At 64.3% G+C, this 55,705-nt stretch carries 52 protein-coding genes and 4 tRNA genes (1 of these 56 running past the window's edge); 27 read left to right on the forward strand and 29 right to left on the reverse strand.

Annotation, left to right across the window (positions count from 1 at the left end):
- Positions 1 to 88: 88 nt before the first annotated feature.
- Complete coding sequence (locus G3572_RS01085) at positions 89 to 1,072, reverse strand: TRAP transporter substrate-binding protein (protein ID WP_164608840.1); 984 nt, start codon at positions 1,070 to 1,072, stop codon at positions 89 to 91.
- Positions 1,073 to 1,097: 25 nt separating this feature from the next.
- Positions 1,098 to 2,504, reverse strand: coding sequence for a glucuronate isomerase (gene uxaC / locus G3572_RS01090; RefSeq protein ID WP_164608841.1), 1,407 nt, complete (start codon positions 2,502 to 2,504; stop codon positions 1,098 to 1,100).
- 101 nt (positions 2,505 to 2,605) lie between these two features.
- On the opposite strand from uxaC, the gene G3572_RS01095 reads away from it, so the two are divergent.
- Positions 2,606 to 3,313 carry a GntR family transcriptional regulator gene (locus G3572_RS01095; RefSeq protein WP_164608842.1) on the forward strand — a complete coding sequence of 236 codons (708 nt, stop codon included), beginning with the start codon at positions 2,606 to 2,608 and terminating at the stop codon, positions 3,311 to 3,313.
- A 39-nt stretch (positions 3,314 to 3,352) separates the two neighbouring features.
- Here the strand turns inward: G3572_RS01095 and aptA are convergent, their stop codons facing one another.
- Entirely contained in the window at positions 3,353 to 4,678 is a 1,326-nt protein-coding gene (gene aptA, locus G3572_RS01100) for an omega-aminotransferase AptA (protein WP_164608843.1), read from the reverse strand.
- Between the two features lie 203 nt (positions 4,679 to 4,881).
- On the opposite strand from aptA, the gene G3572_RS01105 reads away from it, so the two are divergent.
- From G3572_RS01105 to G3572_RS22350, 6 genes are all read left to right on the forward strand, one after another.
- Positions 4,882 to 5,487, forward strand: a complete 606-nt coding sequence (locus G3572_RS01105; protein WP_164608844.1) for a TetR family transcriptional regulator C-terminal domain-containing protein — start codon at positions 4,882 to 4,884, stop codon at positions 5,485 to 5,487.
- A gap of 86 nt (positions 5,488 to 5,573) precedes the next feature.
- Positions 5,574 to 6,890: an XRE family transcriptional regulator gene (locus tag G3572_RS01110; RefSeq protein ID WP_164608845.1), complete on the forward strand. Its 1,317-nt coding sequence runs from the start codon at positions 5,574 to 5,576 to the stop codon at positions 6,888 to 6,890.
- 76 nt (positions 6,891 to 6,966) lie between these two features.
- Positions 6,967 to 7,335 carry a response regulator transcription factor gene (locus tag G3572_RS01115; protein WP_164608846.1) on the forward strand — a complete coding sequence of 123 codons (369 nt, stop codon included), beginning with the start codon at positions 6,967 to 6,969 and terminating at the stop codon, positions 7,333 to 7,335.
- 4 nt (positions 7,336 to 7,339) lie between these two features.
- Positions 7,340 to 7,633 carry a hypothetical protein gene (locus G3572_RS01120; RefSeq protein ID WP_164608847.1) on the forward strand — a complete coding sequence of 98 codons (294 nt, stop codon included), beginning with the start codon at positions 7,340 to 7,342 and terminating at the stop codon, positions 7,631 to 7,633.
- A 12-nt stretch (positions 7,634 to 7,645) separates the two neighbouring features.
- The gene (locus G3572_RS01125; protein ID WP_164608848.1) at positions 7,646 to 10,333 is read left to right on the forward strand and encodes a sensor histidine kinase; all 2,688 of its coding nucleotides are present in this window, start codon (positions 7,646 to 7,648) and stop codon (positions 10,331 to 10,333) included.
- An 83-nt stretch (positions 10,334 to 10,416) separates the two neighbouring features.
- Entirely contained in the window at positions 10,417 to 11,460 is a 1,044-nt protein-coding gene (locus G3572_RS22350; RefSeq protein WP_164608849.1) for a FliM/FliN family flagellar motor switch protein, read from the forward strand.
- Between the two features lie 10 nt (positions 11,461 to 11,470).
- Here the strand turns inward: G3572_RS22350 and G3572_RS01135 are convergent, their stop codons facing one another.
- From G3572_RS01135 to G3572_RS01150, 4 genes are read right to left on the reverse strand one after another with little or no spacing between them, the layout of a single operon-like run.
- Positions 11,471 to 11,896 (reverse strand): protein tyrosine phosphatase family protein, encoded by a 426-nt coding sequence (locus G3572_RS01135; RefSeq protein WP_164608850.1) that lies wholly within the window; start codon positions 11,894 to 11,896, stop codon positions 11,471 to 11,473.
- A 16-nt stretch (positions 11,897 to 11,912) separates the two neighbouring features.
- Positions 11,913 to 12,332, reverse strand: a complete 420-nt coding sequence (locus tag G3572_RS01140) for a DUF6691 family protein (RefSeq protein WP_164608851.1) — start codon at positions 12,330 to 12,332, stop codon at positions 11,913 to 11,915.
- A 1-nt stretch (position 12,333) separates the two neighbouring features.
- On the reverse strand, positions 12,334 to 12,759 hold the full coding sequence (locus G3572_RS01145; RefSeq protein WP_205518564.1) for a YeeE/YedE family protein: 426 nt from the start codon (positions 12,757 to 12,759) through the stop codon (positions 12,334 to 12,336).
- 36 nt (positions 12,760 to 12,795) lie between these two features.
- Positions 12,796 to 13,659, reverse strand: coding sequence for an MBL fold metallo-hydrolase (locus G3572_RS01150; RefSeq protein WP_164608853.1), 864 nt, complete (start codon positions 13,657 to 13,659; stop codon positions 12,796 to 12,798).
- A 157-nt stretch (positions 13,660 to 13,816) separates the two neighbouring features.
- Here G3572_RS01150 and G3572_RS01155 point away from each other — a divergent pair, with 157 nt between their 5' ends.
- The 3 genes from G3572_RS01155 to G3572_RS01165 all read left to right on the forward strand — a co-directional run bounded on the left by G3572_RS01155 (position 13,817) and on the right by G3572_RS01165 (position 16,276).
- A complete protein-coding gene (locus G3572_RS01155; protein ID WP_164608854.1) occupies positions 13,817 to 14,143 on the forward strand; it encodes a TraR/DksA family transcriptional regulator in 327 nt (108 codons plus the stop codon).
- Positions 14,144 to 14,159: 16 nt separating this feature from the next.
- A complete protein-coding gene (locus G3572_RS01160) occupies positions 14,160 to 14,372 on the forward strand; it encodes a hypothetical protein (protein WP_164608855.1) in 213 nt (70 codons plus the stop codon).
- Positions 14,373 to 14,467: 95 nt separating this feature from the next.
- A complete protein-coding gene (locus tag G3572_RS01165; RefSeq protein WP_164608856.1) occupies positions 14,468 to 16,276 on the forward strand; it encodes an enoyl-CoA hydratase-related protein in 1,809 nt (602 codons plus the stop codon).
- Here the strand turns inward: G3572_RS01165 and G3572_RS01170 are convergent.
- Positions 16,263 to 16,478, reverse strand: coding sequence for a hypothetical protein (locus tag G3572_RS01170; protein ID WP_164608857.1), 216 nt, complete (start codon positions 16,476 to 16,478; stop codon positions 16,263 to 16,265). The two genes, G3572_RS01165 and G3572_RS01170, sit on opposite strands and share 14 nt — an antisense overlap.
- Before the next feature lie 138 nt (positions 16,479 to 16,616).
- Here G3572_RS01170 and G3572_RS01175 point away from each other — a divergent pair, with 138 nt between their 5' ends.
- Entirely contained in the window at positions 16,617 to 16,871 is a 255-nt protein-coding gene (locus G3572_RS01175; RefSeq protein ID WP_164609870.1) for a DUF2312 domain-containing protein, read from the forward strand.
- A 51-nt stretch (positions 16,872 to 16,922) separates the two neighbouring features.
- Here G3572_RS01175 and G3572_RS01180 read toward each other — a convergent pair whose 3' ends face one another.
- Positions 16,923 to 17,795: a hypothetical protein gene (locus G3572_RS01180; RefSeq protein ID WP_164608858.1), complete on the reverse strand. Its 873-nt coding sequence runs from the start codon at positions 17,793 to 17,795 to the stop codon at positions 16,923 to 16,925.
- A 171-nt stretch (positions 17,796 to 17,966) separates the two neighbouring features.
- On the opposite strand from G3572_RS01180, the gene G3572_RS01185 reads away from it, so the two are divergent.
- Both G3572_RS01185 and G3572_RS01190 read left to right on the forward strand, forming a co-directional pair.
- Entirely contained in the window at positions 17,967 to 19,637 is a 1,671-nt protein-coding gene (locus tag G3572_RS01185) for an ABC transporter permease (protein ID WP_164608859.1), read from the forward strand.
- 42 nt (positions 19,638 to 19,679) lie between these two features.
- Positions 19,680 to 19,755: transfer RNA gene (locus tag G3572_RS01190), tRNA-Thr, on the forward strand.
- A gap of 45 nt (positions 19,756 to 19,800) precedes the next feature.
- Here the strand turns inward: G3572_RS01190 and G3572_RS22250 are convergent.
- The 6 genes from G3572_RS22250 to ytfQ all read right to left on the reverse strand — a co-directional run bounded on the left by G3572_RS22250 (position 19,801) and on the right by ytfQ (position 27,076).
- The gene (locus G3572_RS22250) at positions 19,801 to 21,480 is read right to left on the reverse strand and encodes a Hint domain-containing protein (protein WP_164608860.1); all 1,680 of its coding nucleotides are present in this window, start codon (positions 21,478 to 21,480) and stop codon (positions 19,801 to 19,803) included.
- Between the two features lie 253 nt (positions 21,481 to 21,733).
- On the reverse strand, positions 21,734 to 22,489 hold the full coding sequence (locus G3572_RS01200; protein WP_164608861.1) for a FadR/GntR family transcriptional regulator: 756 nt from the start codon (positions 22,487 to 22,489) through the stop codon (positions 21,734 to 21,736).
- A gap of 1 nt (position 22,490) precedes the next feature.
- Positions 22,491 to 23,468 (reverse strand): galactofuranose ABC transporter, permease protein YjfF, encoded by a 978-nt coding sequence (yjfF, locus tag G3572_RS01205; protein WP_164608862.1) that lies wholly within the window; start codon positions 23,466 to 23,468, stop codon positions 22,491 to 22,493.
- Entirely contained in the window at positions 23,465 to 24,481 is a 1,017-nt protein-coding gene (locus tag G3572_RS01210) for an ABC transporter permease (RefSeq protein WP_164608863.1), read from the reverse strand. The genes yjfF and G3572_RS01210 overlap by 4 nt, the downstream gene beginning before the upstream one ends.
- Positions 24,478 to 26,004 (reverse strand): sugar ABC transporter ATP-binding protein, encoded by a 1,527-nt coding sequence (locus G3572_RS01215; protein ID WP_164608864.1) that lies wholly within the window; start codon positions 26,002 to 26,004, stop codon positions 24,478 to 24,480. Before G3572_RS01215 ends, G3572_RS01210 begins: the two co-directional genes overlap by 4 nt.
- A 100-nt stretch (positions 26,005 to 26,104) precedes the next feature.
- Positions 26,105 to 27,076: a galactofuranose ABC transporter, galactofuranose-binding protein YtfQ gene (gene ytfQ / locus G3572_RS01220; protein ID WP_205518405.1), complete on the reverse strand. Its 972-nt coding sequence runs from the start codon at positions 27,074 to 27,076 to the stop codon at positions 26,105 to 26,107.
- 501 nt (positions 27,077 to 27,577) lie between these two features.
- Here ytfQ and G3572_RS01225 point away from each other — a divergent pair.
- The 3 genes from G3572_RS01225 to G3572_RS01235 are packed head-to-tail and all read left to right on the forward strand — an operon-like array spanning position 27,578 to position 32,472.
- Complete coding sequence (locus tag G3572_RS01225; protein WP_164608865.1) at positions 27,578 to 28,621, forward strand: glycosyltransferase family 2 protein; 1,044 nt, start codon at positions 27,578 to 27,580, stop codon at positions 28,619 to 28,621.
- Complete coding sequence (locus tag G3572_RS01230; protein WP_164608866.1) at positions 28,622 to 30,919, forward strand: rhamnan synthesis F family protein; 2,298 nt, start codon at positions 28,622 to 28,624, stop codon at positions 30,917 to 30,919.
- Positions 30,916 to 32,472 carry a glycosyltransferase gene (locus G3572_RS01235; protein ID WP_164608867.1) on the forward strand — a complete coding sequence of 519 codons (1,557 nt, stop codon included), beginning with the start codon at positions 30,916 to 30,918 and terminating at the stop codon, positions 32,470 to 32,472. Before G3572_RS01230 ends, G3572_RS01235 begins: the two co-directional genes overlap by 4 nt.
- Here G3572_RS01235 and G3572_RS01240 read toward each other — a convergent pair.
- From G3572_RS01240 to G3572_RS01250, 3 genes are all read right to left on the reverse strand, one after another.
- Positions 32,456 to 33,181: an LbetaH domain-containing protein gene (locus G3572_RS01240; protein WP_164608868.1), complete on the reverse strand. Its 726-nt coding sequence runs from the start codon at positions 33,179 to 33,181 to the stop codon at positions 32,456 to 32,458. The genes G3572_RS01235 and G3572_RS01240 overlap by 17 nt on opposite strands.
- Positions 33,178 to 34,293, reverse strand: coding sequence for a DegT/DnrJ/EryC1/StrS family aminotransferase (locus G3572_RS01245; RefSeq protein WP_164608869.1), 1,116 nt, complete (start codon positions 34,291 to 34,293; stop codon positions 33,178 to 33,180). The genes G3572_RS01240 and G3572_RS01245 overlap by 4 nt, the downstream gene beginning before the upstream one ends.
- 72 nt (positions 34,294 to 34,365) lie before the next feature.
- Positions 34,366 to 34,439: transfer RNA gene (locus G3572_RS01250), tRNA-Cys, on the reverse strand.
- A gap of 110 nt (positions 34,440 to 34,549) precedes the next feature.
- Here G3572_RS01250 and corA point away from each other — a divergent pair.
- The 3 genes from corA to G3572_RS01265 all read left to right on the forward strand — a co-directional run bounded on the left by corA (position 34,550) and on the right by G3572_RS01265 (position 39,894).
- Positions 34,550 to 35,515, forward strand: coding sequence for a magnesium/cobalt transporter CorA (corA, locus tag G3572_RS01255; protein ID WP_164608870.1), 966 nt, complete (start codon positions 34,550 to 34,552; stop codon positions 35,513 to 35,515).
- Between the two features lie 184 nt (positions 35,516 to 35,699).
- Positions 35,700 to 36,797: an efflux RND transporter periplasmic adaptor subunit gene (locus G3572_RS01260; protein WP_164608871.1), complete on the forward strand. Its 1,098-nt coding sequence runs from the start codon at positions 35,700 to 35,702 to the stop codon at positions 36,795 to 36,797.
- 10 nt (positions 36,798 to 36,807) lie between these two features.
- Positions 36,808 to 39,894 carry an efflux RND transporter permease subunit gene (locus G3572_RS01265; protein WP_164609874.1) on the forward strand — a complete coding sequence of 1,029 codons (3,087 nt, stop codon included), beginning with the start codon at positions 36,808 to 36,810 and terminating at the stop codon, positions 39,892 to 39,894.
- Between the two features lie 42 nt (positions 39,895 to 39,936).
- Here G3572_RS01265 and rocF read toward each other — a convergent pair whose 3' ends face one another.
- Positions 39,937 to 40,860 carry an arginase gene (gene rocF / locus G3572_RS01270; protein WP_164608872.1) on the reverse strand — a complete coding sequence of 308 codons (924 nt, stop codon included), beginning with the start codon at positions 40,858 to 40,860 and terminating at the stop codon, positions 39,937 to 39,939.
- 335 nt (positions 40,861 to 41,195) lie between these two features.
- Here rocF and G3572_RS01275 point away from each other — a divergent pair.
- Together G3572_RS01275 and G3572_RS01280 are read left to right on the forward strand one after the other, a co-directional pair.
- Positions 41,196 to 41,272, forward strand: a tRNA-Asp gene (locus G3572_RS01275).
- Positions 41,273 to 41,366: 94 nt separating this feature from the next.
- The gene (locus G3572_RS01280) at positions 41,367 to 42,158 is read left to right on the forward strand and encodes a heme-dependent oxidative N-demethylase family protein (protein WP_164608873.1); all 792 of its coding nucleotides are present in this window, start codon (positions 41,367 to 41,369) and stop codon (positions 42,156 to 42,158) included.
- Between the two features lie 75 nt (positions 42,159 to 42,233).
- Here G3572_RS01280 and glnA read toward each other — a convergent pair whose 3' ends face one another.
- Positions 42,234 to 43,643: a type I glutamate--ammonia ligase gene (glnA, locus tag G3572_RS01285; protein WP_164608874.1), complete on the reverse strand. Its 1,410-nt coding sequence runs from the start codon at positions 43,641 to 43,643 to the stop codon at positions 42,234 to 42,236.
- A 65-nt stretch (positions 43,644 to 43,708) separates the two neighbouring features.
- A complete protein-coding gene (locus G3572_RS01290) occupies positions 43,709 to 44,047 on the reverse strand; it encodes a P-II family nitrogen regulator (protein ID WP_100197995.1) in 339 nt (112 codons plus the stop codon).
- Between the two features lie 172 nt (positions 44,048 to 44,219).
- Between G3572_RS01290 and G3572_RS01295 the strand changes: the two genes are divergently transcribed.
- On the forward strand, positions 44,220 to 45,782 hold the full coding sequence (locus tag G3572_RS01295) for an NAD(P)H-hydrate dehydratase (protein ID WP_164608875.1): 1,563 nt from the start codon (positions 44,220 to 44,222) through the stop codon (positions 45,780 to 45,782).
- A gap of 74 nt (positions 45,783 to 45,856) precedes the next feature.
- Here the strand turns inward: G3572_RS01295 and G3572_RS01300 are convergent, their stop codons facing one another.
- Positions 45,857 to 46,342 (reverse strand): Hint domain-containing protein, encoded by a 486-nt coding sequence (locus tag G3572_RS01300; RefSeq protein ID WP_164608876.1) that lies wholly within the window; start codon positions 46,340 to 46,342, stop codon positions 45,857 to 45,859.
- 285 nt (positions 46,343 to 46,627) lie between these two features.
- On the opposite strand from G3572_RS01300, the gene G3572_RS01305 reads away from it, so the two are divergent.
- The 3 genes from G3572_RS01305 to G3572_RS01315 all read left to right on the forward strand — a co-directional run bounded on the left by G3572_RS01305 (position 46,628) and on the right by G3572_RS01315 (position 49,056).
- A tRNA-Leu gene (locus tag G3572_RS01305) sits at positions 46,628 to 46,712 on the forward strand.
- Between the two features lie 188 nt (positions 46,713 to 46,900).
- Positions 46,901 to 48,235, forward strand: coding sequence for a trigger factor (gene tig, locus G3572_RS01310; protein WP_164608877.1), 1,335 nt, complete (start codon positions 46,901 to 46,903; stop codon positions 48,233 to 48,235).
- 74 nt (positions 48,236 to 48,309) lie between these two features.
- Complete coding sequence (locus tag G3572_RS01315) at positions 48,310 to 49,056, forward strand: PGN_0703 family putative restriction endonuclease (RefSeq protein WP_164608878.1); 747 nt, start codon at positions 48,310 to 48,312, stop codon at positions 49,054 to 49,056.
- Between the two features lie 27 nt (positions 49,057 to 49,083).
- Here the strand turns inward: G3572_RS01315 and G3572_RS01320 are convergent, their stop codons facing one another.
- The 6 genes from G3572_RS01320 to rpsF all read right to left on the reverse strand — a co-directional run bounded on the left by G3572_RS01320 (position 49,084) and on the right by rpsF (position 52,560).
- Positions 49,084 to 49,671: a CHAP domain-containing protein gene (locus G3572_RS01320; protein WP_240335370.1), complete on the reverse strand. Its 588-nt coding sequence runs from the start codon at positions 49,669 to 49,671 to the stop codon at positions 49,084 to 49,086.
- 116 nt (positions 49,672 to 49,787) lie between these two features.
- A complete protein-coding gene (locus tag G3572_RS01325) occupies positions 49,788 to 50,726 on the reverse strand; it encodes a DMT family transporter (RefSeq protein ID WP_164608879.1) in 939 nt (312 codons plus the stop codon).
- Between the two features lie 120 nt (positions 50,727 to 50,846).
- Positions 50,847 to 51,104, reverse strand: a complete 258-nt coding sequence (locus G3572_RS01330) for a hypothetical protein (protein ID WP_164608880.1) — start codon at positions 51,102 to 51,104, stop codon at positions 50,847 to 50,849.
- Positions 51,105 to 51,270: 166 nt separating this feature from the next.
- Positions 51,271 to 51,840 carry a 50S ribosomal protein L9 gene (rplI, locus tag G3572_RS01335; protein WP_164608881.1) on the reverse strand — a complete coding sequence of 190 codons (570 nt, stop codon included), beginning with the start codon at positions 51,838 to 51,840 and terminating at the stop codon, positions 51,271 to 51,273.
- Positions 51,841 to 51,853: 13 nt separating this feature from the next.
- A complete protein-coding gene (gene rpsR, locus G3572_RS01340) occupies positions 51,854 to 52,081 on the reverse strand; it encodes a 30S ribosomal protein S18 (RefSeq protein ID WP_100198517.1) in 228 nt (75 codons plus the stop codon).
- A 29-nt stretch (positions 52,082 to 52,110) separates the two neighbouring features.
- Positions 52,111 to 52,560, reverse strand: a complete 450-nt coding sequence (gene rpsF, locus G3572_RS01345; protein WP_100198516.1) for a 30S ribosomal protein S6 — start codon at positions 52,558 to 52,560, stop codon at positions 52,111 to 52,113.
- 286 nt (positions 52,561 to 52,846) lie between these two features.
- On the opposite strand from rpsF, the gene G3572_RS01350 reads away from it, so the two are divergent.
- Positions 52,847 to 53,422 carry a YceI family protein gene (locus tag G3572_RS01350; RefSeq protein WP_164608882.1) on the forward strand — a complete coding sequence of 192 codons (576 nt, stop codon included), beginning with the start codon at positions 52,847 to 52,849 and terminating at the stop codon, positions 53,420 to 53,422.
- A 79-nt stretch (positions 53,423 to 53,501) separates the two neighbouring features.
- Here G3572_RS01350 and G3572_RS01355 read toward each other — a convergent pair whose 3' ends face one another.
- The gene (locus tag G3572_RS01355) at positions 53,502 to 54,701 is read right to left on the reverse strand and encodes a cytochrome b/b6 domain-containing protein (protein WP_164608883.1); all 1,200 of its coding nucleotides are present in this window, start codon (positions 54,699 to 54,701) and stop codon (positions 53,502 to 53,504) included.
- Between the two features lie 163 nt (positions 54,702 to 54,864).
- Between G3572_RS01355 and fabD the strand changes: the two genes are divergently transcribed.
- A protein-coding gene (fabD, locus tag G3572_RS01360; protein ID WP_164608884.1) for an ACP S-malonyltransferase crosses the window boundary here: on the forward strand, positions 54,865 to 55,705 show its 5' portion. The gene runs 89 nt beyond the window's last position; only the first 841 of its 930 coding nucleotides appear in the window; it begins with the start codon at positions 54,865 to 54,867; the stop codon falls past the right edge of the window.

The raw sequence follows: 55,705 nt of genomic DNA on the forward strand, positions 1-55,705 counted from the left end.
ATGTCCCGCGGGGTCAGCCGCAGGTGCCACCGGCCCGAAGGCCGATGGCACGGGGGCGATGCCCCCCGATCCTTCGCTCAGTCGCCGATCACTCGGTTGCCTGAATGCGCTGCACCAGATCTTGCAGCTTGGGCGTGTTTGCGTGCTTTTCGTAAACGGGGACCATCGCTTCGATGAACGGGGTCTTGTCGATCTCGGAAATCACCTGCACGCCAGCCGCCCGGACCTTTTCTTCCGACACCTTCTCGCGCGCGGCCCAAAGCTCGCGGTTGACAGGGATCGAGTCCTTGGCGGCCTGCCGCACCAGCGCCTGATCTTCGGCCGACAGCTTGTCATAGCTTGCTTTCGACATCACCAGAACTTCCGGCACGATCAGGTGCTGGTTCAGCGTGTAATAACCTGCCACCTCGAAATGGCCCGAGGATTCATAAGACGGCCAGTTGTTCTCGGCCCCGTCGATCACACCGGTCTGGATCGCCGAATATACCTCGCCATAGGGCATGGGTGTGGCATTCGCGCCAAGCGCGGTCATCATGTCGACGAAGACATCAGACTGCATGACACGCATCTTCATGCCCTTCAGATCGTCAATCGACGTGATAGGCTTTTCCTTGTTGTAGAATGACCGCGAACCGCCATCGAAATAGGCCAGACCGACAAAGCCGTGGGGTTCGAAAGCCGCCAGAATCTCGTCGCCGACAGGGCCATCCATCACACGGTGCATGTGATCGGTCCCGCGGAAGATGAAGGGCAGCGACACCACCTTCGTTTCCTCGATGATGTTGTTGAACGGCCCCATCGACACGCGGTTGAAATCGATCACGCCGAACTTGGTCTGCTCGATGGTGTCCTTTTCCTCGCCAAGTTGGGCCGAGTGGAACACTTCCACGCAGATGCGCCCGTTGCTGCGCTCTTTGAGCAAGTCGCCCATGTGCTTGACCGCTTCGACCGTAGGATAGCCGTCGGGGTGCGTATCGGATGATTTCAGGGTGACTTCACATTCGGCAAAAGCTGCCCCCGCAAAGGCAGTTGTCGCCAGAAGGGCCGCAGCCAAAGTCTTGTATTTATTCATTTCTTTCTCCTCCCGTTAAATGGCTTCACAGCCGGTAGGCTTGCTTTGCAAGCCGGTATGCAAGGTCGTGGGCGACCTCATATGCATCGGTCTCTGCCAGCCGTCCGGTGCGGACCAGCGTAGCCAGAAAGGCGCAATCCACCCGGCGCGCGACGTCATGGCGCGCGGGGATCGACAAATAGGCGCGGGTGTCATCGTTGAAACCGACGGTGTTGTAGAAGCCCGCGGTTTCGGTGGTCATCTCGCGAAAGCGGCGCATGCCTTCGGGGCTGTCATGGAACCACCATGCCGGCCCCAGTTTCAACGCCGGATAAACGCCCGCCAAGGGGGCAAGTTCGCGCGCATATGCCGACTCGTCCAGCGTGAAGACAATCACCGAAAGCCGGTTGTCCATGCCAACGGCATTCAGCAGCGGGCGCAGCGCTGTGACGTAATCGGTGCGACCCGGAATGTCGAAGCCCTTGTCGCGCCCGAACATCTCCAGCATGGAGGCGGAATGGTTACGGCGGCTGCCGGGGTGGATTTGCAGCACAAGCCCGTCCTCCAGGCTCATCCGCGCCATCTCGGTCAGCATCTGCCCGCGGAAGGCATCGGCCTCCTCTGCCGAACATTCCCCGCGCAGGGCGCGCGCGAAAAGCAAAGCCGCCTGATCCTGCGGCAGATCCTCGGTGCGGGCGGTCGCATGCCCGTGGTCGGAAGAGGTGCAGCCATAACCGATAAAGAACGCACGCCGGATGCGGTGCGCGTTCAGATAACCCGACCACGTCGCCGTGTCCTCGCCCGTCAACTCTCCCAAACGGGCGACATTCTCGGCAAATCCGGCAAATTCGGGGTCCACCACCGCATCCGGGCGATAGGCTGGCACCACGCGCCCCTGCCACCCCGACGCGCGGATCATCTGGTGCCAGCGCAGGTCATCCAGCGCACCATCGGTGGTGGAAATCACCTCGATCTTGAACCGATCAAACAAAGCGCGGGGACGAAAGGCAGGGGTGGCAAGCGCGGCGTCGATCCGGTCGTAGTAATCATCGGCGGTGGAAGCCGAGAGCGGAACATCAAAGCCGAACACCGTCTCGAACGCATGGTCCAGCCACATGCGCGACGGCGTGCCGCGGAACAGGTGGTAGTTCTGTGCAAACAGCCGCCAGATCTTGCGCCCGTCTGTCTCGGTCGGTCCGCCATCGGCGCGCGGCACCCCCAGATCGGTGAGCGCGATGCCTTGCGAGCAAAGCATGCGAAACACGTAATGATCGGGCGTCACAAAAAGCTGTGCGGGGTCGGGGAAGGGGGCATTGGTGGCATACCAGCGCGGGTCGGTATGGCCATGCGGGCTGATGATCGGCAGATCGGCAACCGTGGCATACAGCGCGCGGGCAAGGCCACGCGCAGCGGAATCGACAGGCATCAGGCGATCGGCGTCCAGCAGCGGCACTTGTGTTTTCCTTCCCCTTGGTGCGTGATCGGCGAAAGACGCTTTTCAAGGCACTCTCAAACTAATATGCTAGTATGCGAAACCTGTCAACGGAGGGAAATATGCCCGATAGCACGCTGCTGAAAATGCTCGAGCCTGTGCAGCGGCCCTCTGTCACCGATGCGATTTTCGAAGAATTGCACCGGCAGATCCTGGCGCTGGACTTGCCACCCGGCACAAAGATGTCCGAGGTCGATGTGGCCCGGATCATGGGCGTGTCGCGCCAGCCGGTGCGCGATGCGTTCTACCGGTTGTCGACGCTGGGGTTTCTGACGATCCGCCCGCAGCGGGCCACGGTCGTTTCACCGATTTCGGAAACCGCCGTCATGCAGGCGCGCTTCATACGTTCGGCCATCGAGGCAGAAACGGTGCGCATGGCCTGTGCGCGTCTGGGCGAGGCGGACTTGAACGCGCTTGACGATGTGCTGGATCAGCAGCGCGCCGCCGTCGAGGCACGTGACGCGGTCGGCTTTCACGCGCTCGACGATCTGTTTCACCGCGAAATCTGCGAGCGCAGCGGGCATGGCTTTGCATGGGAGATCATCCGCGAGAACAAGGCGCATATGGACAGGGTGCGTTTTCTGTCGCTGTCCTTCGCCTCGCAGGATGCCTTTGATGATCACTTGCGCGTCATGGCCGCGCTGCGCCAACGCGATGCCGCAGGGGCAATGGCGGCCATGCATGCGCATCTGTCGCGCATCAAGGTGCAGATCCGCCGCATCCGGTCAGAGCATGAAGCGTTCTTTGAGGGCGAGCCAATGGCGGATTGAGCCGCGGCCAGATTTTGTCTCTGGCCGCGGCCCCTCGCATCACTCCAGTTTCGCCAGCACGTCGGCCAGCGTGCCGATCAAGGTGTCGATCTGCGCGCGCGAGATCATCAGAGGCGGTGACATGGCAATGATGTCGCCGGTGGTGCGGATCAGGATGTTCTTGTCATAAGCTGCCAAAAATGCGCTGAACGCCCGTTTTGTGGGCTCGCCTGCAATCGGGTCCAGTTCGACTGCGCCGATCAGCCCCATGTTGCGCACATCGATCACATGACGCGAGTCGCGCAAGGAATGCAGCGCCTCTTGCCAATAGGGTGCAATCTCGGCGGCACGTTCGAACAGCCCTTCTTCGCGGTAGGTCTCCAGCGTGGCAATGCCGGCGGCACTGGCGATGGGGTTGCCCGAATAGGTATAGCCGTGGAACAGCTCGATCATATGCTCGGGGCCGTCCATGAAGGCGTCATGCACATCGGCGGTGGTCAGCACCGCCCCCATCGGAATCACCCCGTTGGTCAAGCCCTTGGCGGTGGTCATCATGTCGGGCAGCACATCGAAATACTGCGCGGCAAAGGGCGCGCCAAGACGGCCAAAGCCGGTGATGACCTCATCGAAGATCAGCAGGATGCCATGCTTCTTGGTGATCGCGCGCAAGCGCTCCAGATAGCCCTTTGGCGGCAGGATAACCCCGGTGGACCCGGCCACAGGCTCGACGATCACAGCGGCAATCGTTTCGGCCCCGTGCAGGGCAACCAGCCGCTCCAGATCGTCGGCCAGATTGGCGCCATGCTCGGGCTGCCCTTTGCTCCAGCGGTTCTGGTCGGGCAGATGCGTATGAGGAAGGTGGTCTACACCGCTGAGAAGACTGCCAAAATGCCGACGGTTGTTGACGATCCCGCCCACTGAGATGCCGCCGAAGTTCACCCCGTGATAGCCGCGCTCGCGCCCGATCAGACGGGTGCGGCTGGCCTGACCCTTGGCGCGATGATAGGCAATCGCCAGTTTCAGTGCCGTTTCAACGCTTTCCGAGCCGGAGTTCGTGTAAAACACATGCTCGATGCCCTTGGGAGCGATGTCGATGATGCGGTTGGCAAGCTCGAAAGCAACAGGGTGCCCCATCTGGAAAGCAGGCGCGTAATCAAGTTCTGCCGCCTGCTTCTGGATTGCCTCGGTGATCTTGGGGCGGCAATGCCCCGCGTTGCAGCACCACAGACCGGCCGTGCCATCCAGCACCTGACGGCCATCGGAGGTGGTGTAATGCATGTCCTTGGCCGCAACGAACATCCGCGGGTTCTTCTTGAACTGGCGGTTGGCGGTGAAAGGCATCCAGAAGGCGTTCAGATCATTGGGGGCTTTGCGGTCCAGCGCCATGGCATCGGAGTTCCTGTTGGGGCGGCCTTGCGGCGCGCGGATGGGTTTTGACCATACGGTCAGATGTTGCTATCACTGGCGCCAGGCCAGTCAAGTGTCGCATGGGTCTGGTGCATGTTAGCACGGCCAGCCCAAGCTCTGCCAATTGCAAGATGGCGCATTCTGCGTCACCCTGCCACTCCGGCCCCAGGAATGACGTCAAAATGCCAAGACCCAAGACCCGTATCCAGATCAGGAACTCTGAAACCATTCTGGAAGCGGCCCTCGATGTGTTTTCGGCCCACGGGTTTCGCGGCGCGACCTTGGACCAGATCGCCGAGGTGGCGGGCCTGTCAAAGCCGAACCTGCTGTATTACTTCCCGTCGAAAGAGGCGATCCATCACGCGCTGCTGACGCGGCTGCTGGCAACGTGGCTTGATCCTTTGCGCGACATGGATGCGGCGGGTGATCCTGTCGCCGAGGTGATGGGCTATGTGCGGCGCAAACTGGAGCTGAGCCGCGATTATCCGCGCGAAAGCCGCCTGTTCGCGATTGAAATCCTGCAGGGCGCCCCGCGTATGCGCGAGGCGATTGAGGGCGAGTTGAAGGCCCTTGTCGCGCAAAAGGCAAAGGTGCTGCAAACCTGGATGGATGAAGGGCGGATCGCGCGCCTTGATCCGGTGCATCTGGTGTTTTCCATCTGGGCGCTGACCCAGCATTACGCCGATTTCGACGTGCAGGTCCGCACGGTGCTGGGCGACGGGCGTGACCCTTATGCCGAGGCCGGGGCCTTTCTCGAAACACTCTACACCCGTTTGCTGGCCCCCTGATCGGGACCGTCGGGTAGCCGGTGTAAAGCTGTTGTAAACTTCACTTCGCTTTGTAAAGTTGGCGCAGGTCGTGACAGGGGTTCGCCATGCCCAGCAGTGCAAGCAACAGCGCCGCCAGCCTGACGGGCAGCCTGATCCGGGAACGGCGGCTGGCGCTTGGGCTGCGGCAGGGCGATGTGGCGCAGGCCGTCGGGATATCTGCCAGCTATCTGAACCTGATCGAGCACAATCGCCGCAAAGTCGGAGCCGATGTGCTGGGCCGTCTGGCCGAGGTTCTTGGCACCGAGGCGGCAAGTCTGGCCGAAGGCGCGGGCGGGGCGCTGATCGATGATCTGCGCGCGGCGGCGGCCACAGCCCCCGGCCAGCAGCCCGAGCTTGACCGGATCGAGGATTTTGCAGGGCGCTTTCCCGGTTGGGCTGCGGTGCTGGCGGCGCAGCATCACCGGGCGGCGCATCTTGAACGGGCAGTCGGCGCGCTGAATGACCGGCTGACGCATGATCCGCACCTGTCAGCCTCTTTGCACGAACTGCTATCGGCACTGGCCTCCGTGCGCTCTACCGCGGCAATTCTGGCCGATACCGAAGATATCGAACCCGACTGGCGCGCGCGCTTTCACCAGAACCTGCATCAGGACAGCGAGCGCCTTGCCGTCGGTGCCGAGGCGCTGGTGGCCTATCTCGACGGGTCGGATACGGCGGTAGACACCGGGCTTGCCGCCCCGCAGGAAGAGGTGGAGGGCTGGCTTGCGGGACGGGGCTGGCATCTGGCCGAACTGGAGCAGGCGGGCGGGTTGGAGCGGCTCGAGGGCGAAGTTGCGGGCCTTGCCTCTGCCGCCGCGCGCGCGCTTGCCCGCACCTTTCTGCGGCAGGCCGCAGCCGAGGCGCTGCGCCTTCCCGACTCGGCCCTGCGCCGCGCGATGGAACAGGGCGAAAGCGATCCGTGGGTGCTGGCACAGCGCGCGGGCCTGCCCGTCTTGGGGGTGATGCGGCGTATTGCCCTGCTGCCCGACTCGCCCGCCGGATTGGTCGTCTGCGACGCCTCTGGCACCTTGCTCTTTCGCAAGCCGGTCGATGGCTTTGCCCTGCCGCGTTTTGGTGCGGCCTGTCCGCTTTGGCCGCTGTTTGCCGCCCTTGCGCGCCCGATGACCCCCTTTGCCGATCATGTGGAACCCGCAGGGCGTTCGGCGCGGCGGTTTCGCACCTTGTCGATATGCGAAACCCGCTTGCCGCTTGGGTTCGCCGGGCCGGAACTGCGGGAGGCGGCGATGCTGATCCTGCCCGATCCGGGCCCGCGCTCCGCCGCACCCGTGCTGGCCCTTGGCTCCTCTTGCCGGATCTGCCCGCGCAACCCTTGCCCTGCCCGGCGAGAGCCATCCATTTTGGCAGAAGCCGAAGCGCAATAGTGCTTTGACATAATCCGGCTGAGGCCGGATAGTCAGCGCGATGCCGGTGAAAAACCGGAGGGGGGAACGAAGACCTATGACGGCGCGTGTGCTGCTCATCGAGGATGAGCCGAACATCAGCGAGGCGATCCGATTCATCCTGTCGCGCGATGGCTGCGACGTGACGACACTTGCCGACGGTCATGCGGCGGTCGCGGCGGTGCGGGCTGAAAAACCCGACCTTGTGATCCTTGATCTGATGCTGCCGGGGCTGAGCGGTCTCGAGATTCTAAACCAGTTGCGCGCAGACCCCGCCACAGAGACCCTGCCTGTCATGATGCTGACCGCGAAGGGGCAGGGGCGGGACCGCGAGGCGGCCGAGCGCGCGGGGGCAAATCATTTCATGACCAAGCCGTTTTCCAATGATGACATGCGCGCCGCCGTGCGCTCGCTGACAAAGGGCTGATCTGATGGCCCGGACGCCGCGCACACCGCCCCTGTTCCTGCGCCCTGCCAGTTACCGGCAGCGCAGGCGGCGCGATGCGGCGCGGCTTCTGCCGGTCGTGGGCGTGTTCCTGATCCTGCTGCCGGTCTTGTGGGCGCCGCAGGACACGTTCCACCGCGACACCGCGCCTGACGGGATTTACCTTTTTGTGGCCTGGGCGGTCCTGATCGGGCTTGCGATGCTCATTTCGCGCAGCCTGACCGCGCCCGAGGACGAAGACGATGGCGCCGCCCCCGTCGATCAGGATTTCGGGCGATAGGGGCGCGCGGCGATGCCCTTCAACATTCTGGTCCTGTCCTGTCTGGCCTATGTGATCTTCCTGTTTCTGGTCGCATGGGCCGCCGAGCGCAGGGCCGACCGGGGCCGTCTGGGCTGGCTGCAATCGCCGCTGATCTACACGCTGTCTCTGTCCATCTATTGCACGGCTTGGACCTTCTACGGTGCGGTCGGATATGCCGCGCGCTCGGGGCTGGAGTTCCTGACGATCTATCTGGGGCCGACCATCGTGTTCATCGGCTGGTGGTGGATCTTGCGCAAGCTGGTGCGGATCGGGCGGCAACAGCGGGTCACCTCCATCGCCGACCTCATTTCCAGCCGATTTGGCAAATCCAACCTGCTCGGCGTGATCGTGACGATCATCGCGGTCGTGGCCGCCACACCCTATATCGCACTGCAACTCCAATCGGTGACCCTGTCATTCAGCGTTTTTGCCAGCCCTACAGATGACGGTTTTTCGCCACCCGGAACCGAGGCCACGGCCATCTGGGTGGCAGGTGGGCTGGCTTTGTTCACCATCCTGTTCGGCACCCGCAATCTGGATGCCAAAGAACAGCACCACGGCATCGTCACCGCCATCGCGGTCGAGGCGGTCGTCAAACTGGTCGCGCTGATCGCGGTGGGGATTTTCGTGGTCTGGGTCATGGCGGACGGACCAGCCGACATGATCGCGCGGATCGACGCCTCTGACATCGCGGACTGGAACCTGCAACCGGGCCGTTGGGCGGGGCTTCTGTTTGCGGCGGGCGCTGCGGTCATCTGCCTGCCGCGCATGTTTCAAGTCATGGTCGTGGAAAACGCCGACGAACGGCATCTGGCCACCGCGTCATGGGCGTTTCCGCTGTATCTCTTTGCGATGAGCCTCTTCATCGTTCCCATTGCGGTGATGGGGCTGGAAAGGCTGCCTTCCAACGCGAACCCTGACATGTTTGTGTTGACGCTGCCCTTGGCCGAGGGGCAGGGCACCTTGGCGATGCTGGCGTTTCTGGGCGGCTTTTCCTCGGCAACCTCTATGGTGATCGTGGAATCGATCGCGCTTGCCACGATGGTATCAAACCACATCGTCATGCCGGTCTGGCTGCGCCTGCGCCCGTCGCGGGCGGTGTCGGGCGATGTGCGGCGGCTGGTGCTGTTGTCGCGGCGCATTTCCATCGGCGTGGTGCTGGGCCTTGGCTATGCCTATTATCGCCTGTCGGGTGGCTCAACCGCTTTGGCCGCAATCGGGCTGATCGCCTTTGTCGGCGTTGCACAGTTCTTGCCGGCGATGGTATTCGGCATCTTCTGGCGGGGGGCGACGCGGATCGGGGCCGCGCTTGGGATGACGGTGGGCTTCCTGGTCTGGGCCTATACCCTGTTCCTCCCCTCCTTCGGGCCGGATGCGGTGATCCCCGCGATGGTTTTCGCCGAAGGTCCGTTCGGAATCGGCTGGCTGCGCCCGCGGGCGCTGTTTGGCGTGGCCACGATGGACCCGCTGCTTCATGCGCTGTTCTGGTCGATGACCCTTAACACGGTAGCCTTCCTGACCGGATCGTTGCTAACCTTTCCCGGCCCTGTCGAGCGGATGCAGGGCGCGGCCTTTGTGCGTGTGTTCGATACCACCTCCGACAGCCCCCGCGGCTGGGAGAGGGGGCTTGCCGAACCCGAGGATCTGCTGGTGATGTCGCAGCGGATCATGGGGGATGAAGACGCGCTGACCTTTTTCGAGACCGAGGCAAAAGGACAGGGCAAGGCGGGCTATCTACCTGATCCGACACCGGATTTCATGGCGCGGCTGGAACGGCGGCTTGCCGGTTCGGTGGGGGCTGCAACCGCCCATGCGATGATGAGCCAGCTTGCGGGCCGGGCCACCGTGACGGTCGAGGATCTGATGGCGGTCGCCAGCGAGTCAGCGCAGATCATGGAATACTCCGCAAGGCTCGAAAGCCAGCAGGAGGAACTGACCCGCACCGCACGGGCGCTGCGCGAAGCCAATGAAAAGCTGATGCAGCTTTCCATCCAGAAAGATGCCTTCCTGTCGCAGATCAGCCACGAATTGCGCACCCCCATGACCTCGATCCGGGCGTTTTCCGAAATCCTGACCGAAGGCGATCTGCCGCCCGAAATGGTGGCGAACTACGGGCGCATCATTCAGGACGAGGCCAAGCGGCTGACGCGGCTTCTCGATGATCTGCTCGATCTGTCGGTGCTGGAAAACGGCACCGTGCAGCTTAACCTCGGGCTGTCCAACCTGAGCCAGATGATCGACCGCGCGCTTGCCAGCGCCAGCCACACCAAACCCGAGCGCAGTTTCACGATCGACCGCGACCTGCCGATGGAGAACATCTTCATCCGCACCGATGCGGACCGTCTGGTGCAGGTCTTCATCAACCTGATCTCTAACGCACGCAAATACTGCGACGCGCAATACCCTGAACTCAGGATTTCCGTCCGGCAAAAGGGCGGGCGGGTGACGATCGATTTCATCGACAACGGATCGGGAATTCCCAAGGAGAGCCAGGCTCTTATCTTCGAGAAATTCGCCCGGCTGACGGATCAGACCCGCGCGGGCGGGGCGGGGCTCGGGCTTGCCATCTGCCGCGAGGTCATGGCGAATCTGGGTGGCACGATCACCTACCTGCCGGGGCAGGGCGGTGCGGCGTTCCGTGTGGCGGTGCCGCTGCGGCTGGAAAGAAAAGCCGCCTGACTCCGGCTCATTCCGTGTGCGCGTCAATGCTTTGGTAACCTCGCCACGCGAACATGCCTGAAAGAGAGCAAGGAAGGATCGCCGTGGCGGGTGAGGTGTTGCGCAAGAAAGTGCAGTCCATGCAGCAGGCTGCCTTGGCTGGCGGGCCGGGGGCTGAACGCGCGTGGCGCGTGGCCTTTGCCCGCGCTGCCCGCGATATGATGCAGCTTCCGGTGGACTTTCTCAGCCTGTCGACGGCGCGGGTGTCCTTGCCGGAATTGCTCGACATGCCGACCGAACGCGCCCTGATCCTGATGCTCGAAGGGCCGGAAGACGGGCTTGGCCTGTTGGTCCTGTCGCCCGATCTGCTTTCTTCGCTGGTCGAGGTGTTGACGCTGGGCAAATGCGGCACCCAGACGCCAGATCCGCGCAAGCCCACGCGCACGGACGCAGCCATGATCACTCCCGTCGCAGACCTTGCGCTTTCGCATCTCGAAGAGGCTTTGGCTGAAGATGCTGATCTGGTTTGGACAAGCGGCTTTCGCTATGCCTCCTTCATCGAAGAGGCGCGCGCCTTGGGCCTCTTGCTTGAAGACATCACCTTTCGCTGCCTGACGGCGCGCCTGTCCCTCGCCAACGGTGCGCGTGCGGGGGATATGACCCTGATCTTGCCCGCTGACGGACGTGGGCGCAAACCGCGGATGCGCTCTGATGCGGTGCCAGAGGCGGTGGCGCGACCCGCCTTTGCCGCCGCCCTCGCGCACCGCGTCGAAGAGGCGAACTGCCAGATCGACGCTGTTCTTGCCCGTTTGTCGATGCCACTGGCAGAGGTGATGCGCCTGTCGGTCGATATGGTGCTGCCCTTGCCCAACGCAGCGCTTGACCAGATCAGGTTCGAAGGGATGGATGGCCGTGCGGTGACCGTGGGCAAACTGGGCCAGCAGCGCGGCATGCGGGCCATCAGGCTTGCCGCGGATGGATGGGAAGAGGGGCGGGGCGGGCCGGCGGTCGCCTCAGCCGTTCGCCCGAGCGGGGGGGCGGCAGATGCGCCCGCCCCGTCGGGGTTTGACCCAATCGCGACAGACTTCGGTGAGAATGTCTCCCAAGGGTTTGACTTTGCATCCTTTCCCGCAACGGGAACGGACTAGGCCCCGCCGCTTACCTGCGGGCCAAAGCCTCTATCTGGGGGCGCAACCCTTCTAGATTATAGCCAAAGCGCGCGGCCGTGCCGATCAGCTCGTTCGCCGGAACTTCACCCGCCTTGGCCAAGGCCCAGCAGATCGACGACCGGTTGCCACTGGCACAATAGGCCAGAACGGGACCGGTGGCCGAGGCGATCGCCTCGGCTTGCGCGGTCACGTTGTCCATCGTCAGCGCGCCGCCGATAACCGGATTGATCACGAATTCCAGCCCCGCCGCCTCGGCCGCGGCTTGCATCACGGCTGTGTGGTGCGAAGGCGGGATTTCGCCATCGGGTCGGTTGTTGATGACCCGTGTATAGCCAGCAGCCTTGATGGCGGCAAAATCTTCGGGGTCGATCTGCGGGGAAACGGCGTAGTCGGGCGTCAGGGCGCGGATATCCATCCGGTGTCTCCTTGGGTCAGGGCATGGCGCGGCGTAGCGCGGGCGTCGCAACCATAGCGGCGAGCATGGCAACAAGGAAGATCAGACCGCTGCTGCCGTTCAGGAAGGCGGCGGCAAGTGCCGGACCGGGACAAAGCCCGACAAGACCCCAACCCGCGCCGAACATCAGAGAGCCGATCACAAGGTTGCGGTCCAGCCGCTGCGCGGGTTTGGCGGGAATCGGGGTTCCCAAAACGGCGGTCTTGCGGCGTTCGGCAACGCGCCATGCGATGAACATCGGGACAATCGCGCCGCCCATCACAAAGGCCAGCGTCGGGTCCCATGCGCCGAACACGTCCAGCCAACCCTGCACCTTCACCGTATCCACCATACCCGAGACAAGAAGGCCCGCGCCGAACAAGGCCCCCGAAAGGGCGGCAAAAATCAGACGTTGCATGTCAGATCACCCCCAGCCAATGGCGGAACAGCAGTACGATGACGCCGCCCGCCGCAATATAGACCATCGTCGCCGCCAGCCCCCGCCATGACAGCCGCGAGATGCCACAGACCCCGTGGCCCGAGGTGCAGCCGTTGGCAAGGCGCGTCCCGAAGCCGACGAGCAATCCGGCGGCGGCCAGCAGCCAGACATTGTCTGTCAGGCGCGTATCCACCGTCTGATAAAGCCCTGCCAAAACGGGCGGAAACAGAACCAGCCCGGCCAGAAAGGCAAGCCGTTCGCCCCAGTTGCCGCGCCCCGAGCCGTCCACAAGTCCCCCTATGATGCCGGAGGCACCCATGATGCGGCCATTCATCAAAAGGAAGAGCGCGCCCGCGCTTCCGATCATCAGGCCGCCGATCAGGCCCCAGATCCAGTCTTGTTGCAGCATGGTCATTTCCGATGTGAGAGAGGGGGCAACGGCTCAGAGGCCGTTGACCGGAACCTTGAGGTAGACTTGGCCATTGTCTTCCGGCTCTGGCATCTGGCCTGCGCGCATGTTCACCTGCAAAGACGGGATGATCAGGCGGGGCATAGCCAGCGTGGCATCGCGGGATTCGCGCATGGCGACGAATTCCTCGCGGCTCTTGCCTGCGCCAACATGGATGTTCAGTGCCTTCTGTGCGCCGACCGTGGTTTCCCAAGCAAATTCGTCGCGTCCCGGCGCCTTGTAATCATGGCCCACGAAGATGCGTGTCTCGTCCGGCAGCGCCATGATTTTCTGCACCGAGTCGAACAGGGCCTCGGCGGAGCCGCCGGGGAAGTCGCAGCGCGCGGTGCCGAAGTCGGGCATGAACAAGGTGTCACCCACAAAAGCGGCATCACCGACTACATAGGTCAGGCAGGCAGGCGTATGGCCGGGGGTGTGCAGCACATCGCCGCGCAATTGCCCGATGTGAAAGCTGTCGCCCTCGCGGAACAACTGGTCAAACTGCGAGCCATCGCGCTGGAAGCGGGTGCCTTCGTTGAAAATCTTGCCGAAGGTGTCCTGCACAACGGTGATCCGGTCGCCGATCCCGATCTTGCCGCCCAGACGCTCCTGGATATAGGGCGCGGCGGAGAGGTGGTCGGCATGGACATGGGTTTCCAAAATCCATTGCAGATCAAGGCCATGCTCTTGGATATAGGCAATCACCAGATCGGCCGAACGTGTATCGGTATGACCCGAGGCATAATCGAAATCGAGGACGGAATCGATCACGGCGCAGGCTTTGCCTTGGGGCTCGATCACGACATAGGTGATCGTATTGGTGGCTTCGTCGAAAAAGCTCTGAACGGTGGGGGTCATTGTCGTCTCCCTTGGCTGTCTGGGGGTGATATAGCGAAGGCAAAAACATATTTCAAGTTTTGAATATGTATTTCTCTGAAATCCGTCGATCTTTGACCTGCATCAAGGCAGCACCAGGGCGAATGCCTGAAAGTAGGGTTGGAACATGGGGGATATCATGGGCAAAACACTGGCTGACCGCAAAGGCGAACTTCAGAGCCGCCGCGCCGCACTTGCAGACCGGATGAGCGCGATCGAGTCCGAACTCGACAGCCCCCAGAACCGCGATTGGGAAGAACGGGCGACCGAGCGCGAAGGGGATGAGGTGCTTGAAAGCATGGGGCAGTCTGCCCTCTCCGAAATACGGATGATCGACGCGGCGCTGACCCGGATTGCATCGGGACAATACGGCCAGTGCGCGCGCTGCGGTGCCGCCATCAGCGAAGAACGTCTGGATGTGCTGCCGTTCACGCCCTTTTGCCGCGACTGTGCGGCAGGCGCGTAAGAGAAGGGGAAAGGTCATGGCAACGAAAGACGATCTGAACCGGATTGCCCGTCTGGCTCATGAGGCTGCCGAACAGGCGGCACAAGGCAACCTGCTATCCCTTGCGCCGCTGTTTCAGCAGATGCAGGCCTTGGGAGAGGTCTTGCCCGGACTGCATCGGGAACGCCTCGAAGAGTCGCTGGCACGCGATGCAGAGATCGAGGCCGGATTTGACAACATGCCTGTCTGACCCTGCGCAGGCGTCTTGCAGCGGGCTGGCCGCAGCGGCTTGACCGCAAGTCCCGTTGCGCTGCACTGTGGGAGCGGCGGGACACAGGCAAGGACATGACAGTGACAAACGGCATCGATGTGACCACTTCGGACGCATTCGCCGAAATCACGCTGTCCCGCTTTGCCGATGGCCTTTGGCTGTCTGCCGCCCAGCGTGCGGCACTTTTGGCCGAGCTTGCCTCGCTTGAAATCGGTCGGGCCGGTGTTCTGTTGCGCGCCGCAGACAGGGTCATGGCCCGGCATGCGGACGGGGGGCCGGACCTGCCATCGCCGGATGATCAGGAAAAGCCGACGATGGCCGATCTGTGCAGAGCAATCGAGCAGGCTCCGGTTCCGGTGTTTGTGTTGCTCGAAGGCATGGTCGCCGGGGCGGGCGCAGAGCTGGCACTGGCGGCCCGTTGGCGCATTGCAACGCCGGGCGCAAGCATCGCCTTTTCTGCCGGACGCCTCGGGCGGATCAGCGGCGCGGGCGGCACCCAGCGTCTGCCCCATCTTGTCGGCGCCGAACATGCGCTGCGCTTGCTGATCCAGTCGCGGCCCATTCCTGCGCCCGAGGCGCTGGTGATCGGGCTGGTCGATCAGATTGTCGAAGCTGACACGCAGGCCGAGATCGTTGCTGCGGCGCGCGCCTGGGCTCAGGCCAACGCAAGGCTAATGCGCAAGGCGACCGGGACGGCGGATGCCAAAGCCTATTTGCAGGCGATAAAGGCCGTGCGGGCAACGGCGGCACCGGACAGTCTGGCGATGGCACTTGCCGATTGCACCGAGGCTGCACTGCTGCTGCCCGCCGAACAGGGCCTTGCGCTGGAGGCGACACTTGCGGCCGAGCGCGATGCGATGCCGCGCACCCTGGCCTTGGCGCATATGGCGCGCGCCGAGCGCCGGGCGGCACAGATGCCCGAGGCTTTGCAACAGATCAAGGCCGGGCCTGTCGTGCGGCCCGCGCTAGTGGGGGCCTCGCCCCAGATGACCGCGCTTGCTCTGATGGCGCTGGTGCGCGGGCTGGCGGTGACGGTGCTGGAGCCGGACCGTAACCGTCTTGTCGCCATGCTGCAAACCATCGCCTCGCGGCAAGAGGCGGCTGTGCAGGGGGGCACCCTGTCTGCCGCGCAGCGCGACGCCGACTGGGCGCGTCTGCGCACGGTGGTGGACGCGGCCGAAATTGCGCGCGCCGATCTTGTCATCGTCGCATCCGATACAGCGGTGCCAGAGTCTCGCCCTGCCGTGCCCCTTTTGGTCATGGGGCGCGGACCCTTGCCGGAAGGCGCGCTGCGCCTTGTGGTGTGGGGGCGGGTGGCAGAGCTTGGGCTGCCCGCCAATTGTCCCGCGGCGGCGGCGGTGCAGGCGATGGCGTTCTTGCGGCGGCTTGGGCAAACCGTGGTGCTGACCGGGGTTCAGTCGCCCTTGGGCATCTCCGGGCGGCTTGCCGGGGCAGGCGCGGCGGCCCTGCGTGCGCTGCAAGCGTCAGGCGTGCCGCCCGATGCCATCCGCGCGGCGCTTGTCGACTTCGGGGTGCCCGCACCGGCCATGCCGCAGGCTGAACTTGGCCCGCTCTTGCGCTTGATGCAGCCGCAGGAAATCGTGAACCGCTGGCTGGGCGCGCTTGCCAACGAAGGTGCGCGCATCCTTGCCTCGGGTCTTGCGCAATCGGCCAGCGATATCGATCTGGTCGCCGTTTTCGGCCTTGGCCTGCCTGCCGAAAGTGGAGGGCCGATGTATCAGGCCGAGCAGCGCGGCCTGATGATCTTGCGCCGCGATCTGGTGCAATGGGCTGCCGAGGCAGAGGTCTGGCGGCCTGTGCCGGCGCTAGATGCGCTCGTTTCCGCCGGCCGTGGGTTTTCCGGCAGGCTCAGCCAAGGATGACACCGACCACCACCACGATCAGCCCCAGAGCCGAAACCGCAAGCGCGCCGAGGTTCAGCACGACAACTTTCTGAAGCTGCGCCTTGATCGCCTCCTCGGGGAGGGCGGATTTGCGCGCTCTCATCGCCAGCAGGATGCACCACAACAGCGTCAGCACTCCCGCCAGCGTCAGGGCGGTTCCGCCCCAGATCAGCATTTCCATCTGTCGACATCCTTTGAAATCGGGTCAGCGCCGCCTAGCCGATGCCTGCGCGCTGCGCAAGTCTCGACCCCCGGACGACTTGAACCGCTGACAGGGCCACGATAGGGAAGAGGTCCAACCGCACAGCACGAGGCCATGATGAGCGACGCTATAGACAACTACTCCGTGACGGCTGACGAGCTGCGCCAGTTCATTGAGCGGGCCGAACAACTGGCGGCGGAAAAGAAAGACATCGCCGAGCAGGAAAAGGAACTCTTCGCCGAAGCCAAGGGCCGCGGCTATGACACCAAGGTAATGCGCAAGGTCATCGCCCTGCGCAAACGCAAGCCCGATGAAATCGCCGAGGAAGAGGCCGTTCTTGAAATGTATAAGGCGGCATTGGGCATGGCTTGAGTAATTTGCGGCAGAACGGGGGAGCGCCCCTTTTGCCGCGCGCCGCGCCTGTCAGGCCGACAGGAAAGTCACCCCGGGCAGCGCGCGGATGCGTGCCACATCGGCCTGATAAGCCTCGCTCAGGGCGCGGATTGTCTCCTCGGTCCAGCCCGGCACCTCGATCTCCATCTCCACGCGCTCGGGCAGGGCGAATTTGTCAAGGAATGCCGAAACGATGCGGCGGCGCTGGATCGTGGTCTGCACCGGATGGCTTTCGATATAGGCCTTCATCCGCGCCAACCCCTCGGGAGACATGATTTCGGCCAGAAGATCATCGGCATCTTCAAGTTCTGTCCCCTCGGCATGGCCCGACACCGCTTGCAGCACCTCGGGCCAGATCAAGGGCGTGTCCTCGTCACACCAGACCGTCAGCGGCACCTCTGGGTTGTTGGTCAGCACATCCTCGATCACCTCGGACCATTGCAGGTCTTGCGGGTCTATCCCGTCCATGAACTGGTCAAATGTCTTGTCCCGCTGCTTTGCGAAAAGCTCGGGCAGGAAGGTGGCCGGGTTGCGGATGGCCAGATGGAATTCTGCCTCGATGTCTGGGAAGATCTGGGTAAAGGCGCGCACGCGCTCTGCGGCGGCAGGATACAGCCGGTCCTTCACCACCCATTGCGGAAAGGACAGAAAGTTGTCCCATGACAGCACGAGCCGCTCGGCCCGGTCCTCCTCCATGATCTGCTCCAGCACCAGTGCCTGCGTGTCGCGGCTGGCGGGCTGTCCCTTGAGCGTGATGGCGGTATCGCGCAGCAAAGACCGATAGCGCGCCGGACCCGGCACCACGATTCCCTGCGCGCCAAGGGTCTGACGGTTCTTCAGCAGACAGCGCACCAGACGTTCATCGTCTGTGCAATGGGCGCCGAGATGATAGACAATACGCATCCTGCTTTGAACCTGCCTCGTTTTTGTGTCCCGACTATAAGGCCATTCCGGCCCGTTGCCACGGGGCATGGCACCCACCGCAGCATAAGAAATGCCGACAGAGTCCCTGCGGCAACGCTTCCCCGCAGCTGATCTGGACAGGACAGGGTGGCGAATGCTAGCAGGGGCGGGATGACCCAGCAAAATAGTCAAGTTCCCACGCCTTCCTCCCGGTCCGCCCTGCGCGTCCCGCGCCTTGATGTGTGGACCCTTGGCGCCATCCTGATTGCCGTCGTGGTCGTCGCGCCGATGGCATCGGTGCTGTGGATCGCCTTTCATCCGACAGAGAACATCTGGCCACACCTCAGCCGCACGGTCTTGCCGCGCTATCTGGGCAATACCCTTGTGCTGATGCTGGGTGTTGCCGTGCTTACCGCGATGGTTGGCACCGGGGCCGCATGGCTCACGACGATGTATCGCTTTCCGGGACGGAACTGGCTCGATTATGTGCTGCTGTTTCCGCTGGCGATCCCGGCTTATGTGGGGGCCTATGCACTCGTCGATGTGCTGCAATATGCCGGCCCCGTGCAGACCGGCCTGCGCGGATTGATGGGGTATGAATCCGCGCGCGACTACTGGTTCCCGCAGGTCCGCTCGCGCGGGATGGCGATCGTGGTGCTGTCGGCGGCGCTTTACCCTTACGTCTATCTGCTGGCGCGTGCGGCCTTTCGCGAGCAATCGGGTGCAGCCTATGAAGTGGCGCGCGCCTTGGGCTGCGGTCCTTGGCGTCTGTTTGGCCGCGTGGGTCTGCCGCTGGCCCGCCCCGCCATTGCCACCGGCGTGGCTTTGGCCCTGATGGAGACGGTGGCCGATTTCGGCACGGTGCAGTATTTCGGCGTGCAGACACTGACCACCGGCATCTTCTCGACCTGGCTCAACGGGAATAACGCAGGCGGCGCGGCGCAAATCGCGGGTGTTGTGCTGATGCTGATCTTCGTTCTTCTGGGGCTGGAGCGGATCAGCCGCCGCAATGCGCGCTTTCATCGCGTCGGCCGCGCCGCGCGCCCGGTAGAGCCAGCGCGGCTCAAGGGCGGTGCGGGCTGGGCGGCCTTCGCGCTTTGCGCGCTGCCGGTTATGGTGGGCTTTGTGCTGCCGGTCGCGATCATGGGATGGCACGCCCTGCGCCGTCCCGAAACGTGGCTGTCGCCCGGCCTGACGAAAGCCTTTGTCAACACGCTGATCACCGGCGGGGCAGCGGCGGTGCTGACGGTGGGGGCCGCACTGTTTCTGGTTTACGGGCTGCGCATGGCCCACCGCTCTGCCGCGCGATGGGTCTTGCCGGTGACAACGCTCGGCTATGCCGCGCCCGGTGCGGTGCTGGCAGTGGGGATTCTGATTCCCCTTGCAGCACTTGATCATCAACTCGCCGATGCGGTGCTGGCGCTCACGGGCTGGGACCCGGGGCTGCTGCTGACCGGAACGGCGGCGGCCTTGGTGCTCGCCTACTCGGTGCGCTTTTTCGGGGTGGCCCAAGGGGCGGTCGATGCGGCCTTCGGCCGGATTTCTCCGTCTTTGCCGATGGCTGCCCGTTCGCTCGGTCGCACGCCCGGCGGCGCGCTGTGGGCGGTGCATCTGCCGTTGATGCGCGGCTCGGTCGCCACGGCGCTGCTTGTGGTCTTTGTCGATTGCGTAAAGGAGTTGCCCGCAACCCTGCTACTGCGGCCTTTCAACTATAACACGCTTGCGACAAGGGTCTATGAACTGGCCAGTCTCGAACGTCTGGAAGAGGCCGCGCCCGCCGCGCTCATGGTGATGGCGGTCGGGCTGCTCGCGGTCGCATTGATGGCGCGGGCCAATCGATGAAGGGCTTGCACCCGCCGCCTTGCGCGGGTATTTCAAGACCATGCCTCTATAGCTCAGCTGGTAGAGCACCTGATTTGTAATCAGGGGGTCGCGGGTTCAAGTCCTGCTGGGGGCACCATAGTCTTCTTGTCTGTGGCGGAATGTCTTGGGGAATGGCCCCGGCTCAGGCCTGTGCTGCCTGCATGCATGCTGATGCCCCCGCATCAGACTCGATCACCAGTTTGCCGTTGCATGTGATCCGCTCGACAAAGCGTCGCGCTTTCTGGCCGCGTGTTTCATTGCGGGCCAGGGATTTTGTCACGCTTTCCATGCCGGGAAACAGCGACTCGATTTCCTCGTAGGCCTCGGCTGAGATCATGCCTCTGGCCTGCGGACCGAAGAAGAAAGACTCGGTGGGGGCGTTTTCGCTCAGAATCACTTCGTGGTCATCGAACAGGATATGCCAGTATTCCACCGATTGAACATTTTCGGCCGTATCCACTCCGGCAAGACCGCGCAGGTCTTTTGCCGGAACCAGCATTTCGCGCTGCCCGAACATGCGCTCTGCCACGCGCGACTTGACAAGAATCCGATGCTGGCGGCTCAGGGTCAGGTCGCGCTCGGGCAGGCCATAGCCAAGCGCCCCCGCGCGGATGACGATGGGGCGCAAGAGATCATTCGCCACCACCTCGCGCGATGACAGCAGGCGCGAGCCGATCCAGCGGATCGGCCTGTAGCCGTGGTCATAGGTCAGCACGTAATCTCCCACGCTCAGGTCTTCCACGGCGCAGGTTCCCCCCATCGTGGTGATGCGTGTGCCGCTGGCAAAGCAGATGACCTTTTCGATATTGGTGAAAGTGGTCGATTGTCCGGTTTCGCTGCCATCGGGGTTCAGCCATAAGATCTGGCCGTTTTCACGGTTGGTGCTGTCGTAGACGATGCGCCTTGGCCCTGCGTCCCGCAGATCGAGCGTGTCGAGGTCATCCCCCCCTTCGCCGCCGTCAATCGTTGAGCTGGCTGACAGAAGTCCGTTGCGCAGAACGATCAGATCGCGGTCATCACCGCCACTCGCCTGCACTGTTCCGGCCGAGTCAATGACAAGGGTGTCATTGCCCGCGCCGCCAAACAGAAGATCGGCGCCGCCACCGCCCACAAGACTGTCGTTGCCGTCGCCGCCGTCAAGTCGGTCGGCACCGCTGCCGCCGAACAGCGTGTCATTGCCGATCCCGCCGATAAGCGTGTCATTGCCGTCGTCGCCATGCAGGCGGTCGTCTCCGGTGAACCCCAGCAGGCTGTCATTGCCGCTGCCGCCGAACACGGTGTCATTGCCGCCCCCCGCGTTGATGGTGTCATTCCCGCCGTTGCCAAACACGCTGTCGGCATTTTCGGTGATCCGGTCGCCTTGCAGGTCGGTATAGCCCACATTCATCGTCTCGGCGGTGTCGAGGCCATCGACCTTGCCATCGGCTGCGGCAGGCAGGGTAAAGGTGGCGTTTGCATCCACATCAAGGCTGAAGGTCAGGCCCGAAAGCAGGGGCAGCCCTTGGGGTGCGTAGAAGTAGATCTGCCCGTTGACGACGAAAACGGCCACGGGGCGGGGGTCTACCTTGATCCCCAGAAATCCCAGTGCGGAAATCGTGCCCGAGCCGAGGTAATCAATCTGACCCGCACTGCCGCCCGTCAGCGCAAAGGTGGTCTGCCCGTCATCGGCCTGTGACAACTGTCCGTTGTTATCCACAAAGGTGCCGGCCAGCGGGCCGCCGCCGACATTCAGAAGCGAAGTGTCGAGGATGCTGCCCAGACCGATAGAGGCAAGGCTGCCGTTATACTCGTAAATCCCGCTGACAGTCGAGGTGACGCTCATGCCGCGGCTCCGACACAGCAAGAGGCGGCCACTCCGGGCGCGCCAGACCTGTCGGCATCAAAGTATTCGGCGTTCATCCTGTCGGGTCCTTTTGGGCATCGCCCGGTTAGGAACGGATCGCCGACAGATTGTTTGAGTGGCGCGTGCCCTTTTTATCCCGCGCGCGGCGGCGCGGCATCGATGGGCAGAGTGCCGGCTTGGCTGCACCCAGTCCGCTTGCGCAGGCAGGACGGTCCGAAAAAGCCGGGTGCGGTCAGCCGGCGTTCGGGGCAGGGGGGGCGTTCAAGATCCACGTCCTGTCGATGGTAAGGATCGCCGCCATCGCCTGCGCCACTGTCTGGGGAGCGCCGGACGTGACGCCATCGGCCAGATCTTTGTAAAGGGACGATTTTTCGGATGCGAAATCCTCTACCCGCGCCTCGATCCGCGCCCGCGCCGCCTGCACCACGCCAAATTCCACCAGACCAGAGGCGGCCCGCAGGAACGGGTTCTGGCTCGCCTCGCATAAAATGCGGTGAAATTCGAATTCGGCCAGCGCATAGGGCTCGCTCAGCCCCGTCATCGCCTCGCGCTGGTTCAGCCAGTAGTGCAGCATTCGCACCTGTTCGGCGGTGCGCCGGGTGGCCGCCAAGGTGGCTGTCTGCATTTCGACCATATCGCGCAACTCGATAAAGCTGGTCAGAAAGGCGGCATCCGGTCCGGCCTCCTGAATCCAGCCCAGCACCGAGCGGTCAAACAGGTTCCAGCGGCCGCGCGACAGCACACGGGTGCCGACCTTGGCCCGCGCCTCGACCAGCCCTTTCGCCTCCAGCGTCTTGAGCGCCTCGCGCAGCACGGTGCGCGACACGCCGAAGCTGTCCATCATCTCGGCATCATTGGGCAGGATCGACCCCACGGCAAAGCGCCCCGAGGCGATGCCCAGACCGACCTCGGAAATCACATAGGAATGGTAGTTCCGCGCCGTCTGCCGCCCGGAGAGCGCGCGCACCAAACTCCCCGGTTCGCTCATGTCAGGATTTCCTAAACGCCTTTTTTCGTGGGGATGAGGCCGAGAACACCAGTCTTTGCAACAGAATGAACAAAAAGAGAAGCCCGCCGATCACGATCTTGGTCCACCAGCTCGACAAGGTGCCGTCAAAGACGATGTAGGTCTGCACCAGACCTTGCAGCATCACCCCGATGAAGGTGCCCGCCACAAAGCCGTAGCCGCCCGTCAGCAGGGTGCCGCCGATGACCACGGCAGCGATGGCATCAAGCTCTACCCCCAGTGCCGACAGGGAATAACCCGCCGATGTATAGAGCGAGAACACGATCCCGGCGATCCCGGCCAGGGTGGAGGACAGGGTATAGACAAGAATGGTCGTGCGCGCCACGGGAACCCCCATCAGCGCGGCCGAGGTCTCGTTGCCCCCCAGCGCATAGACGTAAGAGCCAAAGCGGGTGCGATGCGCAAGGATGATGCCCAGCACAAAGACCGCCAGCATGATCATCGCAATCACGGTCAGACGCCCGCCGCCCGGCAGCAGGATGTAGCTGCGCGAGATGTTGGTATAAAGGTCGTGCTTGATGCCGATGCTGTCGGGCGACAGCACCGAGGCCCCGCCGCGCGCCAGAAACATCCCCGCCAGCGTCACGATGAAAGAAGGCACCTTCAGGTAATGGATGGCCGCCCCCATCACCGCGCCGAATGCCGCCGAGATCACCAGCGTGATGGCAAAGGCCAGCAGCGGGTGCAGGCCCGCCCACATGATCAGCGTCGCGATCAGCACGGTGGAAAAGCCGATCACCGCCCCCACCGACAGATCGATCCCGCCCGAGAGGATCACAAAAGTCATCCCCACCGCCGCAATTCCCAGAAAAGCGTTGTCGGTCAGGAAGTTGCCCAGCACGCGGGTTGACAGCATCGACGGGTATTGCAGCACCGCCGCAATATAGGCGAGCAGGAAGATGGCGGTGGTCGCCAGCAGGGGGCGCAGCGCGCGGTTCATTTGGCGCTCCTGTTGCGGGGCGAGGTGAGGAAAGACAGATGGCGGCCCATCCACTGGGCGGCCATTGGCGATTGCAGCACAAGGATCAGGATGATGACCCCCGATTTGACCACAAGGTTGAATTGCGGCGAAAAGCCGGAAATCAGGATGCCCGTGTTCATCGCCTGAATGATCAGGGCACCCACCACCGACATCGGGATCGAAAAGCGCCCGCCCAAAAGCGAGGTGCCGCCCAGAACCACGGCCAGAATTGCATCCAGTTCCAGCCAGAGGCCCGCGTTATTGGCATCGGCGCCGCGAATGTCGCCCGCGACGATCAGCCCCGCGATGGCGGCGCAGACCCCGGCAAAGCTGTAGACGAGCAGCAGCAGCAAGCGGCTGGAAATGCCCGCAAAACGCGCGGCAGAGCGGTTCACCCCCACCGCCTCGATCAGCAGTCCAAGCGCCGTGCGCCGCACCGCCAAGGTGGCCCCGACCATCAGCACCAGTGCAATCACCACCGGCATCGGCAACCCAAGGAATGCTCCGGTGCCGATGAAGCTGAGGAGCGGGTCGGAAAAGGTGACGATAGAGCCTTCCGTGATCAACTGCGCCAGCCCGCGTCCGGCCACCATCAGCACCAGCGTGGCGATGATCGGCTGAATGTCGAGATAGGTCACCAGCACCCCGTTCCAGAAGCCACAGACCAGCCCCGCCAGCAGCGCCACCGGAATCGCGATCGTGGCAGGTGTGCCGCTAGAGACCATCACCGCCGCGACCGCGCCGGAAATGGCCATCACGGCGCCCACCGAAAGGTCAACACCCTTGGTCGCGATCACCGCGGTGACGCCAATCGCCAGAATGGCCACGGGCGCACCGCGGTTCAGCACATCGATAAGGCTGCCGAAAAGGCGTCCATCTTGCCAAGTTATGGTGAAAAAGCCCGGAAACAGCAGCCAGTTGATGAACAAGACCGCCGCCAGCGCGGCAAATTGCGGGCGCAGCAGCGCGGCAGTCAGAGGATGCCGTTTCATATCCTGGCCTCCGCAGAACCTGTGTTGTCGGCAATGGCGGCGACGATCACCGCCGGTGTGATGTCGGCGCCGTGCAACTCGGCGACCATCTGGCGGTCGCGCATCACCACCACGCGGTTTGAATAGGCCACCACCTCATCCAGTTCGGACGAGATCACCAGAAGCGCCAGCCCTTCCTCGCGCAATCGGTTGATGGTGCGCACGATTTCGGCATGGGCGCCCACGTCGATGCCGCGCGTGGGTTCGTCCAGGATCAGGAAGGTCGGGTCATTGGCCAGCCAGCGGGCAAGGATCACCTTCTGCTGATTCCCCCCCGACAAGAGCTTGACCGGCATGTCATGGCTGGCCGCGCGGATGTCGAGATCATCGGCATAGCGCCCGGCAATCTCGTCCTGCTCGTCCCGGTGCAGCGCGCGGAACCAGCCCAGTTTGGCCTGCAGGGCGATGATGATGTTCTCGCGCACAGAGAGTTCACCGAATATCCCGTCCAGCTTGCGGTCTTCGGGGCAAAAGCCGAATCCCGCCATGACCGCCTGTGCGGGGTTGCGGATTTTCAACGGCTTGCCAGACACCATGATCTCGCCCTCATCCGCCGTGTCCACGCCGAACATGAGCCGCGCCATCTCGGTCCGGCCAGAGCCGAGCAGTCCGGCCACGCCCACCACCTCGCCTTCGTGCAGGGACAGCGTGAAGGGGGCCACACGGCCCGCGCGGCCAAGGCCGGTAAAGGTCACCTTGACGGGGCCCTTGGCGGCCTCGGCGACCGGCAGCGTGCTGTGACCATAGGCCAGATCCTTGCCCAGCATCATGCGCACCACCTCGGTTGCCGTCAGTTCGCGCAGATCGCGGGTGCCGATCAACTGGCCATTGCGCAGGATCGTGACCCGATCAGCCAGAGCAAAGACCTGATCCAGAAAATGGGTGATGAAGATGATGCCAAGCCCGCGCGCCTTGAGCTTGGCCACCACTTCGAACAGCTTTTCCACCTCGTTACGGTCAAGGCTCGCCGTGGGTTCGTCCAGCACCAAGACCTTGCCCGACAGTTCCACCGCCCGCGCGATCGCCACAATCTGCTGCACGGCCACGGAAAAGCTGCCCAGCTCTGCACGCACATCGATATCAAGCCCGTAAGCCGCCATCAGCGCGGTGGCCTCCGTCACGATCGCCTTGCGCTGCACAAGGCCGAACCGCGTCGGCTGACGGCCCAGAAACAGGTTTTCGGCGACAGACCGGTTGGGCAGAAGATTGACCTCCTGATAGACGGTGCCGATCCCCGCGCCCTGCGCATTCAGCGGATCGGTAAAGCGGATCGGCGCGCCCTCCAGCACAATCTCGCCGCCATCGGGCTGATAGGCACCGGTGAGTATCTTGATGAGTGTGGATTTGCCCGCGCCGTTCTCACCCAGAAGCGCATGCACCTCGCCGGGGCGCACCGCGAAATCGACGCCGTCCAGCGCCCTGTGCTGGCCAAAGATCTTGGTGATCCCACGCGCCTCCAGCACCGGAGTTTCTCCGTCTGCCATGTCCTGCCCCCCGTTTCCTGCCTGCCACAGTTCTGCTTTTGACTGCATAAAGCAATTCCGCCGGCGGGATTATTCCCGCCGACGGATGCTTGCGAGGGTGTCAGTAACCCAGACCCTTGCGGCGATCATATTCGCCCTGCGGGTCATCGGCGGGGGTGTAGAGTTTGGACTCGGTGATGATGAACTTCTCCGGCACCGTGCCCGCGTTCAGATAGGCATCCAGCGCGGCAAAGGCCGGACCGGCCATGTTCGGCGTCAGTTCCACCGTGGCATTCGCCTCACCGCTGACCATCGCGGCAAAGATATCCGGCACGGCGTCGATCGACACGACCAGAATGTCGCTGCCCGGTTTCAGGCCTGCATCTTTGATCGCCTGGATGGCCCCCACCGCCATGTCGTCATTATGCGCATAGACCGCGCAGATACCGGCCCCACCGCCTTCGGCCTTCAGGAAGCCTTCCATCACCTCCTTGCCCTTCGAGCGGGTGAAATCGCCGGTCTGGCTGCGGATGATCGAGATGTTGGACGCGCTTGCGATGCCTTCTTCAAAGCCCTGTTTGCGGTTGATGGCGGGGGATGACCCGACGGTGCCTTGCAGTTCCACCACCTTGCACTCGCGATCCCCCACGGTGCTGACCAGCCATTCGCCTGCAACCCGGCCTTCCTTCACCTGATCCGAGGCGACCGACGTCAGGTAAAGGTCTTCGGGTGCGTCGATGCCGCGGTCCAGCAGCACCACGGGAATCTCTGCGTCCTTGGCCTCGGTCAGCACCTCTTCCCAGCCGGTCGACACCACGGGGGCGATCAGGATGGCATCGACACCTTGCGCGATAAAGCCGCGCAGGGCCTTGATCTGGTTTTCCTGCTTTTGTTGCGCATCGGCAAACTTCAGGTCAACGCCCAGACGCTCCGCCTCGGCCTTTGTCACCGAGGTTTCCGCGGCGCGCCAGCCGGATTCCGACCCGATCTGCGAGAACCCGATCACCTTGCCTGCCAGTCCCTCGGCATAAGCCGTTGAAGACATGAGTGCGCCGATACCCGCGACCAGCGCGAGTTTCTTGATAATGGACATGAATCCCTCCCTAGGATTGTGCGGCAGACGTCTCCTCCCGTCGACCTGACAGGAGGCTAGCAAAAGTAATACTATATGTAAAATTCTATATGCAGCGCACGGAATTGACATCAAACCGGGCCTGCGGGCGCGGAGCGGGCGGTCTTTCCCGATCTGGAAAACAAGGTTAGAATGCCCTCTTAAATACATGTTTTCGTTATGCTTTGTGTCCGAGGTCGAGCGCGGGCCGAAGGTGCCAGACGCGCGCTGCATGACAAACCGACTTCGGTGGCAATCCTGCGGGCAATCCGCCCCGCGACCCGCTGCCAGCCCGATCCTCGGGGTGCGGGATTGCACCCGCGTCTCCTCGCGCTCCGCCTTTTTTGCCCGCCTGATCGAATCATCATCTGACGGCTGTTCATCCGCTTGGCAGGTTTTGAACGCGGAAGCCTTGCGCAGGCAAAGTGCCATGTGAAATGCTGGCATCATGGTGCATCCTCGCCGCGCCTCTGGAGTGATCTGTTGAAAATCCTTGCCTTCACCTGCGTCAAGAATGAAGGCCCGTTCCTGCTGGAGTGGCTTGCCTATAACCGCTTGATTGGAGTGACAGATTTTGTCGTCTTTTCTAATGATTGCGAGGACGGGACAGATAAGTTGCTGACCGGCTTGGCCGAACAGGGCGTGTTGCGCCACATTCCGCATCGCGCCCCACCTGACAAAAGCGTGCAATGGCAGGCCTTGCAAAAGGTGGTCAAGGACGACCTTACAGCGGGCTACGACTGGGCGGTGTTTCTTGACGTCGACGAGTTTCCGATGATCCACGCGGGCCAGCATCGGTTGGCCGATGCTTTCGCCGCATTGCCGCCGAATGCCGATGCGCTTGCAATGCCTTGGCGTCTCTTCGGGGCGAACGGCCATGTGCGCTTTGACGATCAGCCGGTTACGGCGCAGTTCTTGCGCTCGGCGCCGGAGGATCTGTTCCACCCGATTGCCGGCCGATACATCAAGACGCTGTATCGGCCCTCCCGCTTTCAAAAGCCCGGCGTTCACCGGCCCAAGCGGCGGGTGGCGGACGCGCTGCCGAACTGGTTTGACGGCGCAGGCCAGCCCTTGCCTCCCGAGTTCGCCGCCCGCGACGGGCAAATCGCCTTACCCACCCTCACAACGGGGCGCAGCCTGATCGAGTTGAACCATTATTCCCTGCGGTCGGTGGAAAGTTTCATCGTCAAGACCGCCCGCGGCCTCGCGAACCGCCGCGTCAAGACGATCGACCTCGGCTATTGGGTGGAGCGCAATTTCAACACCGTCGAGAACAGCGCGATAACCCTGTGGTCCGCCGCATTGGCGCAGGAAATCGCGGCATTGCGGGCCTTGCCGCGCATCGAGTCGCTGCACCAGCAAAGCTGCGACTGGCACCGCGCGCGTGCAGCCAGCCTCATTCGCACCGAAGAGGGGTATCGTCTCTACTGCGACTGCCTCCATGCGGCAGATTCGGCGGTGCTGTCTCGGCGTCTCGCGCTCCATCTCTATTCGGTTTTTGCCGAGTTGCGCGCGCAGGAGCGGTGAATGGCGCTGCGCCTGCACATCGGTCTGAACGCCCGCCGGGCCAATGCCGAAAGCTGGGGCGATCTGGGGTATGCGCGGTGCCTTGCCGCCGCTTTCGAGCGGATCGGCCATGACTGCACGCTGTTCTTCCGGGACGAGCGGCCGCAGCTTTCGGGGCGGGATGAGGTGGTGCTGCGCATCGTCGGGCCGCATCTCGATGATCCGGTGCCGGGTGTTCCGAACCTGCTCTGGATCATCAGCCCGCCCAATCACGCCGCCTTGGCTCATCTTGCGCGCTATCAGGCGGTGTTCATCGCCTCTGCCACGCTGGCCGCGCGCTGTTCTGCCCTGGGGCAAGAGGCGCGGTTTCTGCCGCAAGCCACCGATCCGGCACTTTTCAACCCCGAGGCGCGCGGCGGATATCCGGTTGATCTTCAGGTCAGCTTTGTCGGCAACCTTGCCCCGAGGGTGCCCCGCAGCGCTGTCTTGGCCGCCATCGCACAAGGCTTTGATGTGCATATCTGGGGGCAGGGCTGGGAAGGGGCGGTGCCACAGCGCCACATCCGCAGCGAAAGGCTCGAGATTGACGGCTTGGCGCAGGTCTATGCCCGCTCTGCCGTGGTCCTGAACAGCCACATGTCCAACATGGCCGAACTGGGCTTCATGTCCAACCGCAGCTTTGACGCTCTGGCCTGCGGGGCGCAAGTGCTGTCGGACCGCGTGCAAGGGTTTGCCGATGAGTCCCTGTCGGCGCTGGTGCAGGTCGATGCGCCTGCCGATGTCGGTCCGGCGCTGTCCGCGCTTTTGTCGGCACAGCCGGATCGGCGCCATATCGCAGGGCTGATGCGCAGCAGGTTCAGCTTTGCCGCCCGTGCGCGTATCCTTGCCGATGCGGCACAGCAGCTCTTGGCCCTTGGCATGCGGGCCGAGCCTGCCTTTGCGCCGCGTCCTGCCCACCCCCTGCGCGGCGATGTGTTGCGGCTGGAGCTGACCGATTGCCCCGAGACGGATGCGCCCGATCTCGCCGCATGGCTGGATGGCTTGATGCAGCAGCACCGGTTGGAGGTGACGCTGCATTTGACCGACCCGAGCACAACCCCCGAGGGCATGTCGGTGGAAATGGCGATGCAGCGCGCGGCTTTTGCGGTGTTGCGCATCGGCGCGGTGATGGCCCGCCGCTCTTCTTTCGCGGCATTGAATGTGCGCGCCGCCCCGTCCGAGGCGCGCAGCGGCGTGATCCATGCCGCGATGATCGACCACCGCGAGGCGCAAGCCGCCGCCCTAGCCCCCGATGCCCCCGCAACTCTGGCCGTGCTGGAACGGGTTTGTGCCCGTGCGCGCAGGCTGCTGGATTGCGCCGATGACATGCTGCTCGACCTCGCCGCGCCTGACACCTTGCTTGATCCGGTGCAGGCTCGCATCCGTCTTCTGGGCAACCGCCCCTTTTATCCCCACACTCCGGAAGGCTTTTCGCGGGATCGTCAGAAGCGCCATCTGCGCCTGTGGCCCCGTAATTCTGGCGTCAGGATCGACCGGCCCATCGGGGTGTTCCTGCATCTCTATTATGCTGACCTTGCGGCCTGCTTTCGGGATCGCCTGCAGGCGCTGGACCTGCCGCACCGCCTCTATGTCTCGACCGATAGTGACGACAAGGCGGCGCAGATCGCCGCCGTTCTGCCCTCGGCGAAGGTAAGGGTGGTCGCGAACAGGGGCCGCGATGTGCATGGCAAGCTTTGCGGTTTTGCCGATGCCCATGCGGGCCATGACCTTGTCCTGCATCTGCATGGCAAGAAATCGCCTCATTCCGGGGGGTTGGACCAATGGCTCGATCACTGCCTGACCTGCCTGCTGCCAAGCCGTGAGGAAGTCTTGCGCATCGTGTCCTTGTTCCAGTCCATCCCCGATCTGGGCATGGTGGCTCCGCTGACCTTCAGATCGGTTCTTGCGGCGGCGCATTGGGGGGACAATCTGGACATCGCGCGCGAACTTGTTGCGCGTCTGCCTGCGCCATGCGCCTTGCCCGCCGATGCCGATCTGGAGTTTCCTGTCGGCTCGATGTTCTGGGCGCGCCGGCTGGTGCTGCAGCCCTTGCTTGGTCTTGGTCTGAACAGCGGGCACTTCCCGCCGGAAACAGGGCAGGTGGATGCCACCCCCGCCCATGCGATAGAGCGTTTGTTCGGAGTGCTGTGTCAGGCGAGCGGGCATCGCATGATCCGTGTGGCTCCGGCCAGCAGCACCCAGCACAAATCCCGCCAGATCGCCGCGCGGCGCAACGAGGACGTACGCAAGGCGTTGCAAGAAGGACAGTTCCAGCAATGATGCGCCCCCTGCCTTGTGCGGGATTTTTTGATCCGGCCTATTATCAAAGCCAGCTTTCCGCGCCCGTGCCAGATGCCTTGGCGCATTTTCGTGCCGAGGGGGATCGTCTGGGGCTGGACCCGTCCCCCTATTTCTCAACGCGCTTCTACAAGCAGCAGCACCCCGATTGGGCGACGCGCGGCAAGCCGACGGCTCTCGATGACTATCTGGCGCAAGATGTCGGCCCCGTGTGGCTCCGTCCGCATCCGATGATCGACCCTGACTTCTATTTGCAGCGCTATCCCGATGTGGCGGCGTCGGGCATGTCGCCGGGCGGGCATTTCGCGCGTCATGGAGATGCCGAAGGTCGTAGCCCCTCGGGCGAATTCGATGCCGTCTTCTACCGCCGCTGCTATCTTCGCTTGGAAGAGACGGGGGCCTTTGCCCATTTCATGGGCGGCGGCAAGGCTGCGGGCCATTTGCCAAAGCCCGCCCCGCGCAGCGCCGTTCAATCAGCAAAAGCGATGGCCGACACGGCGCTTGCGCTGAACAATCCCATCCTGCTTGCCGCGCATGATGCGCAAGAGGCGGGCGTTCCGCTTCTGCTGCTGGATCTTGCGCGCGATCTGGCAAAGCGCGGATTTTCTCCGATCTTCGTGCTGCAAGACGGGGGGCCGTTGGTTACGCCTCTGCGCCGGATTGGCACCGTGTTTGTGCTTGCGGAAGGGTGGCACGCGGCGGGGCTTTGTTCGGGGGTGCCCGCCGGAGTGCCGGTGATCGTGAGCAGCGCGGTTGCCGCCCCGATGGCAGAGGCCAGTGCGCGGGCCGGGTTGCGCACGCTTTTGCTGGTGCACGAAATGCGCGGCTATCTTGAGGCGCAGGGCCTGATCCCCGCACTGGTCGATGCGCAGCGGGCAGGGGCGCGGTTGATCGCCTCTTTCCCGCGCATGGCCGAAGCGCTGGAGCAAGACCTTGGCCCGCTGCCCGTGGTTCGCCCCGGTGTGGTGCTGCCAGTCACGCCGCTGGACGAATTCCGGCTGCGCCGCCGCTCCAGACTGGGCAGGCACATGTTCATCGGGGCGGGGCATGCAGACAGACGCAAGGGGTTTGATCTGTTTCTTGCCGCAGCGCATGAGATTGCCACCCAGCTGCCGCAGGCGCGCTTTGTCTGGCTCGGGGCGCTCGATCCTTGGGCGCGGCAACTGGCCGGTCAGGCACAGGCAAGCGGCTTGCCCCTTACGCTGCCCGGATTTGTCGCGCAGCCGCTGGGATGGTATGGCGCAGCGTCGGTTTATCTGCTGACCTCGCGGGAAGATGCGGGGCCGACAACCCTGATCCATGCCGCGGCCACCGGCACCCCTTTCGTGGGGTATGCCGCCGACATCGGCTTGCAAGGCATTGCAGACCCTTTGGGGCGCTTTGTGGCAAGCGGAGATCAGCCGGGTTTTGTCGCGGCAGCGCTTGATTTTGCCCGCAGCGATACGCCGCGCGCGCGCCACAACCGCCGCGCCCTGCTGCGCCCGCATCTGGGGCTTGCCCGCTATTGCGACGAACTGCTCAGCGCGCTCGCCTGACCAAAGCCTGCATGCGCGCCCAGTCGCGGGTGGTCATCGCCGGATTGCCTACCATCCGCGCCCCTGCCGCAACATCGCGCATCACCACCGCTCCCGCGCCGATCACCGCGCCATCCCCGATCCGCAAGGGTCTGCCGGGGCGGCCGTTGTTTATGATCGCACCGGCCCCGATGCTGACCTGCCGGCCCATCTCGACATGGCCGTTGACCACGGCGCCATAGGCCAGCGTGCTGTAGGCCCCGATGGTCACATCATGGCCGATTGCCGCTGCAAGGACCTGCACACCGGCGCCAAGCGTGACATTGGGGCTGATCAGCGTCGCCGGGTTCAGGATGCAGCCCGCGCCGATCTGTGCATCGGGCGCAATGCTTTCGGGCCTGCGGTGCAGGGCGCTCGCCAGCACCGCGCCTTCTGCGGCAAGCCGAGCCGCGATCCGCGCGCGCAGGGCACCATCGCCCATCGACAGCAGGACAGGCACATCGGCGAACCGCAGCAAGCGTTCGCCGCCCGATATCACCGGCACGCCCAAGGCCGGATGGTCAAACCCGTTTTCCAGATCGTCGATCACTGCCCGAAGCTGGGCGCGCCCCTGCCAGATGCCCTGCAAAACCTGCCAGATCATCTGGCTGTGCCCGCGGCTGCCGTAAAGCACGATCTGGTCAAATGCCTCGACCCCGCCGATCCTCTCCTCAGGGGGCTTTGCGATCATTCCAGCGCCCTCCCCAGCGCAGTCGCGGCCCGTGCCATGTCCGAAGGCTGCATGTCTCCGTGAAGCGGCAACGAAAGAAAGCTGCCCGCCACATCCGCAACCACGACCGCGCCGCTGCCGCTATGGATCGGCGCGCCATCATGGGTGGTTCCCGGCCCGCACAGCAGATCAAACGGCACGCGAGGCATGATCCCTTCACGCTCCAGCGCCGCAATCATGCTGGCACGCCGGACAGGCGGCACCTGCAACGTGTAATAGATATGGCTTTCGCTGCTGTCGGGGCGAGGCGCCAGCACTTTGACAGGCAAACCGGAAAGCGCCTCATCATACCAGCGGCGAACCTCGGCCCGAGCGCGCAACTCGGCTTTTAGCCGCGGCAGAACTGCCAGTCCGAAGGCGGCATGAACCTCGGACAATTTCCCGTTGATGCCGGGGCCGGTCGGGCGGCCCCCCTCGAGACCAAAGTTGCGCATGCGTGCCAGCCTCTCCGCGTGATCCTGACTGCGCACCACCACCGCGCCGCCCTCCGCCGTCGTCAGAAGCTTGGTCGCATGGAGCGACATCGCGCTTGCATCCCCCGCAAGACAAAGGCTTTTGCCCTGCCACGTCAGATCGGGCGCCTGCGCCGCATCAAACACAAGCCAAAGCCCGTGCGCGCGCGCAATCCGCTCCAGCGCGTCCACGTCGCAGGCGATCCCCTGAAAATGCACGCCCAGAATCGCCACCGTCTGCGGCGAGATCGCGCGTTCCACCGCTTTCGGGCAAAGCGTGCCGAACTCGGGCTCCACATCGGCAAACACAGGGCGCAGGCCGCACCAGTCGATCGCCTGCACCGACGCCGCAAAACTGAGCGGCGAGGTAATCACCTCGCCCCCTGCAGGCAATCCGCCCAAACGCAAGGCCAGCATCACCGCCATCGTTCCTGACGAAGTCAGCCGGAGCGGGCCGCCGATCTGTAGCTCCAGTTCCGCCTCCAGCCTTGCGTGCAAGGGGCCGCCATTCGTCAGACGTCCGCTGCGCAGAACCTCTGCCATCAGGCGCAGCAACTCGGCCTCATCCGGCATCACCGGTTGGCCAAAGCGGAGTGTTGCAGGCTCGGGTATCGTTGTCATGCGCTCTGTCATAGCGCTAATCCCCTGTCAGTGCAGGCAAAAACGCAAATACAAAGCGAAAGGAAAGTATCATGGAGGCGGGTATCGGAATCGAACCGATCTTCACGGATTTGCAATCCGGTGCATAGCCTGCCTGCCCACCCGCCTCGTGATGGGCGTCGAATAGCGCAGCTTGGCAGGGCATGCAAGGCCTGTGTTGCATACTGGTCTGTGACGGCGGCCGCGTGCTAAGGCGGGGCAAAACGTGGGGGCGTGCATGATCCTTGGTTATCAACATCGCGATGGACGGCTGATCCGCATCGAAGAAGGTTTGCCCGAGGACGCGCTCTGGCTTGATCTTATGCGCCCCGAGGGCAATGAAGAGGCGATGCTTGAAGCCGCGCTCGGGCTGGACCTGCCCACGCGCGAGGATATGGATGAAATCGAGCAATCCTCGCGGCTATATGCCGAAGACGGTGCCTTGTTCATGACGGTGACACTGCCTGCACAAACCGAAGGCGACGTTCCGGAAGTTGCGCCGGTAACCCTTGTGTTGACCCAGAAGCAACTGGTGACAGTGCGCTATCACAGCCCCAAGGCCTTCGAGATGTTCATGCAGCGCGCGGCCAGGGGCGGGTTGCCTTGCGCCACCGCCGAAGCTGTCACCCTGTCCTTGCTCGAGGTGATGGTGGACCGGCTGGCAGATGTGCTTGAACGCGTCGCCCGCGACATCGAGGTGATTTCGCGCAATATCTTCGCCAAGAATGGCGCACAGGCCCGAAAGGGCAGCGGCTGGCGGGCGGTGCTGGAAGAAATCGGGCGCAAGGGCGATCTGGTGTCGACCTTGCGCGACAGTCTGGGCACGATCGACCGCCTGACCGTGTTCTGGGGCCAGCGCTTGCGCGATGCGCCCGATACCAAGGAACTGCGCGCAAGGCTCAAGGATTTGACCTCGGATGTGCGCGGGCTCGAAGATCATTCCGCCTTCATGTCGCAAAAGATCGGCTTTCTGATGGATGCCACGATGGGTCTGATCGGCATCGAGCAGAACGGCATCATCAAGATTTTCTCGGTGGCCTCGGTGGTGTTTCTGCCCCCGACGCTCATCGCATCCATTTACGGTATGAACTTTGAGGTGATGCCGGAACTTGCACAGCCCTATGGCTATCCCGTGGCCTTGCTGGCCATGGTCCTGTCTGCCGTGATGCCCTATCTTTATTTCAAACACCGCGGCTGGCTCTGATCTGCAGAAAAATGCAGCAGTCGGCGGACTGCGGTAAGGGTGTGTGTTTTTGCAGGGAATTCTTGCCCTTTGGTTGCGTCCCCAGACTTGAACTTGTCGGTTCAAAGGTTCACTAAACATAAAAGTTTGTATGCCGCGCACGACTGTTCGAGCGCGCACCACGGTTTGGATACGGGGCTTTCCGATGGCAAAACGCCTTTTCATTGCGATCATTCTGCTTGGCCTCGTTGTGGGCGGGATCGTCTGGTTCAAGTTCTTCCGCGATGACATGATCGCGCAGTTCATGGCGGGGCGGGTGCCGCCGCCGGTGCCGGTCACCGTGCAAACCGTCGAACCGGTGACTTGGACGCCGGGGATCGACGCGGTCGGGACCGCGATTTCCGGTCGTGGTGTCGATCTGGCGATCGAGTCTGGCGGACTGGTGCGTGCCATCGGATTTGCCTCGAACGAGCGGGTCTCCGAAGGTCAGGTTCTGCTCCAGATCAACGATGACAGCGAGCGTGCGGCCCTTGCCGCCGCCGAGGCGGCCTTGGGCGTTACCCAGACCGAGGCGCTACGTGCTGCCACCCTGACAGAACGCGGCGTCGGCACCGCCAACTCGGTGGAAACCGCGCAGGCCCAAGAACAAAGCGCGCGCGCACAGGTTGCGCAGGTGCAGACGGCGCTTGATGCCAAGACCCTGACCGCTCCGTTCGAAGGGGTGATCGGAATTCCGCGGGTCGAGGTCGGACAATATGTCAGCCCCGGCACCATCTATGCCACCTTGCAAGACCTTGACCGGATGTTTGTCGACTTCACCGTGCCAGAGCAGCAGATCGGCGCGCTGGATCTCGGCCGCTCGGTCAGCGTCAGCACCGATGTGGGGGCCTTTGATGCCTCGGGCCGCATCACCGGGATCGAGCCGCAGGTGGACCCCAGAACACGCCTCGTTTCGGTTCGGGCCGAGGTCGAGAATCCCGGCGCACGCCTGTTTCCGGGCCAGTTCCTGCGGGTCCGCGTGGCTCTCCCCGCCGAGGAAGGCGTTATCACCGTGCCGCAAACCGCTGTGATCTCAAGTCTTTACGGCGACTCCATCTATGTGGTGAAACCTGATGGTGACGGGCTCAAGGTGGAACAGGTGTTCGTCACCCTTGGCCGCCGCTCGGCAGACCGTATCGAGGTTGTCAGCGGTATTGCGGCGGGCGACCAGATCGTCACGTCGGGTCAGAACCGTCTGTCCAATCAGGCGAAGGTGGTGATCGACACATCGGTGGACCTCTCGTCGCCAGCGGCCAGCGAATAGGGGGCGTATGATGCATTTCTCCGAGCTTTTCATCCGCCGCCCTGTCCTGTCCAGCGTGCTGGCGGCCCTGATCCTGTTTCTGGGTCTTGCCGCGATGGTCAACCTTCCCGTGCGCCAGTATCCCGAGGTTCAGGAAAGCGTTATCACCATCACCACGATCTACCCCGGTGCCGCGCCCGAACTGATCCAGGGCTTTGTCACCGCGCCCATTGCCGCGGCGGTTTCGACCACGGAGAACCTCGACTATGTGACCAGCGAGTCGCGCCCCTCCGCCTCTGTGGTCACCGTGCAGATGAAACTGGGGGCCGATCCCGACACCGCCTTGACGGAAGTGATGTCCAAGGTCCAGCAGGTGCGGGGCCAGTTGCCGCAGGATACCGAGGACCCGGTGATCGCCAAGGGCACGGGCATGACCTTTGCCCTGATGTATCTGGCGGTGCAAAACCCCAACATGACGCCCGAGCAACTGACCGAATATCTGGAACGCGTGGTGCGGCCGCGCGTCACCAATATTCAGGGCGTCGCGCAGATGGAGATCCTGGGCGCGCAGAAATATGCCATGCGCATCTGGCTGGACCCGCTCTTGCTGTCGGCACGCGGGGTGACTGCTTCGGAAGTGCTGGGCGCGATCCGCTCGTCCAACTTCCTGTCGGCACCGGGGCGGACCGAAAACGACTATTTCACCTATTCTCTCACCCTCGATTCCACCATCCAGACGCCCGAAGCCTTTGGCGCCCTGCCGATTGGCCAAGGCGAAAGCGGTGTGGTGCGGTTGCGCGACGTGGCGCGGGTGGAACTGGCCTCGGGGTCCAGCGACGCGATTGTCACCTTCGCGGGCCAGCCCGGCATTTTCATCGGCATCATCCCGTCTCCGGGCGAGAACCAGCTTGATGTGGCGGCCAACGTGCGTGACGCGCTGCCCGCGCTGGAACAGACCCTGCCCAGCGGTATGACCGTTGATCTGGTCTACGATTCGACCGAGACGATTGCCGCCTCGATTTCCGAAGTGTTCAAGACCATCGCCGAAGCCGTTCTGATCGTCGTGGTGGTGATCTTGCTGTTCCTCGGCTCGTTCCGCTCGGTGCTGATGCCCATCGTCACCATCCCGCTGTCGCTGATCGGGGTGTGCAGCGTCATGCTGGTGCTGGGCTACTCGATCAACCTGCTGACCCTTCTTGCGATGGTTCTGGCGATCGGTCTGGTGGTGGATGATGCCATCGTGGTCGTCGAGAACATCCACCGGCACATAGACGAGGGCATGACCCCCGCGGCTGCCTCGATCAAGGGGATGAAGGAAATCACCGGCCCCGTGATCGCCATGACCATCACGCTGGCCGCCGTGCTGGCCCCCTTGGCCTTTACCGGCGGGCTGACGGGCGCGCTCTTTGCCGAATTTGCGCTTACCCTTGCCGGCTCGGTGGTGATCTCCGGCATCGTCGCGCTTACCATCACACCCGCAATGTCGGCGCGCCTTCTGAATCACGGAGCGCCGGGGCGCTTCCAGCGCATCGTGGACCGCACCTTGGGCGGGCTGGCCAACTGGTATGAACGGCGGGTGGCGTCCTCGCTCGATTACAGGCCCGTGACGTTCCTCATGGTGATCTCGCTTCTGGGCGCGACCGGATTCATGTTCATGAACACCTCGTCCGAACTCGCACCCGAGGAAGACAGCGGCGCCCTGTTCGCCATCATGAGCGGCCCGCGCTATGCGACGCTGGAATACACCGATGCCTTCACCCAAGAGGTCAGCCGCCGCGCGGCAGGGATCGAAGAGGTTCAGACCTCGTTCTCGGTGGCCGGGATGGGCGGGGCCGGCAATACCGGCTTCTACATCTGGGCGCTCAAGGACTGGGCCAGCCGCACGCGCGGTCAGGCCGAGATTCAGGCACAGCTTCAGGGCATTCTCGATGGCACGCCGGGCCTGCAAAGCTATGTCTTCGCGCCGCCCTCGCTCCCCGGCGCGGGTGGTGGTCTGCCGATTTCGATGATCGTCCAGTCGATCCATGCGCCTGAACGGGTGGTCGAGATCGCCGAAGAAATCCGCATGCGCGCCATGCAGTCGGGCATGTTCATCGTGGTGCAGAACAGCCTGTCCTTCGATGCGCCACAGGTGCGGATCGTCATCGATCGTGACCGCGCCGCCCAGCTTGGTGTCGCGGTCAGCGATATTGGGGCCACCTTGGGCCTTCTGGTCGGCGGCGGCGCGGTTGCGCAGTTCGACCGCGATTCGAACAGCTATGACGTGATCACCCAAGTCCCGCGCGAATGGCGCGACAACCCCGAACGTCTGGGCGAGTTCTTCGTGCGCTCCGGCACCGGGGTGATGGTGCCGCTGTCCTCGGTGGTGAGCCTGATGCCGACGGTGTCTGCCGCCTCGATCTCGCAGTTCAACCAGCTCAATTCGGCCACGCTGTCCGCCATGCCGATGATCGGCCTGTCTACAGGCGTGGCTTTGGCCGAGCTGGAGCGCATCGCCGCCGAAGTCCTGCCCGACGGGTTCTTCATTGATTACTCCGGCCAGTCTCGGCTGGAGAAATCCGAAGGCAGCACGATCATTCTGGCCTTCGCCGCCGCCATCGTGGTGATCTATCTGGTGCTGGCCGCGCAGTTTGAAAGTTTCCGCGACCCGTTCATCATTCTGATGTCGGTGCCCCTGTCGATCTTCGGGGCGATGCTGCCGCTCTATCTGGGGGCGGGAACTCTGAACATCTACACGCAGGTCGGGCTGATTACCCTGATCGGCCTGATCACCAAGCACGGCATCCTGATGGTGGAATTCGCCAACCAGCAGCGGGAAGAGCATGGATTGTCGCGGCGTCAGGCCATCGTGGCCGCCGCCAAAACGCGGTTGCGGCCCATTCTGATGACGACCTTTGCCATGGTTCTGGCCGTCGTGCCGCTGATCATCGCGGATGGCGCCGGGGCGGCGGCGCGGCAGGCGATGGGTCTGGTGATCTTTACCGGCCTGCTGATCGGCACGATCTTCACGCTGTTCGTGGTGCCGGCATTCTACACGCTGATCTCGCTGAGCGACGCGGGTTATCTGCTGCAAAAACGCAAGGTAGAGCAGCAGTTCGGCGCGGCGAAGGTGCATTGAGACGCCTCCCCGCGCGCTTGCGGGCGCGCGGGGAGGGCCGCCTCATTTGGCGCGGGTGGGGCGGTCGAAGACCTTGCGGCCCATCAGGCTGCCGACCAGATCGACCATCAGCCGCGCGGTCATCCCGCGATCATCCAGAAACGGGTTCAGTTCGACCAGATCGAGGCTGGTGACCAGCCCGGATTCATGCAGCAGTTCCATCACCAGATGCGCCTCGCGGAAGGTGGTGCCGCCGGGGACGGTGGTGCCGACGGCGGGGGCGATGGCGGGGTCGAGGAAATCGACGTCGAGGCTGACATGTAGCATCCCGCCTGCTGCCGCCACCTGTTCCAGAAAGGCGCGCAAGGGGGCGACCACGCCGTGCTCGTCCAGCACCCGCATGTCGTTGATGGCGATGTCATGGTCCAGCAGGGCCGCGTGTTCGGCGGGGTCGACGGAGCGGATGCCGTAGAGGCAGATCCGGTCTGCGGGGAGAGGGGCGGGGAAGGGGGGGAAGGCATCGAACCCCGCGCGGCCCGCGATATAGGCGACGGGCGTGCCATGCAGGTTGCCGCTGGTGGTGGTGAGGGGGGTATGGAAATCGGAATGGGCGTCGAGCCAGAGCAGGAACAGCGGCCGGCCCGCGCGGGCGGCGTGGGTGGCAGCCCCCGCGACCGAGCCGAGGGCAAGCGAATGATCGCCCCCGAGGACCACGGGCATCGCCCCCTCGTCCAGCGCGGCGGCGACCCGCCCCGACAGGACTTGTGTCCAGCCCAGCACCTCGGCCAGCGAATGGACGGCGGGGTTGGGGCAGGGGGGCGCTGCGACCTCGGGGCAGGCCAGATCGCCCCAGTCGGTCACGGCGTGGCCCAGCCCTGCGATGGCCTGGGCGAGGCCAGCGACCCGGTAGGCCGCGGGCCCCATGAGGCAGCCGGGGCGGCGCTGGCCTGCGTCGATGGGGGCGCCGATGAGGATGGTCTTGGGCATGGGGTATCCTTTTTTCTTGGCCGATCATGGCCCAGATGGGCGGAGAATTCACCCCAAAACTCGCCCGCGCTCCCCCGCTGTGTTACACCGCTGCGTCTTCAATGAAATCAATGGCTTGACCCCGCGGAATTTACCGGGCGTTAACCTGTTAACGGGGCGGGCGCGGCGCCGGGGGTGCTGCGCGCGGCTGGCGCTGCGGGCGCGGCAAACCGCCCGCGGGGCAGGGCTGGCGCGCGCCGGCGGATGCGGCGGCGGGGTCTTGTGCAACGGAATCCACAAGGGACAACTTTCCTGCTTGACGCCCCTTTGGCCACGGGCTATCAGCCCCATATCGCGCGGTTGTAGCTCAGTTGGTTAGAGTACCGGCCTGTCACGCCGGGGGTCGCGGGTTCGAGCCCCGTCAACCGCGCCACTTATTCGCTTAAGCGCAAGACGCCTGCACCTTGACCGTGCGGGCGTTTTGCGTTTCGGGGGCTCTCCACAGCCGTGCAGGGGAAAACAGGCCGATGACCGAGGTTTTGCAATCATCCTTGCCCTTTGCGCCCTGGGCCGATCCGCGCACGCGGCGCTTGCCGGGGATTGTGCCGCTGGACATGGGCGATTGGCTGCGGGTGGATGATGCCTATGCCGGACAGATGCGCCTGCGCGATGCGCTGATCGCCGCGCGCGAGGCCGAGGTGGTGGCCGCGCTGCCCGAAGCCGCCGAGGCGGTGGCGGAGCTTTATGCCTTTACCCTTGCCCGCCTGCCCGCAGGCTTTGCCCGCGAGGGCAGCACGATCACCCGCCCCGACGGGGTGCGGGTGGCGCTGGATGCGTCGCGCCCGCTGCAGACGCTGGGGCGGCTGGTGCAGGAAGACCTGTGCCTGATGCAGGAGCGCGCGCCGGGGGTGCACGGGTTGACGGCGGCGGTGCTGTGCTTTCCCGCCGGATGGACGCTGGCGGAAAAGCTGGGGCGGCCCCTGATGCTGATGCACAAGCCGGTGGCGAGCTATACCGAGGAGATGGGCCGACGCGTGCAGCGCCTGATGGACGGCGTGCGCGAGGAGGCGCCGCTGTGGCGCGCCAATGCGCACCATTCGCGCGCGCCGCTGTTCAACCCGCTGCGCGAGGATGCGCCCAAGGACACCGTGCAGCAGGGCGAGATGCCGTTCATACGGTCGGAGCGGCAATGCCTGATCCGACTGCCTGTGAGCCGCGCGGTGCTGTTCTCGATCCACACCTATGTGGTGCGGCGCGAGCATCTGACGGCGGAGCAGGCGGCGGCGCTGGCGGAGTTTCCCATTCACCGCGCGCTTTAAGCGCGCGGTGCAAGCGTTTGACGCCAAAGGAAAAGGCCGCCCCGAGGGGCGGCCTTTGTGTTCGCTGTGCTGCGATCAGCAGGAGTAATACATCGCGTATTCGATCGGGTGGGGCGTATGCTCGTAGGCATAGACCTCTTCCCACTTCAGCGCCATGTAGCCTTCGAGCTGGTCACGGGTGAACACGTCACCTGCGAGCAGGAAGTCCATGTCTTTTTCCAGCTCTTCCAGTGCCTCGCGGAGCGAGCCGCAGACGGTGGGGATTGCTGCCAGTTCTTCCGGCGGCAGATCATAGAGGTCCTTGTCGGATGCCGGACCCGGATCGATCTTGTTGTTGATGCCGTCGAGGCCAGCCATCAGCAGGGCTGCGAAGGCCAGATAGGGGTTGGCTGCCGGATCGGGGAAGCGGGCTTCCACGCGCTTGGCTTTGGGCGATTCCGTCCACGGAATACGGACGCAGCCCGAGCGGTTGCGGGCGGAATACGCGCGCAGGACCGGTGCTTCGAAGCCCGGGATCAGGCGCTTGTAGCTGTTGGTCGACGGGTTGGTCAGGGCGTTCAGCGCCTTGGCATGTTTCAGGATGCCACCGATGAACCACAGCGCCTCTTGGCTGAGGTCGGCATATTTGTCGCCTGCGAACAGCGGCTTGCCGTCCTTCCAGATCGACATGTTGACGTGCATCCCCGAGCCGTTGTCGCCCTTCATGGGCTTGGGCATGAAGGTGACGGTCTTGCCATAGGCGGCCGCCACGTTGTGGATAACGTATTTGTATTTCTGGATGTTGTCGGCCTGTTCGGTGAGGCCACCAAAGATCATGCCGAGTTCGTGCTGGCAGGTTGCGACTTCGTGGTGGTGCTTGTCGACCTTGATGCCCATGCGCTTCATGGTCGAGAGCATTTCGCCCCGGATGTCCTGCGCCTCGTCAATCGGGTTGACGGGGAAATAGCCGCCCTTGTGGGCTGCGCGGTGGGCGAGGTTGCCACCTTCCATTTCGGCATCGGTGTTCCAGGCTGCGGCTTCGGCGTCGATCTGGAACGACACCTTTTGCGGCGTGACCGAGTAGCGCACGTCGTCGAACAGGAAGAATTCGGCTTCGGGTCCGCAGTAGAAGGCGTCGCCGATGCCCGAGGATTTCAGGTAGGCTTCGGCCTTCAGCGCGGTGCCGCGCGGGTCGCGGCTGTAGGATTCGCCGGTGTCGGGTTCGACCACGGTGCAATGCACGCACATGGTTTTTTCAGCATAGAACGGGTCGATATAGACCGAACCCGCGTCGGGGATCAGTTTCATGTCGGATTGGTCGATCGACTTCCAGCCGGCGATGGACGATCCGTCGAACATGAAGCCTTCCTCGAAGAAGTCTTCGTCGACCAGATCCGCCACCAGCGTCACGTGCTGGAGCTTGCCTTTGACGTCGGTGAAGCGGATGTCGACATATTCGACCTCTTCATCCTTCATCAGTTTCAGAGCTTTTTGAATCGCGCTCATCATGCTGCCTTTCGGTTTTTGGGTGTTACAGTGCAGGCCAAGCGGGCCTGATGTTCGGGGGCGGGTCAGACGGCGTCGTCGCCGGTTTCACCCGTGCGGATGCGGATGGCCTGTTCGACCGAGGAGACGAAGATCTTGCCATCGCCGATCTTGTCGGTGCGGGCGGCGGCAATGATCGCGGCGACGGCCTGATCGACCATGTCATCGGTGAGGATGACCTCGATCTTCACCTTGGGCAGGAAATCCACCACATATTCGGCGCCGCGATAGAGTTCGGTATGGCCTTTCTGGCGGCCAAAGCCCTTGACCTCGGTTACGGAGAGGCCCTGGATGCCCGCCTCTTGCAGGGCCTCCTTGACCTCGTCGAGCTTGAAGGGCTTGATGATTGCCTCGATTTTCTTCATGGGCCGAACTCCCCCGCGCCTTTGTCTCAGGATGTCTGACCATTTCCGCGGGGCAGAGACAATTGACTAAGGTTTAAGCAGCGGGCGGGAGGGGGCGAATTTGGCTGCTACGATTAAAAATTAGGCAAGTCGGCGCGGGATTGGGCGGTTTGAGAACGATTTGGAGGCGAAAGTGACGGAACTGCTGACATCTGCCCAAATGCGCGCCATCGAGGCGGCGGCAATCGCCTCGGGCAAGGTCACGGGGCTGGCGCTGATGGAGCGGGCCGGGGCGGGCGTGGTGGAGGCGGTTTTCGCGGCCTGGCCGGAGCTGGCGGCGGCCAAGCGGCGGGCGGCGGTGCTGTGCGGGCCGGGGAACAATGGCGGTGACGGCTTCGTGGTGGCGCGGCTGTTGCGGGAGGCCGGATGGGAGGTGCAGGTTTTCCTGCCGGGTGATCCGGCGCGGCTGCCTGCGGATGCGCGGGCGAATTATGAGTGCTGGTGCGGCATGGGGGAGGTGCGGGCGCTGCCGGGGCCGGAGGAGGGGTATGACCCTTGGGGCGTCGATCTGGTGATCGATGCGCTGTTCGGCATCGGGCTGTCGCGGCCGCTGGAGGATGTCGCGGGTCTGGCGCGCCTGCTGCCGGAGCGGGAGGCGCGCGGCGAGTCCGGCTGTCCGCGGGTCGTGGCGGTGGATGTGCCGTCTGGCCTTTGCGCGGACAGCGGGCGGCGGCTGGGGGGCAGGGCGCTGTGGGCCGATCTGACGGTGACCTTTCACCGCGCCAAGACCGGACATTATCTGGCCGAGGGGCCGTTTTGCTGCGGAAAGCTGCGGGTGGTTCCCATCGGGCTGGAGGGCATGGGCGAGGCGACGGGACTGGTGGGCGCGGAAGCGGCGGGGCGGCTGACCAAGGCGGACCCTTTCGGGCGCGAGGGGCACAAGTTTGTGCATGGTCATGCGCTGATCCTGTCGGGGCCTGCGGGGCGCGGGGGCGCGGCGCGGCTGGCGGCGCGGGGGGCGCTGCGGATCGGGGCGGGGCTGGTGACGGTGGGCTGTGCGCCCGCCGCGATGGCGGAACATGCGGCGCGGCTTGATGCGGTGATGCTGCGCGAGGTCGCGGATGCGGCGGCGCTGGCGGCGGCGCTGGAGGACAGGCGGATCACCGCGCTGTGCCTCGGGCCCGGGATGGGGCTTGGCGCGCGGGAAGCGGACCTGCTGGCGGCGGCGCTGCGGGGCGGCGGCGCGCCCCACCCTGCGCTGGTGCTGGATGCGGATGCGCTGACGCTTGTCGCGCGGGATCAGGCGCTGTTCGCCGCGCTGCACGCTGCCTGCGTGCTGACGCCCCATGCAGGGGAGTTTGCGCGGCTGTTTCCCGATCTTGCCGGGCGGCTGGCCGCGCCTGCGGCGGCGGGGCCAGCGTTTTCCAAACTGGATGCCGCCCGCGCGGCGGCGGCTCGGGCGGGTTGCGTGGTGGTGTTCAAGGGGCCGGATACGGTGATCGCGGGGCCGGACGGGCGCTGTGCGCTGCACGCGGCGCAGTATGAACGGGCTGCGCCCTGGCTGGCAACCGCAGGCAGTGGCGATGTGCTGGCGGGGTTCATCTGCGGGCTGCTCGCGCGCGGGTTTTCTCCGTTTGACGCGGCCTGCACGGCGGTGTGGCTGCATGTGGAGGCGGCGCGGGCCTTCGGGCCGGGGCTGATTGCCGAAGACCTGCCCGAAACCTTGCCGCAGGTGCTGCGCGCCCTCGGGCTTTAGACGGGGCGGGCCGTGTGGCGGCCATGAAAAAGGCCGCCCGGAGGCGACCTTTGGCACATCAGGAGCGCGCGCGATCAGGCGGCGGGGGGAGAGGTTTCGCAGCCCAGTTCCAGCCCGCCTGCGAAGATTACCTGCGGGTCGGCGAAGTGCAGCGTGACCATCCGCGCCTCGGGCAGGGTTTCGAGACGGATGTATTCGCCGTCCACGAGGCGTTCGGCGGCCATCACCGCGCGCACCAGACCGGACATCGCCTTGGCGCGCCAGTCACGGATCAGCAGCGGTTGGCGGGGCGAGACATGCATGTCGGCCTCGGGGCGGTCCTTGCCGAGCACGCCCTGCGAGATGCGGATCACCTGTGCGTCTTGCACCACGGCGATTTCGACGGCGGTGACGGTGCGTGCGCCCGAGCGGGTGATGACCTTGTCACCGGGCGCGATGAATTCCACCGGCATCACGCCGGCGAGGGTGAGGATCATGGTGCCGGAGGCGATGCCGCACTGGGGCATGGTGGTGCCCGCGTCAACGCGGCCTGCGGTCATGCCTTGGGTTAGGTCTGCCATAACGGTCTCCTGTGCCAACATCGTCTCTGCCTCGCATTTTGTTTTTTGACGCAGACTATGGCAGAAACAGGGCAGGCGCGCGACATTTCCCGCTCGGGTCTGCGGCAACTGTGGCGCGCCGTGGCACGAATGCCATGCGCGCCCCGCGTGTGCAGGCGGCACGGGTGCGGGGGCGTCGGCCTGCTGTCGTTTTTGCCCTCGCCAGCCGCACGCGGCTTTGCTAGAAGGCGCGGCATGTGGGGGGCCTTGCCTGCCGCAAGGAGGCGGGCTTGCCCGTTCGGGAATGCGGGTGTGGCGAAATTGGCAGACGCACCAGATTTAGGTTCTGGCGCCGCAAGGCGTGGGGGTTCAAGTCCCTCCACCCGCACCATTCCCCGATCAGGGCCGCCGCGCCGAGCGCGCCAAGACGCTTTGGCCTGCGCGGAATTTCCCCTTTGTGCGGAACATTCAGGCGCGAAAGCGCCATTCGGGCTTGCAAGCCGCCCTGCGGATTAATAGGAGAGGCGGGAAAGTTTTGACTGCCGCCTGTTCTGGCGGCCCAACCGATATGGGGAAAATATGCAAGTCACCGAGACCCTGAACGAAGGGCTGAAGCGCGGCTACACCATCACCGTGACCGCCGCCGAACTGGAAGCCAAGGTTCAGGAAAAGCTGGTCGAGGCGCAGCCCGAGATCGAGATGAAGGGCTTCCGCAAGGGCAAGGTGCCGATGGCGATCCTGCGCAAGCAGTTTGGCCCGCGCCTGCTGGGCGATGCGATGCAGGACGCCATCGACGGCGCGATGAAGGGCCATTTCGAGGCCACCGGCGACCGTCCGGCGCTGCAGCCCGAAGTGAAGATGCAGGGCGGCGAGTCCTGGTCCGAGGGGCAGGATGTGGTGGTCGAGATGACCTATGACTGCCTGCCGCCGATTCCGGAACTGGATGCGGGCAAGATCACGCTGGAGCGTCTGGTGGTGAAGGCTGACGACGCTTCGGTGGAAGAGGCCCTGAAGAACCTTGCCGCCACCGCGCAATCCTTCGAGGACCGCAAGAAGGGCGCCAAGGCCAAGGACGGCGACCAGATCACGATCGACTTCAAGGGCTCGGTCGACGGTGACTATTTCGAGGGCGGCACGGCGGAAGATTATCCGCTGGTTCTGGGCTCGAACTCGTTCATTCCGGGCTTCGAGGCACAGCTGGTCGGCGCCAAGGTGGGCGACGAGGTGAAGGTGGAGGTGACCTTCCCCGAGGCTTACGGTGCAGCGCATCTGGCGGGCAAGGCTGCGGTGTTCGAATGCACCGTGAAGGCGGTGAAGGAGCCGAAGGCAGCCGAGCTGGATGACGAGCTGGCCAAGAAATACGGGGCCGAGGATCTGGCCGCGCTGAAGGGCCAGATCGCCGAGCGTCTGGGCGTGGAATATCAGGGTGCGAGCCGCGCGATCCTGAAGCGGTCCTTGCTGGACCAGCTGGACGGGATGGTGAAGTTCGACCTGCCGGCGGCATTGGTGGACGCCGAGGCCGGGCAGATCGCGCATCAGCTGTGGCACGAGGAAAACCCCGACGTGCAGGGCCATAACCACGATGCCATCGAGCCGACCGCCGAGCACAAGGCGCTGGCCGAGCGCCGGGTACGTCTGGGGCTGCTGCTGGCCGAGATCGGTCGCAAGGCCGAGATCACCGTGTCGGATGCCGAGATGACGCAGGCCGTGCTGAACGCCGCGCGCCAGTATCCGGGGCAGGAGCGCCAGTTCTTCGAATTCGTGCAGAAGAACCCGCAGATGCAGCAGCAGCTGCGCGCGCCGCTGTTCGAGGACAAGGTTGTGGACCATATCGTGGCGCAGGCGACCGTGACCGAGAAAGAGGTCGACAAGGACGCGCTGCAGAAGGCGATCGACGCGCTGGACGAGATCTGAGCGCAGGATCTTCCGCAAGCGATCGGGGCCGCGCCGCTGGGTGCGGCCCTTTTTCTTTCCCGATGGGGGTGACCATGCCGGATTTTCTTCCTGATCTGCCCGAGGCGCGCATTCTGGAGGCGTTGCAGCGCGCGCCCGGAAACGAGCTGCGGTCGGGCAAGTTCGATGCGGCGGAGTCCTCTGCGGCGCTGGTGGCCAATGCCTTTGGCTGGTTTCTGGAGCGCCCCGCCGCCTTGCCGCCGCTGCCAGGCGTGCCGGCGGGGGCGGTGCAGGCGGTGGAGCTGGAGATGGAGATGCGGTTCCCCTGGTCGGGGGGACGGCATCCGTGGCTGGACGTGGGCGTGGTGACGCATACGACGCTGGTGGGCATCGAGAGCAAACGCTACGAGCCGTTCCGTCCGGCCAAGCAGACCGGATTTTCCGATGTCTATGACCGGCCGGTCTGGGGGCCGAACATGGCGCGCTACACCGCGATGGCGCAGGCGCTGATTGCGGGCGAGGCGGAGTACCGCTGTCTGGACGCGGCGCAACTGGTCAAGCACGCCTATGGCATCCGCACGCGGGCGGAGAAGCGGGCCGTGGGGTCGGTGCTGGTGTATCTTTATGCCGAGCCTGCGGTCTGGGCCTCGGGCAAGCCGGTGGATGCGGCGCGCAAGGCGCAGCACCGGGCGGAGGTCGCGCGCTTTGCGGCGGTGGTGGCGGGGGACGAGGTGGTGTTCGTGCCGCTGTGCTGGGGCGATCTGCTGCGCCAGTGGGAGGCGGAGCCTGCCTTGCGCGCCCACGTGGCGGCGATCCGGGCGCGTTTCGGTGATCTGGGCTAGCGGGCCGCGGGGCTGGCCCCTTGCGGGTCAGCTTGCGGCGTCGGCGGCGGCGGTCGCGCCGATCTTGCGCGGGTAGACGAATCCGCGCAGCGGGCGCGGGCTGCCCAGCACGCCGGGGGTCGCCTCGACCTGCACGCGGGACCAGTCGCCCTTTTCCGACACGTCGATCACCGGCATTTTCAGAGAAATCTGGTTGCGGTGCCAGTTGGCGTGGTCGATCAGCACCTTGCGGTCGGAGATCACCTCGGAGACCACGGCGACATGGCCGAGGCGGCTGCTGGAATGGGGAGCGAAGACCATGACCGCGCCTTCTTCGGGCGTGCTGCCGCGATAGTATTTGCCCTTGGCAGCGGCAAACCATGTGCCGGCATTGCCCTGCAGGTCGATCCCCGAGGCGGTGCGGGCGAAGGGCACGCACCAGACGCGCGCGCCGCGGGCCTGCTTTGCCTTGACCTCGGCAATGGCCTGCGCTTGCAGCATCGGATTGAAGGAGGAGGGGGCCGGAGCGCTCATCGTCGACTTGGTGAGCGTGTCGCCACAAGCGGTCAGAAGCCCGAAGCTGGCACAAAGAAAGAGAGCGCGTGCAAAGCCGCGTGTCTGCAGTGTGAAAGTCAAGATTACCGTCCCCAGCCCTTGTTTTCAGGCTTTCTACACCATGTTTCAGCGGGTGAAAGGTGGCGTGATCGGGGGGTGGCGGAAACCTGCCAACGCGCGGGAAAATCCGCCGATGGTCAGGAACCCTTTTGCAACTGGCGTTCCCGCCACAGCACATAGAGCCCTGCGGTGACGATGATGGCGATGCCGGACCATGCCACCGCGTCGGGCCATTCGGCAAAGAAGGCCCAGCCCCAGAGCACGCCCCAGAGCATCGCGCTGTATTCGAAGGGCGTGACCGCATTGGCATCGGCGATGCGGTAGGCCTGGGTGAGCAGGGTCAGCCCCAGCGCGGCGATGACGCCGCATCCGGCCATCAGCGTCGCATCGAGCGCGGTGGGCCAGACCCATGCGCGCAGGAGAAAGGCCAGCGAGGGGTGCAGATCGGGGGCGGTGCTGCCGCCGAAGGCCAAGGCCATCAGGCTGGCGATGGCCAGAAACACCAGATTGCCCCAGAAGGCCATTGCCGCCGCACTTTCATGCGCGCCGAGTTTGCGCGCAAAGATCATCGACAGGCCATAGCAGAGGCCCGACAGGACCGGCAGCAGGGCCGCGATCTCGAACACCCCCGCGCCGGGGCGCAGGATGATGAGAACGCCGCCGAATCCCGCCAGCACCGCCGCGCCGCGCCGCCAGCCCACGGTTTCGCCCAGCATCGGCACCGAGAGAATCGTGATGAACAGCGGGGCCGAGAAGTAAAGCGCCACCACGCTGGCCAGAGGCAGCGCGGGCAGCGCGAGGTAATAGGCGGCATAGGCCACGAACATGACCAGCCCGCGCCCGATCATCGCCTTGGTGCCGGGGGTGAACAGGGTGCCAAGCCCGCCGTCGCGCGCCGCGAGCAACAAGAGCAGCGGCAGGGCGGTGAGGCTGCGGAAGACCATCGCCTGCGAGAGCGGGTAGCTGCCCGAGAGCAGCTTCAGAATCAGGTCCTGCACCGAGAACAGCCCCAGACCGGCACAGAGGCACAAGATGCCGAGGCTGGAGTCTTGGCGCGGGCGGGGCAGGGATGTCATGCAGGGCCTTGGCTTCTGGTCTGCCTGACCTGACCATGCGCCACGGCGTGCCGCGCTTCCGGGGCCGACATGCAGGGTGTCGGAGATGGGCCAGAGGGGGCGGGCGCTGCCCTATGGGCGTCAGTTTGACGGGGGCGCCTTGACGAAGCGGGCGCCCTGGGGCGTCCGGCTTGGCGCAAGGTTGATGCGCGGGGTCGCGGGGGCCGAGGTCTCGACAGCGACGGGCGCGAAACCGGCAGGCTCTGGCGCGACGGCGGGGCGGTCCTCGCCCGCGAAGGGTTGCAGATGCGCGAAAGTATCGCCCTGCAACTGGCCATAGCTGAGATAGGCCGAAAGGCCGAGGAGGCAGAAGCCGAGAAGCAGGAGAATCGGGCGCATGGTCGTATCCGTGTGGCAGGTGTGCTGCCCTGTGCCATACGACTGTGGCAGAGGTTTGGCGCGCAGGCCGCCGGCGCGCAGGAGTGACGGGCGGCGCGCAGGAAAAAGGCCGCGCAGAAGCATCTGCGCGGCCTTTGGATTTGCGGGTCTGGCGCCTGGCCCGACCTTATTCTTCCTGCGCGGCGCCGCCGATATCGTCGAAGAGTTCGGCGATCTCGAAATCGGCTGCGGCTTCGGCTTCGGCGGCGAGTTCCTGAATGGATTTGCCCGACGCTTGCAGTTCAGCCTCTTCCACCGAACGGGCGACGTTCAGGTTGATGCGCACGCTGACTTCCGGGTGCAGGACCACGGAAACCGGGTGGATGCCGAGGTCTTTGATCGGCTTGTCCAGCACGACCTGACCGCGGCTGACGGTGAACCCGCCCTCGGTTGCGACTTCGGCGGCGTCACGGGTGGTGACGGAGCCGTAGAGCGCGCCCGAATCGGAGGCCGAGCGGATGATGACGAAGGTCTGGCCATCGAGCTTGGCGGCGACGGCTTCGGCTTCTTTCTTGGTTTCGAGGTTCTGCGCTTCCAGCTGGGCCTTCTTGGCCTCGAAGGATTTGATGTTGCCATCATTGGCGCGCAGCGCCTTGCCCTGCGGCAGCAGGTAGTTGCGGGCGTAACCGTCCTTGACGTTCACGACTTCGCCCATCTGGCCCAGCTTGGCCACGCGCTGGAGAAGGATCACTTGCATGTTCGTGTGCTCCTTATTTCACGGCATAGGGCAGCAGGGCGAGGAAGCGGGCGCGCTTGATCGCACGGGCCAGCTCACGCTGCTTGATTGCGGAAACTGCGGTGATGCGCGACGGCACGATCTTGCCACGTTCGGAGATGTAGCGCTGCAGCAGACGCGTGTCTTTGTAGTCGATCGCCGGAGCGTTGTCGCCCGAGAAGGGGCAAACCTTGCGACGGCGGAAAAATGGTTTGTTCGCCATGATTTATGGTCCTTTCCTGAGACTTTGGATCAACGACGCGGGCCGCGGTCTGCACCGCGGTCGCCACCGAAGCCGCCACGGTCGCCACCGCGCTCGGGACGGTCGCCGCCGAAGGCCGGACGCTCGCGGCGCTCGCCACGCTCGCCGTCACGGTCATCGCGCTTTTGCATCTGCACGGAAGGGCCGTCGTTGTGGGCGTCGACCTTGATGGTCAGGACGCGCATGACGTCATCATGCAGGCGCATCAGGCGTTCCATTTCCTGCACGGCGGCCGGAGGGGCATCCGATTTCAGGAAGGCGTAATGGCCCTTGCGGTTCTTGTTGATCTTGTAGGCCATCGTCTTGACGCCCCAGTATTCCGATTCAACGACTTTGCCGCCGTTGTCCGAAAGCACTGCGGTGAAATGTTCGACAAGGCCTTCGGCCTGCGTGTTGGAAAGATCCTGACGCGCAATAAAGACATGCTCATACAGTGGCATGTATCGTCCTTTTCGTCTCGGGCGGCTTCAAAGACCAACGGCATTTGGCCTTTCCGCGGCCGGGTCACGAGAGGCATCGCCATTAAGAGGAATGCGGAAAGGATGGGGCCTTATACAGAAAGGCGGGACGGATGCAAGCGCGGCGGATGCGTGCGCGACCGGCTGGCCGACTGTGCGAATCCGCGCAAGTTTTGTTCGCGGGCCGTGAATTGTGCAAGAGCAGCACAATCGGCAGAGTCCGCCACGAGTGCGGGCCGTGGTGGCCTGCCAGACCGGAGTGTTACAGATGACCCGCATTGCCCCGCTTGCCCTGATCGCCGCGCTTGCCGCAGCGCCTGCCTTTGCCGAAGCCGAGAAATACACCGTCGACGCCAGCCATGCGCAGATCGTGTTCAGCTACAACCACCTTGGCTTCTCGACCGGCTATGGCATGTTCTCGGGCTATGAAGGCGAGATCATGTTCGATCAGGCCAATCCGGCCGCGTCGTCGGTGACGGTGTCCTTCCCCGTGCGTTCGATGCTGACGGGTTGGGAAGCGCGGTTCGAGCATTTCATGTCGCCCGACTTCTTCGATGCCGCCGAGGATGAGATGGTGACCTTCACCTCGACTGCGATCGAAGTGACCGGCGAGACCACCGCCAAGATCACCGGCGATCTGACGCTGAACGATGTGACGAAATCGGTGGTGCTGGATGCGGTGCTGAACCAGGCGGGCGATCACCCGATGGAGAACAAGCCCTGGGCCGGGTTCAGCGCGACCACCACGCTGCTGCGGTCGGACTTCAACCTTGGCGCCTTCGCCCCGTTCATCAGCGATGAAGTGAATGTGGAAATCTCGCTGGAGGCGATGAAGGCCGAATAAGCCTTCCGCAGAGGGAATGACGAAGGCCGCCGGAGTGATCCGGCGGCCTTTATCTTTGCAGCGCCCCTTGCGGCGGGCGTCAGGGGCGGGTGGCGGTGAGCGCCACATCGACCGTGACACCGAAGCCGACCGAGGATTCATCGGCATAGCTTTGCCCCATGCCGAAGGCGCGGCGGTCGAGCGTGGTCTGGCCTTCCATCGTGGCGGTGTCGCCGTCGATGGCGAGGGTGAAGGGCAGGGAGACCGGCACTTCGGCCCCGCGCAGGGACAGGGTGCCGCGCGCCTCGTAGCCCTCGGCGGCGGGGAGGATGTCGGCGGTGAACACCGCCTGCGGATGCGTGGCGACATCGAAGAAATCCGCCGATTTGGCCTGCTGGGTGACAGAGCCGAGGGTGAGCGAGGCGGTATCTATGGTGACGGTCACCTGCCCGTGGCGGCCATCGGTCGGCACCTCGTCAAAGCGGATGTCGGCGGACCATGTGGCAAAGCTGCCGCCGACCGTCTGGCCCATCTGCGCAACCGAAAAGGCGAGCGTGCCTTCGGCGACCTGCCAGTTGCCGTTTGCGGGCGCGGTGGCGGTGGCGGTTGCCAGCGGTGTTGACGTGAGCGGCTCGCCGCGCGGCAGGGCGGCGACGCCCGCGCCAAGGCCGAAGAGCGCCAGTGCCGCAAGGAGCGGGATGCGCGAGGCGCGGTTGGCCGTGGGGGTGGCGGGCGCGGGGGTGCCGCGCGTCATCCGGCGCAGCGTGTCGTCGCGGTCGAGCAGATGGTGTTTCAGCGCGCCCGCGATGTGCAGCAGGATCGAGACGATCATCAGCTTGGTGAACACCCAATGCGCCGCCCCCGCGGCCTGAGCCACGGATTCCGACTGCGGCACGAAGGGCAGGGTCTGGCCGAAGGGCCACCAGATCGGCGCAAAGCCGGTGACGGCGGCATGATGCACCCATCCGGTGAGCGGCACGGCGACGAGACTGATGTAGAGCATCCAGTGGACAAGGCTGGCCAGCCAGACCTCGGCCCGCCGTTGGGGGTGCAGCGGCACCGGATGCGGCTGCGTCAGCGCCCAGAGGATGCGGCCGATCGCCACGAAGAACACCAGCACGCCGAGCGTCTTGTGGATGGAAAACAGTTGCGCCTTGCGCGCCAGCGCCTCGGCGGTGTCATAGGGCAGGCGGTTGGCGATGACGCCGAGCGGAAAGGCCAGAAAGATCAGGGCGGCGGTCGTCCAGTGGAAGAGGCGCGCGACCTTTCCGTAAGAGACGGGCGAATTGCGGGCGGACATGGGAAAACTCCGGTCAATGGTCTTGGGTCAGGCTACTGCCATTCTACGCCGAAGGCAGTCCCTTCCGGCGCACAGCGGCTGTGCAGGCTGCCTCGATCGGGCGCGGTGATTGCGCTTGAGGCGGCGGCGCGTTATCTGGACCTAGGATCAGACGGGAGGCAACATGGGCCGCGCATTTGTATTTCCGGGCCAGGGCGCCCAAACCATCGGGATGGGGCGCGCGCTTGCCGACGCCTATCCGGCGGCGCGGGCGGTGTTCGACGAGGTGGATGACGCGCTTGGCGAGTCGCTGTCGGCGTTGATCTGGGAGGGTGACATCGCCGAGTTGACGCTGACGCAGAACGCGCAGCCCGCGCTGATGGCGACATCCATCGCGGCCTTGCGCGCGATGGATGCGGAAGGCTTTGGCATGGACAAGGCCGATTTCGTGGCCGGGCATTCCTTGGGCGAGTATTCGGCGCTCTGTGCGGCGGGGGCCTTGAGCCTTGCCGATACCGCGCGGCTGCTGCGCATCCGCGGGGCTGCGATGCAGGAAGCGGTGCCGGTGGGCGTGGGCGCGATGGCGGCGATTCTGGGCCTTGATTTCGAGGCGGTGGCCGCGATTGCCGCCGAGGCGGCGGGCGACGAGGTGTGTCAGGCCGCCAATGACAATGATCCGGCGCAGGTGGTGATTTCGGGCCACAAGGCGGCGGTGGAGCGGGCAATGGCGCTGGCCAAGGAGCGGGGCGCGAAACGCGCGCTGCCGCTGCCGGTGTCGGCCCCCTTCCATTGCGCGCTGATGGCGCCGGCCGCGCATGTGATGACCGAGGCCTTTGCCGCCGTGGTGATCTCGAAACCCGTTTGCCCCGTGGTGGTGAACGTGCGGGCCGAGGCGGTGGAAGAGCCCGACCGTTTCCGCGATCTGCTGGTCGCGCAGGTCACCGGATCGGTGCGCTGGCGCGAGAGCATGCTGTGGATGGAGCGGGCCGGCGTGACCGAGTTCTGGGAGATCGGGGCGGGCAAGG

This window comes from Pseudotabrizicola algicola, from assembly GCF_010915705.1.
Lineage (GTDB): Bacteria > Pseudomonadota > Alphaproteobacteria > Rhodobacterales > Rhodobacteraceae > Pseudotabrizicola > Pseudotabrizicola algicola.

Bases quoted from the DNA above. Each gene is read 5' to 3' on its own strand.
- G3572_RS01120 (WP_164608847.1), top strand. From the start codon at position 7,340: ATGGCCCGGACGCCGCGCACACCGCCCCTGTTCCTGCGCCCTGCCAGT.
- G3572_RS01175 (WP_164609870.1), top strand. From the start codon at position 16,617: ATGAGCGACGCTATAGACAACTACTCCGTGACGGCTGACGAGCTGCGC.
- rpsR (WP_100198517.1), bottom strand. From the start codon at position 52,081: ATGGCGAACAAACCATTTTTCCGCCGTCGCAAGGTTTGCCCCTTCTCG.
- G3572_RS01265 (WP_164609874.1), top strand. From the start codon at position 36,808: ATGCATTTCTCCGAGCTTTTCATCCGCCGCCCTGTCCTGTCCAGCGTG.
- G3572_RS01240 (WP_164608868.1), bottom strand. From the start codon at position 33,181: ATGATCGCAAAGCCCCCTGAGGAGAGGATCGGCGGGGTCGAGGCATTT.
- G3572_RS01110 (WP_164608845.1), top strand. From the start codon at position 5,574: ATGCCCAGCAGTGCAAGCAACAGCGCCGCCAGCCTGACGGGCAGCCTG.
- tig (WP_164608877.1), top strand. From the start codon at position 46,901: ATGCAAGTCACCGAGACCCTGAACGAAGGGCTGAAGCGCGGCTACACC.
- rocF (WP_164608872.1), bottom strand. From the start codon at position 40,860: ATGCCCAAGACCATCCTCATCGGCGCCCCCATCGACGCAGGCCAGCGC.
- yjfF (WP_164608862.1), bottom strand. From the start codon at position 23,468: ATGAACCGCGCGCTGCGCCCCCTGCTGGCGACCACCGCCATCTTCCTG.
- G3572_RS01290 (WP_100197995.1), bottom strand. From the start codon at position 44,047: ATGAAGAAAATCGAGGCAATCATCAAGCCCTTCAAGCTCGACGAGGTC.
- G3572_RS01315 (WP_164608878.1), top strand. From the start codon at position 48,310: ATGCCGGATTTTCTTCCTGATCTGCCCGAGGCGCGCATTCTGGAGGCG.
- G3572_RS01160 (WP_164608855.1), top strand. From the start codon at position 14,160: ATGGCAACGAAAGACGATCTGAACCGGATTGCCCGTCTGGCTCATGAG.
- G3572_RS01125 (WP_164608848.1), top strand. From the start codon at position 7,646: ATGCCCTTCAACATTCTGGTCCTGTCCTGTCTGGCCTATGTGATCTTC.
- G3572_RS01260 (WP_164608871.1), top strand. From the start codon at position 35,700: ATGGCAAAACGCCTTTTCATTGCGATCATTCTGCTTGGCCTCGTTGTG.
- G3572_RS01150 (WP_164608853.1), bottom strand. From the start codon at position 13,659: ATGACCCCCACCGTTCAGAGCTTTTTCGACGAAGCCACCAATACGATC.
- G3572_RS01215 (WP_164608864.1), bottom strand. From the start codon at position 26,004: ATGGCAGACGGAGAAACTCCGGTGCTGGAGGCGCGTGGGATCACCAAG.
- G3572_RS01115 (WP_164608846.1), top strand. From the start codon at position 6,967: ATGACGGCGCGTGTGCTGCTCATCGAGGATGAGCCGAACATCAGCGAG.
- G3572_RS01230 (WP_164608866.1), top strand. From the start codon at position 28,622: ATGGCGCTGCGCCTGCACATCGGTCTGAACGCCCGCCGGGCCAATGCC.
- G3572_RS01300 (WP_164608876.1), bottom strand. From the start codon at position 46,342: ATGGCAGACCTAACCCAAGGCATGACCGCAGGCCGCGTTGACGCGGGC.
- G3572_RS01330 (WP_164608880.1), bottom strand. From the start codon at position 51,104: ATGCGCCCGATTCTCCTGCTTCTCGGCTTCTGCCTCCTCGGCCTTTCG.
- G3572_RS01085 (WP_164608840.1), bottom strand. From the start codon at position 1,072: ATGAATAAATACAAGACTTTGGCTGCGGCCCTTCTGGCGACAACTGCC.
- corA (WP_164608870.1), top strand. From the start codon at position 34,550: ATGATCCTTGGTTATCAACATCGCGATGGACGGCTGATCCGCATCGAA.
- G3572_RS01245 (WP_164608869.1), bottom strand. From the start codon at position 34,293: ATGACAACGATACCCGAGCCTGCAACACTCCGCTTTGGCCAACCGGTG.
- G3572_RS01185 (WP_164608859.1), top strand. From the start codon at position 17,967: ATGACCCAGCAAAATAGTCAAGTTCCCACGCCTTCCTCCCGGTCCGCC.
- glnA (WP_164608874.1), bottom strand. From the start codon at position 43,643: ATGAGCGCGATTCAAAAAGCTCTGAAACTGATGAAGGATGAAGAGGTC.
- G3572_RS01280 (WP_164608873.1), top strand. From the start codon at position 41,367: ATGACCGAGGTTTTGCAATCATCCTTGCCCTTTGCGCCCTGGGCCGAT.
- G3572_RS01155 (WP_164608854.1), top strand. From the start codon at position 13,817: ATGGGCAAAACACTGGCTGACCGCAAAGGCGAACTTCAGAGCCGCCGC.
- G3572_RS01135 (WP_164608850.1), bottom strand. From the start codon at position 11,896: ATGGATATCCGCGCCCTGACGCCCGACTACGCCGTTTCCCCGCAGATC.
- G3572_RS22250 (WP_164608860.1), bottom strand. From the start codon at position 21,480: ATGAGCGTCACCTCGACTGTCAGCGGGATTTACGAGTATAACGGCAGC.
- G3572_RS01140 (WP_164608851.1), bottom strand. From the start codon at position 12,332: ATGCAACGTCTGATTTTTGCCGCCCTTTCGGGGGCCTTGTTCGGCGCG.
- rpsF (WP_100198516.1), bottom strand. From the start codon at position 52,560: ATGCCACTGTATGAGCATGTCTTTATTGCGCGTCAGGATCTTTCCAAC.
- G3572_RS01170 (WP_164608857.1), bottom strand. From the start codon at position 16,478: ATGGAAATGCTGATCTGGGGCGGAACCGCCCTGACGCTGGCGGGAGTG.
- G3572_RS01095 (WP_164608842.1), top strand. From the start codon at position 2,606: ATGCCCGATAGCACGCTGCTGAAAATGCTCGAGCCTGTGCAGCGGCCC.
- G3572_RS01210 (WP_164608863.1), bottom strand. From the start codon at position 24,481: ATGAAACGGCATCCTCTGACTGCCGCGCTGCTGCGCCCGCAATTTGCC.
- G3572_RS01235 (WP_164608867.1), top strand. From the start codon at position 30,916: ATGATGCGCCCCCTGCCTTGTGCGGGATTTTTTGATCCGGCCTATTAT.
- G3572_RS01180 (WP_164608858.1), bottom strand. From the start codon at position 17,795: ATGCGTATTGTCTATCATCTCGGCGCCCATTGCACAGACGATGAACGT.
- G3572_RS01105 (WP_164608844.1), top strand. From the start codon at position 4,882: ATGCCAAGACCCAAGACCCGTATCCAGATCAGGAACTCTGAAACCATT.
- G3572_RS01355 (WP_164608883.1), bottom strand. From the start codon at position 54,701: ATGTCCGCCCGCAATTCGCCCGTCTCTTACGGAAAGGTCGCGCGCCTC.
- rplI (WP_164608881.1), bottom strand. From the start codon at position 51,840: ATGCAAGTGATCCTTCTCCAGCGCGTGGCCAAGCTGGGCCAGATGGGC.
- G3572_RS01325 (WP_164608879.1), bottom strand. From the start codon at position 50,726: ATGACATCCCTGCCCCGCCCGCGCCAAGACTCCAGCCTCGGCATCTTG.
- G3572_RS01165 (WP_164608856.1), top strand. From the start codon at position 14,468: ATGACAGTGACAAACGGCATCGATGTGACCACTTCGGACGCATTCGCC.
- G3572_RS01200 (WP_164608861.1), bottom strand. From the start codon at position 22,489: ATGAGCGAACCGGGGAGTTTGGTGCGCGCGCTCTCCGGGCGGCAGACG.
- G3572_RS01350 (WP_164608882.1), top strand. From the start codon at position 52,847: ATGACCCGCATTGCCCCGCTTGCCCTGATCGCCGCGCTTGCCGCAGCG.
- aptA (WP_164608843.1), bottom strand. From the start codon at position 4,678: ATGGCGCTGGACCGCAAAGCCCCCAATGATCTGAACGCCTTCTGGATG.
- ytfQ (WP_205518405.1), bottom strand. From the start codon at position 27,076: ATGTCCATTATCAAGAAACTCGCGCTGGTCGCGGGTATCGGCGCACTC.